Genomic DNA, 55,250 nt, shown 5'->3' with positions numbered 1-55,250 from the left:
CGCGGCGAGGTTCTCCTCCAGGGCGGTGCGGGTGGGGTTGGCGGACCGGCTGTACTCGTAGCCGCCGCGCAGACCGCCCACGCCGTCCTGCTTGAACGTGGAGACCTGGTGGATCGGCGGGACCACCGCGCCCGTCACCGGGTCGGGTTCCTGCCCGGCGTGGATGGCCGCGGTCTCGAAACGCTGACGACTGTGCTGCTCGCTCATGCGACCACGGTAGTGCGCCCGGGCGGGGACCAGCCGCCGGGCCGCGGGCGCGGCGCCGGGCGACATAAGGTGTTCACAGACATCGAAGGAGGGGGAGCCGCGCCGCGATGGAAGCCCTTTGGTTGCTGATCGCCCTGACCGCCGTCTTCGGGTTCGTGGTGCTGCCGGCGCTCCGGCGGCGCGGGGAACGGCGGGAGCTGGAGCGGGCCGCCGCGGCGGCCGAGGAACGGTCCTGGCCGCCGGGCCGCCCGGCGGACGGGGTGTCCCTGGGCAAGGACGGCGCCGGTGCCGGCGGCGGGCTGGTCCCCGTCGACCAGCTCGACGTGCGGCTGCCGGGCCCCGACCCGGAGCTGGTCGCCGCCCTGGAGGAGACACGGCGCACGCGGGACTGGCGTCCGGCCGGCCGGCTGCTGGCGCTCACCGACGACGCCGAGCTGCGCTGGCAGCGCGTGCAGTCGGTGGCCGGCGCGGCGGCGCGGGAGCTGTCCCGGTGGCGGGCCGAGGGCGAGCCGGCCGGCGGCCACGACGCGGGCTGGCTGCGGCGCTGGCGGGCCGACGAGCCGAACGACGCGGGCGGCGCGCAGGTGTACGCGCAGTTCCTGGTGTGGCAGGCGATGGCCGATCCCGGCGCGGCGGAGTACCGGATCATCCTGGAGGAGGCGCGGACGGTGTGCGGCGAGGCCGCCCGGCTGGCGCCGCAGGACCCGGTCCCGTACATCACGGAGCTGTTCATCGCCCGCGGGCTGAGCTACCGGCGGTCGGACTTCGACGCGCTGTGGGAGACGATCCTGCGGCGCGACCACCAGCACATGGGCGCGCACCTCGCGGCGCTGCCGTACCTGTCGGAGAAGTGGCACGGCTCGCGCGCCGACGCCGAGGAGTTCGCCCGGTCCGCGGCGGCGGACGCGCCCGAGGGCAGTCTGCTGGCCGCGCTGCCGCTGTTCGCGGTCTACGAGCACCTGCCCGAGGTGCAGCTCTCCCCCGGCATGTACCGGGGCACGGTCATCCGGGACGCCGTCGAGGCCGCGCAGTACGCCGTGAACACCGCCCGCCCGGACCACCCGGTGGAGCCGCACGTGCGCCACCTGCTGCTGTGTTTCCTGGTGCGCGCGGAGCGGTACCCGGAGGCGGCGGAACAGGTACGGGCGATCGACGGTTATGTGGGAGCGATCCCCTGGGTGGAGGGCGACGACCCGGCAGCGGCGTACGCCGCCTACCGCGCCATGGCGATCGCCGGACAGTGAAGGACCGAGGAAGGACGACGAGACCCATGGTGTACGCCTTCAAGACTCGCCTCCCCACCCCGGAGGAAGCCCTGCCGGGCCGCGCGGAGCCGGCGTTCCGCGTTCCCGACCGGCACACCGTCCTGGGCACGCCCCTGCTGGGCCCCTACCCGGAGGGCTTCGAGGTGGCGGACTTCGCGCTGGGCTGCTTCTGGGGCGCCGAGCGGCGCTTCTGGCGCACCCCGGGCGTCTGGACGACCCTGGCCGGCTACCAGGGCGGCAGCACGACCCACCCGACGTACGAAGAGGTCTGCTCGGGCATGACCGGCCACACCGAGGCCGTCCGCGTGGTCTTCGACCCGGCGAAGGTCTCCTACGACGATCTGCTGAAGATCTTCTGGGAGTCCCACGACCCGACCCAGGGCTTCCGCCAGGGCAACGACATCGGCACCCAGTACCGGTCGGCGATCCACACCCACTCCCCCGCCCAGCACGCCACGGCGGAGGCGTCCCGCGCGGCCTACCAGGACGTCCTGTCGGCCTCGGGCTACGGCGGCATCACCACCGAGATCCTCCCGGCCGGCCCGCGCCCGTTCTATCCGGCCGAGGACTACCACCAGCAGTACCTCGACAAGAACCCGTCCGGCTACTGCGGCCTCGGCGGCACCGGCCTGTCCTGCCCGGTGGGCGTGGCGCGGGCCGGGGACTGACGCGCCGCGCCGGCCCGCGCCTCACGCCCGCCGCGCCGCCTCGCGGGCGGTGGCCAGAAGGTCGCGGGCCAAGGCGGTGTGGGGGTGGGCGGGGCCCAGGAGGCGCGTCCGGGCGGTCAGGACGTCCTCGTGGAGGGGAATCGCCCGGGACACGTCGCCCGCCGTCTGGTAGGTGCAGGCCAGGTTGGAGCGGGCCGTGATCGTCTCGGGGTGGCCGGGGCCGAGGACGCGCTCGTACTCCGTGAGGTTCCGCTCGTGGAGCGGGACCGCCGCGGCCGGGTCGCCTGCCGCGCGGTAGGCGCTCGCCAGGTTGCCGCGCGCGGCCAGGGTGTGCGGGTGGTCCGGGCCGAGGGTCCGTTCGTACGCGGCGAGGTTCCGCTCGTGCAGCGCGGTGGCACGGGCCAAGTCGCCGGTCAGGCCGTGGAGGTAGGCGAGGTTGCCGCGCGCGGCCAGGGTGTCGGGGTGGTCGGGGCCCAGGAGGCGTTCGGCGTCGGCCAGGTTCCGCACGTGCAGCGGGGTCGCGGCCGTCAGGTCGCCGCCGGCGCGGTAGACGCTCGCCAGGACGCCGCGCGCGGCGAGCGTGCGCGGGTGGTCCGGGCCTCGGAGGCGTTCCGAGGCGGCCACCGAGCGTTCGGCGAACTCCGTGGCCCGTTCCAGGCGGCCCTCCTGGAGGAGGAACGTGGCGGCGGCGAGCAGGATGCCCTCGGTCCACTCGCCGTCCTCGGCCGGGTCGATCAGGCCGACGAGCGCCTCGACGTGCGGCAGCAGGGCCCGCCAGCGCGGCCAGCCCGCCACGTTGAACAGCGGGTCGCCAGGCAGCGCCGCGCCCAGCAGCACGATGGCCTGCCGGCGCGCGTGCGCGGTCGCCCCGGCCGGGCCCTCGCGGACGACCCCCTGCACGAGCCGGTGGATGGCGAACGTGTCGGGCGTGAGCGTGATCAGGCTGTACGCGGCCAGCGCCGCCAGCGCCTCGTCCACCGCGATCGGGTCGTCGGCCAGCGCGTAGGCCAGGTCGCGCGGCAGGGCGTCCGGGCCGAGCCAGGCGAACGTCCGCAGGATGTCGAGGGCGAGCGGCTGGCGGGCGGCGACGGCGCTCAGGGAGAGCTGCCAGACGCGGGCCACGGTCCGCTGCCGGCCGTCGGGCGCGGCGGCGAACATCCGGGCCGGGTGGCGGCGGAGCCGTTCCAGGTAGGCGGCGGGGGTGAGGGCGGTGTGCTGGATGTAGGCGGCGGCCTGTTCGAGGGCAAGCGGGAGGTGGCCGAGTTCGGCGGCCACGTCCGCCCAGGTCTCGTCGCCGCCGCTGCCGCTGGCGGCCATGAGCAGGTCGATCGCGGTGTCGGGGTCGAGGGTGTGCAGCCGCTGGGGCCGGGCCAGGTGGTGCCATCCGCCGGCGCGGCGGGTGGTGACGAGGTGGCGGCCGGTGCCGAGCGGGCCGATCACCGGGGCGAGGTCGGCCGGGGACTCGGCGTTGTCGAAGATCAGCAGCCAGCCGTGGTGGCTCTGGAGCCAGGCCGTCGCCCAGGCCGCGCCGTCGGTGCTGGCGGCGGCGGCAAGGTCGGCGTACGGGTCCAGGCGCGCCGCGAGGGCGGCGAGGGAGAGGACGATGCCGTCGGGGGTCTCGGCCGGGATCCACCAGATCGGGTTGTAGCGGTCGCGGTGCAGGTGGGCGTATTGAAGGGCGAGGGTGGTCTTGCCGACGCCGCCGAGGCCGTGCAGGACGGCGGAGGCGCCGGGGCCGTCGTCGAGCGTGGCGCCGAGCCGGGCCATGTCCTCCTCCCGGCCGACGAAGACGGCGCTGCCGGGCGCGGGCAGGTTGGTGAGGCCGGGCGGTGCCTGGATGTCGGCGGGCGGACGGACCGCCTCGCCGGGCAGGTGGACGGCGCGGTGATGGATGACGGCGCCGGCGCCCGTGCTGACAAGGCCGCGGTTGACGCCGACGGCGACCGCGCCGGTCCCGGACGCCTCGATCATCGCGCCGTGATGGTGCTCTGCTCGCCGGTGCTGATGATCCCGGAGTTCTCCTGGACGGCGACGGCTCCGGTGCCACCGGCGACGAACGTCGTTCCGCCCGCCGCCGGGGGCAACAGCCGGGCGAGGTCCGCGGTGAGGGCGGGGTCGTCGAGCAGGGCCCGCTTGATCCGGGCGCGCAGCACGGCCTGGAAGTCCTCGTCGTCCGGCGCCCCGGCGAGGTCGCGGACCGCGTCCTCGATGCCTTCCCTGCTCTCCTCGCGCCGCAGGACGCGCCACAGGACGCGCCGGCCCACCGAGAGCGTCGAATCGACCCCGGCGTCCGCCGCCCGGGTCAGCGCGGCGGTGCCGTAGGCCCCGACCGCGGCCATGACGTAGGGCGCGGCCTGCTGCGCCACCACGAGTGCGTCCACTGCCATCTCCCCTCCGCGGAGCCGGACTTACCAGCATGCCATCTTCCGGGCGCGCGGTCGGGACGGAAGCGGCGGGCCGGGGCGCGGTGTGGTGTGGTGCGGTGTGGTGCGGAGGTGTCAGCCCCAGAAGGCGCCGGGGTTGCCCGTCTCGACCGTGAACCCGGCGGCGGTCTGGACGCCGGCGCCGGGGGTGGTGACGTAGGGCAGCACGCGGTAGGAGGCCCGCAGTTCCTCGTGGGACAGGCGCACGACGGTGTAGCCGCGCTGCGAGTTGTGCCACTTCAGGTGCGGGTTGACGCCGGCGGCCATCCAGTCGTAGCCCTTGTCGTCCATGGGTTCGCCGTCGCCGCCCGAGCTGATGGACGTTCCGGCGAACTCGGTGGCCACGACCGGCGAGGACGCGTCGGCGAAGTCCAGCTTGAGGTCGGCGACGACGCTGCGGTGGATGTCGCCGGTCAGCACCACCGGGTTGTTGGCGCGGCTCTCGTACAGGCCGGTCAGCAGCCGGTCGCGGGCGGCGGTGTAGCCGTCCCACATGTCGAGACCGGAGGAGACGACGTCCGGGTCGGGGTCCTGGTCGACCTGGGCGATCAGGGTCTGGTTGGCCAGCACGTTCCAGCTCGCGTCCGTGGCGGCGGCGCCGTCGAGCAGCCACCGCTCCTGGGTGTCGCCGAGGATGGAGCGCGACGGGTCGGAGCGTTCGGCGTCGCAGCCGGACTCGGTGCCGTCGCCGCAGACCTGGTCGTCGCGGTACGAGCGGGTGTCCAGGACGTGCAGCTCCATCAGGGTGCCGAAGCGCAGCCGCCGGTACATGGCGACCTCGGCGCCCTCCGGCTTCTGCGGCAGCCGCAGCGGCAGGTGCTCGTAGTACGCCTGGAACGCGGCGGCCTTGCGGGCGCGGAAGCTGTCCACGTCGCTGTCGGGGAAGCCGTCGCTGTCCTTCTGGGCGATGTCCCCGGCCCAGTTGTTCTCCACCTCGTGGTCGTCCCAGGTCAGCACCCACGGGAACGCGAGGTGCGCGGCCTGGAGGTCGGCGTCGGTGCGGGTGAGGGCGTACCGGTTGCGGTACTCCGACAGCGTGTAGGTCTCGCGCTGGAACGAGGCGTCGAGGCTGACGCCGCGGACGCCTCCGGTCGGCCCGACGCCGTACTCGTACAGGTAGTCGCCGAGGTGGATCACGAAGTCCAGGTCCTCGGCGGCCATGTGGCGGTACGCGGTGTAGAAGCCCTCGTACCAGCACTGGCAGGACGCGAACGCGAACGACAGCGCCGCCGCCGTCTCCCGGGGGTCGGGGGCGGTACGGGTCCGGCCGGCCGGGCTGATGTCGGTGCCCGCGCGGAAGCGGTAGAAGTAGTCGTGGCGCGGCTCCAGGCCGGTCACCTCGACGTGGACGGAGTGCGCCAGCTCGGGCACGGCGGAGGTCTCGCCGCGCTGGACGACGTCGGAGAACGCCTCGTCGCGGGCGACTTCCCACTCGACGGTGACCGACTGCGGCGGCATGCCGCCGAGGCCGTCCACCGCCAGCGGGTCGGGGGCCAGGCGCGTCCACAGCACGACGCCGTCCGGCAGCGGGTCGCCCGAGGCGACACCCAGGCTGAACGGGTCGGCGGCGAAGCGGGGGGCGGCCCAGGCGGTACCGGAGGTGAACCCGGCGGCGTGGAGCCCGAGTGCCGCCGCCCCCGCGCCGGCGGTGCTGAGAAGTCGGCGTCTGGTGAGAGCCATCGAAGTACCTGCCCGTCTGTGCACGCGATCACGGAGAGCTGACGGGCCGCCACAATGGCCGCCTATCGGACCATATTGGTGGAGGCTCGCCTACGCTCACCCGCACGAGGGAGCGCCACCGGCGCGAACCGGTGCCGCTCCCCCGGGCCGGATCAGGGCGGATCAGGCGGGCTGGGCCCCCGGCCGGTCCCGTTCCACGACGAAACGGGCCGCCGTCGTGACGGGCGCGCCGGGCCTGGTGACGTAGGGCACGACCCGGTAGTCCGCGCGCAACTCACCGGCGGTCAGGCGCAGGACGGTGTAGCCGCGCTGCGCGTTGTGCCACTTCAGGTGCGGATTGACCCCGGGGGCCAGCCAGTCGCGGCCGACCTGGTCCATCGCCGCGCCGTCCCGGCCGGAGCTGATGGACGTTCCGGCGAACTCGGTGGCGACGACCGGCGAGGAGGCGTCGGCGAAGTCCAGCTTGAGGTCGGCGACGACGCTGCGGTGGATGTCGCCGGTCAGCACGACGGGGTTGCTCGCCCCCCGCTCGTACAGGCCGGTCAGCAGCCGGTCGCGGGCGGCGGTGTAGCCGTCCCACATGTCGAGACCGGAGGAGACGACGGCCGGGTCGGGGTTCTGGTCGACCTGGGCGATCAGGGTCTGGTTGGCCAGCACGTTCCACGTCGCGCCGGACCGGGCGGCGCCGTCGAGCAGCCACCGTTCCTGCGCGGCGCCGAGCATCGTGCGCGCGGGGTCGGAGCGTTCGGTGTCGCAGCCCGGCTTGGTGCCGTCGCCGCAGACCTGGTCGTCGCGGTACGAGCGGGTGTCCAGCACGTGCAGGTCCAGGGTCCGCCCGAACGGCAGCCGCCGGTACATCCGGACGTCCGCGCCGTCGGGCTTCTGCGGCAGCCGCAGCGGCAGGTGCTCGTAGTACGCCTGGAACGCCGCCGCCTTCCGCGCCCGGAAGGCCGCCGCGTCGCCGTCGGGGAAGCCGTCGCCGTCGATCTGGGCGACGTCGCCCGCCCGATTGTTCTCCACCTCGTGGTCGTCCCAGGTCAGCACCCAGGGGAACGCCTGGTGGACGGCCTGGAGGTCGGTGTCGAGGCGGGTCAGGGCGTGCCGGTTGCGGTACTCGGGGAGGGTGAGCGTCTCGCGCTGGAACGAGGCGTCCAGGGTCATCCCCCGCACCCCGGCGGTGGGGCCGACGCCGTACTCGTACAGGTAGTCGCCGAGGTGGACCACGAAGTCGAGGTCCTCCTCCGCCATGTGGCGGTACGCGGTGTAGAAGCCCTCGTACCAGCACTGGCAGGACGCGAACGCGAACGACAGGTCCGACCGGGTCCGCCCGTGCGGGGCGGTGCGGGTGCGGCCGACCGGGCTGAGGACGCCGCCGGCCCGGAAGCGGTAGAACCAGTCGCGGCCCGGCTCCAGGCCGGTCGGCTCGACGTGGACGGAGTGGGCCAGTTCGGGCACGGCGTACGCGGTGCCCTGCCGCTCGACGCGGCGGAAGCGGTCGTCGCGGGCGATCTGCCACTCGACGGTGACCCGCCGCTCCGGCATGCCGCCGCGCCCGTCCGGGGCGAGCGGGTCGGGCGCCAGGCGCGTCCACAGGACGACGCCGTCGGGGCGCGGGTCGCCGGAGGCGACGCCGAGGCGGAAGGGGTCCTCGGGGAAGCGGGGATCGGCCCAGGCCGGTCCCGCGGTGAGTCCGGCGGCGTGCAGCCCGAGCGCCGCGGCTCCGGCTCCCGTGCCGCCGAGGAGACGGCGTCTGGTGAGTTCCATCGTGCACCTGCCCGTCGTGCTGTGGTACGTGACGGGCTGCCACGCTCGCGGGCGGCGGTGACGCCGGGGTGGAACTCTCCCTGCCGCTCTCCCACGTTCCGGGGAACACCGGACGGGCGGCGCGCGGGGGCCGTCGGCGCACGCGACGGGGCCGCGTCGTGCGGACGACGCGGCCCCGGGAAGCGCGGGACGGCCCACCGGCGGGGGCCGGTGGGTCTACTGCTGGGCCAGCAGGTGCTCCCGCATCCGGGTCAGGACGCGGCTGAGCAGGCGCGAGACGTGCATCTGGGAGATGCCCAGCTCCGCGGCGATCTGGGCCTGCGTCAGCTCCTCGCCGAACCGCATCCGCAGGATCCGCCGGTCGCGCTCGCCGAGCTTGCTCAGGAACGGCTTGAGGGCGTGCAGGTTCTCGATCTTCTCCAGATCGGCGTCCACGCTGCCGAGCCGCTCCGCCCACGGCCGGGCCGTGTCGGAGGCGCCGTTGTCGTCGCCGCCGGGCGCGTCGAGGGAGCTGGCGGTGTAGCCGTTGCACGCCATCTGCGCCTCGACGATCTCCTCCTGGCTCAGGTCGAGGAGGTCGGCCAGCTCCTTCGTCGTGGGCAGCCTGCCGAGGCGGCTGGACAGCTCGTCGGTGGCCTTGGCCATGTCGACGCGCAGCTCCTGGAGCCGCCGGGGCACGTGCACGGCCCAGCTCGTGTCCCGGAAGAAGCGCTTGATCTCGCCGCTGATGTACGGCACGGCGAAGCTGGTGAACTCCACCTCGCGCGACAGGTCGAACCGGTCGATCGCCTTGATCAGGCCGATGGTGCCGACCTGGAGGATGTCCTCCATCTGCTCGGCGCGGTTCCGGAAGCGGCCCGCGACGAAGTTCACCAGCGACAGGTTGATCTCGATCAGGGTGTTCCGCGCGTACTGGTACTCGCGGGTGCCCTCCTCCAGGACCGCCAGGCGGCTCAGGAACAGCTTGGTCAGCTCCCTGGCGTCCCGGGGCGCGATCTTGCCCGTGTCCGGGACGTGGGGCAGGGGCCCCTCGGTGGTGCTCCGGTTACCGGGCTTGGCCGAGACCGTCACGGTCGTGCTGTTCACGGGCCCTCTCCCTCCACTGTGCCGCTGACTTCGCTAGACCCGCTTCTGCCCCCTTATCCGGAATGCATGCTGTGAATTTCGAGGCGATCTCGCGAAGGCGGTCTCACCCGGAGTGTCCGCAGTTGTTGCAACTCCAGTCACCGCTGGGGCCCTGGATGACCGTAGCCCCGCATCTCGTGCAGTTCATATGGCCTTTGCTCCTCTGCCGTCCCGAAGTGGGCTCTCGGGTCGTATGACCGCGTGCCGCCCGCCCAAACGAAGGCGTGACGGCCGTGGCCGGATGGGAACCGGGGCGCTGAAAGTGGCTTCCGGGGGTATGAAAAGGTGGGGACGGAAGGTGGTGGCCGGATGCCGGGAGCGCTCGCGATCGTGCCGCTGGCCGACCGTGTCGGGGCCCGGGCGGCCGGAGAGATCGGCCTGTGGGCGCGGGCGGAGTGGCGGGACGCGCTGGAGCGCCTGACCGGCCAGGACGACGATGTGTACCTGGAGTTGTCCGCGGTCACGTTCACCGATGTGGCCGCGGCCTCGGAGCTGGCCGCCGCCGCGGGGCGGCTCGGCGCCGGGCGGCGTATCGTCGTGGACCGGCCGCCGTCGTCGCTGCGGCGGGCGCTGCGGATCTTCTGGCCCGACCTGACGGCGATCGAGGTGAGGGGGTGATGACCATGCCGGCCGCTGCCGAGCCGTTCGTCCATCCGGCGTTGTTCTACGGCGACGAGCGGGAGTACCTGGCGGGTACGGTCCCCTTCGTCCTGGAGGGCCTGGCCTCGGGGGAGCCCGTGGCCGTCGCCGTGCCGGGCGGGAACCTGTCGCTGCTCCGCGCCGAGCTGGGCGACGACGCCCGCCGGGTGAAGCTGTTCGACATGACCGAGGCCGGGCGGAACCCGGGGCGCATCATCCCGCGCGTGCTGCGGGCCTTCGCCGACGCGCACCCCGGCGACGGGCGCGTCCGGATCATCGGGGAGCCGATCTGGGCGGGCCGCACCGGGACGGAGTACCCGGCGTGCGCCCAGCACGAGGCGCTGATCAACCACGCGTTCACCGGCAGGCCCGTCACGATCCTGTGTCCGTACGACGTGGCCGCGCTCGACCCGCTGGTCGTCGCCGACGCGCGGGCCACCCACCCCGTCGTCATCGAGGGCGGGATCACCGGCCCGAGCGACGCGTACGCGCCCGACCGGATCGTCGCCGCCTACAACGAGCCGCTGACGCCCCCGGACCGGGCCGCCGCGTTCCCCTTCGACGCCGACCTGCTGCCCGACGCGCGGCACTTCGCGACCGACCGGGCCGCCGGGCACGGGCTGGCGGGGGACCGGCTGGACGATCTGGCCCTGGCGGTCGCCGAGCTGACCACCAACAGCGTGGTGCACGGCGGCGGCGCGGGCACTCTGCGGATCTGGGCCGAGGGCCCCCAGGTGGTGTGCGAGGTCAGCGACCGGGGCGAGATCAAGGACCCGCTCGCCGGGCGCCGCCCGCCCGCCCGCGACCAGATCGGCGGCCGGGGCCTGCTGCTGGTGCACTGCGTCGCCGACCTGGTCAGGATCCACACCGGGCCGGGGGGCACCTCGGTCCGCTTCTACCTGGGCGGCTGAAGTCCCGCGTGGCGCCGGGCCAGTTCCCGGTAGTGCTCGGCGTTGAGGCGGATCAGGTCCACCTCCTCGTCGTTCAGCCCGCGCCTGACCTTGCCGGGGACCCCGGCGACCAGCGAGCCGGGCGGGACCTCCGTCCCGCCCAGCACGACGGCGCCCGCGGCGATCAGCGAACCCCGGCCGACGCGGGCGCCGTTGAGGATCACCGCGCCCATGCCGACCAGCACGTCGTCCTCGATCGCGCAGCCGTGCACGACGGCCCGGTGACCGACGGACACGCCCGCGCCGATGGACACGGGGTACCCGGGGTCGGTGTGCAGGACGCAGCCGTCCTGCACGTTGCTCCCGGGGCCGATCGCGATGGGCTCGAACTCGGCGCGCGCCACCGCTCCGTACCAGAGCGACGCCTCCCCGGCGAGGCGTACGGCTCCGATGACGGTCGCGGTCGGCGCCACCCAGGCGCTGTCGGCCAGCTCGGGGTGGTGGCCGTCGAAGGGGATGAGGGTCGTCGTCACAGGGGTGACAGTACGGCGGCGCGGTGGGCGGAGCGGCGCCGGGGGACGCGTGTCACGCCGCCGCGATGGTGGCGGCGTCGATGACGAAGCGGTAGCGCACGTCGCCGGCGAGCACCCGCTCGTACGCCTCGTTGACCCGCTCGGCGGGTATCACCTCGATCTCGGCCCCGATGCCGTGCGCGGCGCAGAAGTCGAGCATCTCCCGCGTCTCGGCGATGCCGCCGATCATCGACCCGGCCAGCGACTTGCGTCCGCCGATCAGCGAGAACATGCCGACCGGCACGGGGTTCTCCGGGGCGCCGACGTTGATCAGGGTGCCGCCCACCCCGAGCAGGCCGAGGTAGGCGTCCATGTCGAGGTTGGCGGAGACCGTGTTGACGATCAGGTCGAACGTGCCGCTCAGCTTCTCGAACGTCGCCGGGTCGCCGGTGGCGTGGAAGTGGTCGGCGCCGAGCCGGCGTCCGTCGGCCTCCTTGCGCCGCGACTGGCTGAGCACGGTGACCTCGGCGCCCATGGCGTGGGCGATCTTCACGCCCATGTGGCCGAGGCCGCCCAGGCCGACGACGGCGACCTTCTTGCCGGGCCCGGCCTGCCAGTGCGCGAGCGGCGAGTAGAGCGTGATCCCGGCGCACAGCAGCGGCGCGGCGACGTCCAGCGCCAGGCCGTCGGGGATGCCCACCACGAAGTTCTCGTCGACGACGATGTGGGTGCTGTAGCCGCCGTAGGTGCGCTCGCCGGCCTTGTCGAGGCCGTTGTACGTGAGCGTCGCGCCGTTGAGGCAGTACTGCTCCTGGCCCGCCCGGCACTGGGCGCAGGTGCGGCAGGAGTCGACGAGGCAGCCGACGCCCACCCGGTCGCCCACGGCGTGCCGGGTGACGGCGGAGCCGGTCCGGGTGACGACGCCGGCGATCTCGTGGCCGGGGACCATCGGGAACAGGGCGCCGCCCCACTCGTCGCGCGCCTGGTGGATGTCGCTGTGACAGATACCGGCGTACCTGATCTCGATGAGCACGTCGTGCTCGCCCACCGCCCGGCGCGGGATCGTGGTGCGTTCCAGGGGCGCCTTGGCGGCGGGGGCGGCGTAGGCGGGGACTGCGGTGAGTTCGTGTGCGGTCATACCGCCATGCTGGGCGGCCGGGCGGGGGTTGCCCAGGGCCCTGTGCCGCCTACGAACGGCGTGCGTACCACTGGTGGTGTCAGGTTCCGGGCCGCCCTTCGCATACTTGTCGCATGGGCATCGATCCGCGCACGGAGTTGAGCGAGTTCCTCCGCACCCGGCGGGCGCGCCTGCGCCCGGAGGACGTCGGGCTGGACGACTACGGCGGCCGGCGGCGGGTCCCGGGGCTGCGGCGGGAGGAGCTGGCCCGGCTGGCGGGCGTCAGCGTGGCGTACTACACGCGGCTGGAGCAGGGGCACGGGGGCAACGTCTCCACCGGCGTCCTGGACGCGGTCGCGTCGGCGCTGCGGCTGACCGGCGCCGAGCGCGAGCACCTGGCGCACCTGGTCCGTCCGGCGCGCGCGGCCCGCCGGGCGGCGCCGCGCGAGGTGCCGTCCGGGGCGCGGCCGGCCGTGCGGCCGTCGGTCCAGCGGCTCATCGACCAGCTCGACTCGGTCGCGGCGTGTGTCGTGGGCTTCCGGATGGACGTGCTGGCGTGGAACCGGCTGGCCTGTCTGCTGCTGGCCGACTTCCCCCGGCTGACGCCGGCCGAACGGAACATGGCGCGCCTGGTCTTCCTCGACCCGGCGGCCAGGGGGCTGTTCGTGGACTGGGAGAGCAAGGCGTCGGACGTCGTCTCCGCCCTCCGCATGGACGCCGGGGCGCGGCCGGACGACGTGGAGCTGTGCCTGCTGCTGCACGACCTGAAGGAGGGCAGCGCGGACTTCGCCGTGATGTGGGAGCGGCACGACGTGCGGGACGTGCGCCACGGGCGCAAGCGGCTGCGGCATCCGGTCGCCGGGGAGCTGACGCTGTACTTCGAGTCGCTGGCGCTGCCCGACGACGCGGGCCAGCGGCTGGTGACGTTCCACGCCGAGCCGGGGTCGCCGTCGGCCCGGGCGCTGCGGCGGCTCGCCGGCCGGGACGCGGAGTCCCCGGTGCCGGCCGAGGCGGGGGTCGCGGGCGGCCCGTAGACCGCCGGGAACGGCGAAGCGCCACCGCGCGGAGGGTGCGGTGGCGCTTCGCGTGGTTCCGGCGGACCGGTCAGAGCGCGCTGCCGGCCTGCCAGTCGGCCCAGCTCATGTTCCAGCCGTTGAGGCCGTTGTCGGGCTGGATCTCGCGGTCCGGGGAGTTCTCCACGATGATCACGTCGCCGATCAGCGACTCGTCGAAGAACCAGGCGGCGTCCTGCTCGGGGTCGCCCGCGCCCTGGACGTCGGCGAGGCCGATGCATCCGTGGCTGGTGTTGCTGCTGCCGAAGATGCTCCGGGACGCCCAGTAGTTGCCGTGGACGAACGTGCCGGAGGTGGACAGCCGCATCGCGTGCGGCACGTCCGGGATGTCGTACTCGCCCTCGCCGTCGTCGTCCGTGAAGCCGACGGTGGCGCCGTTCATCCGGGTCTCCTCCAGCTTCTCGGAGATGACCATCATCCCGTTGTAGGTGGGGGTCTCCTCGCTGCCCGCCGAGATCGGGACGGTGCGCAGGGTCTCGCCGTCGCGGACGACCTCCATCTGGTGGGTCTCCACGTCGACCGTGCTGATCTGGCTGCGGCCGATCTCGAAGCTGAAGTCGCGGTCCTGCACGCCGGTGACGCCGGGGGCGCCCTCGATGCCGTCGAAGTTCAGCTCGACGGAGACCTCGGAACCGGCCTCCCAGAACTCCTGCGGGCGGAAGTCCAGGCGCGTGTCGCTGAACCAGTGGCCCACGACCTCCTGGCCGCTGGTGGAGTTGATCTCCACGGCCGCCTCGACCTCGGCGCGGTTGGTGATCGGCTTGTCGAAGTTCAGGGAGACCGGCATGCCGACGCCGACGGTCACGCCCTCGTCGGGCGTGAAGTACCCGATGAAGCTGTTCTCCGGCGAGACGGTCGTGAACGTGGCGCTCTCGTGCGCCTCCCGGCCCTCGCTGTCGCTGGCCTGGACCGTCACCTCGTACTGGGTGGCGCGTTCGAGCTGGACGTCGGGCTTCCAGCTCGTCGCGTCCTCGGACATCGCGCCGGTGATCTCGGTGCCGCTCTCGACGGCCGTCATGGTCACCTCGTCGAGGGTGCCGTCCTCGACGGTGACCTCGACGTCGTCGTTTATGCCGACGTTGTCGGCCGCGTTGTCCGGGGTGATGGATATCACCGCGGTCGACGTGTCGGCGTCCTCCGCGGCGCGGTCGGCGTCCGTCTGCCCGCTGCCGCCGTCACCCCCGCCGCCGTTGTTGTCGGAAGAGTCGTCCCCGCCGCCGCTGCAGGCCGACAGTGTCAGCACTCCGCAGAGCAGCGCCGCCGCCGCACTCAGGCCCTTGCGCCGCATGCCGTCCCTCATCAGATAGAAAACTCCGTCCCCGCTGCCGCTTCCCCCCGTGGAAACACGTGGAAGAGAACGCGAATTCGGCGGCAGCCGGTTCCACTTTAGGATAATCCGTGCGATAGCTCACACGTTCGAATATGGGGTTCAGCCAACCACGTCGTCGTCCTCGTCGTCCCACCCCTCCTCCGGATCGTAGTCGGCCACCTCGCTGCTCCACGAAGCCTGCGCGAGCACAACTCCCGGCACCTCGCTGACCAGGTCGATCGGGTCGATGAGATACGCCACAGCCTCCGCCTCGTCCCGGGAGACGGCCTGCGCCGCCTGGTCGCGCTCCTCCGGCGGCATCAGCTCGTCGCCCTCGATACGGGCCCAGGCCGCCCGGATCAGCTCGTCGGGCTCCGCCACTTCCAGCACCATCTCGACGCGGACGCGAACGTGCCGGACCTCGCCGCTGAGTTCATCAGTCATGACCGGGAGAGTAGAGCGCCCGGGCGCCGCCCCTTCCCCGCGACCCGCACCGGCCCGTAACATCGCATCTCACGCCGCCGATACGCAGCACACACGGAGCGCTCACGTGGACGGTCATCCCCGCACGGCCAATCGCCGCACGCTGATCAGCCTGCTCGTGGCGACCGGCGCGCTCTGCGCCGTCTGGCTGCTGCCCTCCGCCTACGGCGAGACCGACCACGGCACCGGCAGCGGCGGGGGCATCCCCGGCGAGCAGCAGGGGGCCCGGGGCGAGCAGGACCAGGAGCCCGCCGCGCGTCCCTACGTCCCGGGCCGCCCGCCGCGGAACCGGCGGCGCTCGGCGCCCCGCCCGCCCGGGCCGCCCCCCCCCCCGCCCCCCCCCCCCCCCCCCCCCCCCCGGGGCCGGGGGAGCCCCCCCGCCCCCGGTCCAGCTCCCCCGCGCGGCGGCAGACCTCCTCCGCGACCCGCTCCACCTCCGCGGCCCCCGCGCCCACCGCCACCAGACAGAACTCGTCGCCGCCCAGCCGGGCCGCCAGCGCCCCCGGCACGGCCGCCCCGCACAGCGACAGCACCGTGCCGAACCGCGCCAGCAGCCGGTCGCCGGTGGCGTGGCCGTAGGTGTCGTTGACCTTCTTCAGGCCGTTGACGTCGCAGACGACGAGACTGACCACGGCGCCGGTGGCCCGGTGCTCGGCCAGGGCCTCGTCCAGGCGTATGTCCACCGCGCGGCGGTTGGCGAGCCCGGTCAGCGGGTCGGTGAACGCCAGCCTCCTCGCCTCCGCGAGCCGCTCGTACTGGGTGACGCCCGTGGCGATCACATCGGCCAGCACCTCGGCGAACTCCCGGTCCCCCGGTCCGAAGAGCGGGTCGCCCGGACCCCGGCGCACGGACAGCTCGCCCCAGATCCGGTCCTCCAGCGCCACGGGCGCGACCAGGCGGCGGCCGCCGCCGTGCCCGGGGAACCCCGCGGGCCCGCGCGCGGCGGGCTCCCCCGCGGTGGCGAGCAGCCGGGGGCCGTCGTGCCCGCTCTCCCGGAAGGCCAGGGTGGCGGACGTCCCGCCCAGCGCGGCCATGGCGCCCTCGGCGGCGGCCCGCGCGAGCCCGGGCAGCCCCTGCGCGGCGGCCAGCGCCTGCGCCAGCCCGACCACGGCCCGCAGCCGGCTCTCGTCACCCATGACGACCAGGCTAGGAGCGTTCCGCCCGCGATGGGTCGTTCGACTACTCCCCCGGGCAGCGGGACCGGGCCCGGCCGGACCTCAGCCGCGGCGGGTCAGGAGCCAGGGCTCGATGATGCCGAGGCCGCGGACCGGCCGCTGGTACAGCGGCTGGAGCGCGAAACGATACGCCGCGGCGCGGGGCCCGCCCGTGTCGGCGGCCTTCTCGGACTGCGGGGCGAGCCCGGCCGAGGTCAGCTCCTCGCGCATCGCGCCGTCCACCAGCACCATGTCCTTCGGCGCTATCGACGTCAGCCGGCTGGCCAGGTTCACCGTGTTGCCGAAGACGTCGCCCATCCGCGTCGTCACCGTGCCGAAGGCGATCCCGACCCGCAGCTCCGGCATCATCGGGTCGTCGCCCAGCGTCTCCACCAGCCGCAGCCCGATGTCGGCGGCCGTCCCCGCGTCGTCCGCGGCGAACAGCACCTCGTCGCCCAGCGTCTTGATCAGCCGCCCGCCCCGCGCGGCGACCAGATCGGCCGCCGTCGTCTCGAACGCCTCCACCAGCTCGCCGAGCTGCTCCTCCTCCAGGCGCCTGGTGAGCCGCGTGAACCCCACGAGGTCCGCGAAGCCGACGGCCAGCCGCCGGTCCACCATCTCGGCGTCGTCCTGCGCCTGCACCACCCGGCCGGTGGCCGCCGCCAACTGGCGCCGCCACACGTAGATGAGGAACTCCTCCAGCTCCGGCAGCAGCAGCTCGACCAGCGGATAGGCGACCTCGGTCCGCGTCATGCCCGGCTCGGGCGGCTCGGTCAGGCCCTCCAGGAAGGAGTCGATCTGCCAGTCCGCCAGCCGCGCCGTCGTCTGCCCGGTCGAGCGGGCCACCTGGATGGCCATCGACTCGCTGAGCAGCCCGGCCTCGACCAGGCCGGCCAGCCGCCGCAGCGCCAGCACGTCCGCCTCGGTCAGCACCCGCGCCTGGCCGATGTCGGGAAAGCCCATGGCCCGCCAGAAGCGGGAGGCCAGCTCCATCGGGACCCCGGCGGCGCGGGCCGCCTGGAACGGGGTGTACTGCCGGTCGGCGCCGAGAATCAGGCGCTCCATGCGCAGGGCGATGTTCTCGGCGTCCTCGGCGTCCTCGGCGTCCCCGGCGTTCTCGGCACTCTCGGTGGCGTCCCCGGGGGTGTCACCGCCCCGGGCGCCCCCGTCCTCCGGCTCAGCCCCGGCCACGGTCATCGCCCGCCTTCAGGGGTGGGATCCCTTCGCTGCGCACTGCCCTACCGTTTCCGCTCCGCCGCGCCATCCGCGCGCTTCAACGCCCCACCCTACGGCAGTGTGCCGTGAGTCACGCCGCCCGGAGGTGGATGATGTCAGCCGCTGCCATCGGCTGCCGCGTCCCGTCCGCCCCCGCGATGACCAGGCGTCCCTCACCGTCGACGGCCACCGCCTCGCCCCGGGTCTCCCCTCCGCCGGGCAGCTCGGCGCGCACGCGGCGGCCGAGGGTGGCCGAGACGTCCGCGTACGCCGCGCGCAATCCGGCCGCCTCCGCGTCGCCGCCCGCCGCCGTCCAGCGCGCGTACCACTCGGCCAGCGCCCGCAGCACCGCCCGCAGCAGCGGGTCGCGGTCCGTGGAGACGGCGTCGGCCAGCAGCAGCGACCCGGCCTGCGGCACGGGCAGCTCGTCGGCGCGCAGCGACACGTTCAGGCCGACGCCCAGGACGATCGCGCCGCCGTCGGCGTCCTCGACGCGCTCGGCCAGGATGCCGCCGGCCTTCCGTTCCTCGCCGCCGACCCGGACCAGCAGGTCGTTGGGCCACTTCAGCACCGCGTCCACACCGGCCGCGCGGGTCAGGGCCGTGGCGGTGGCGACGCCGGCCAGCAGCGGCAGCCAGGTCAGCCGCGCGGCGGGCACCGCCGGCTCGGGCCGCAGCAGCACCGAGAAGAACAGCCCCGACCGGGCGGGCGCGCTCCAGGTACGGCCGAGCCGACCGCGCCCGCTGGTCTGCTCCTCGGCGATCAGCACCGCGCCCTCGGCCGCCCGCCCGGCGCGGGCCGCCTCGGCGAGATCGGCGTTGGTGGACCCGGTCACCTCGACGACGCGCAGCGACGTCCACAGGCCGTCCGGCCGGACGAGAGCCCCTCGCAGCGCCCGCGCGTCGAGCGGCGGACGGTCGAGATCGGACCAGCGGCTGCGCGAAGTGGTCATGGCGTCAGCCTACGGGTGTGGCCAACGCCGCACCCCCGTTGACGTCGAACGCCGTTAACCTACGGATCGGTAGCCACCCGAGGATGAGTAGGAGCCGCAGACGTGGCCGAAGATATCCACACCACCGCGGGCAAAATCGCCGATCTGAAGCGCCGGATGGAGGAGGCCACCCACGCGGGCTCCGCGCGGGCCGTCGAGAAGCAGCACGCGAAGGGCAAGCTGACGGCCCGGGAGCGGATCGATCTGCTGCTGGACGAGGGCTCGTTCACCGAGCTGGACGAGTTCGCCCGGCACCGCGCGACCGCCTTCGGCATCGACAAGAACCGGCCGTACGGCGACGGCGTCGTCACCGGCTACGGCACGGTGGACGGCCGGCCCGTGGCGGTGTACTCGCAGGACTTCACCGTCTTCGGCGGCTCGCTGGGCGAGGTGTACGGCGAGAAGATCGTGAAGGTGATGGACTTCGCGCTGAAGACCGGCTGTCCGGTCATCGGCATCAACGACGGCGGCGGCGCCCGCATCCAGGAGGGTGTGACGGCGCTCGGGCTCTTCGCGGAGATCTTCCGGCGGAACGTGCACGCCTCCGGCGTGGTGCCGCAGATCTCGGTCATCGTCGGTCCCTGCGCGGGCGGCGCGGTCTACTCCCCGGCGATCACGGACTTCACCGTGATGGTCGACCAGACCTCGCACATGTTCATCACCGGTCCCGACGTCATCAAGACGGTCACGGGCGAGGACGTCGGCTTCGAGGAGCTCGGCGGCGCGCGCACCCACAACACGCTCTCCGGTGTCGCCCACCACATGGCGGGCGACGAGAAGGACGCCTTCGAGTACGTGAAGGCGCTGCTGTCCTACCTGCCGTCGAACAACCTCTCCGAGCCGCCCGCCTTCCCGCAGGAGTCGGACCTGGAGGTCTCGCCGGAGGACGCGGAGCTGGACGTCCTGGTCCCCGACTCGGCCAACCAGCCGTACGACATGCACGAGGCCATCGAACACGTCCTGGACGACCGGGAGTTCCTGGAGACCCAGGCGCTGTTCGCGCCGAACATCATCACCGGCTTCGGGCGCGTCGAGGGCTACCCGGTGGGTGTGGTGGCCAACCAGCCGATGCAGTTCGCCGGCTGTCTGGACATCAACGCCTCGGAGAAGGCGGCCCGCTTCGTGCGGACCTGCGACGCGTTCAACATCCCCGTGCTGACATTCGTGGACGTGCCGGGCTTCCTGCCGGGTACCGATCAGGAGTACAACGGCATCATCCGGCGGGGGGCCAAGCTCATCTACGCGTACGCGGAGGCGACGGTGCCGCTGATCACGGTGATCACCAGGAAGGCGTTCGGCGGCGCCTACGACGTGATGGGCTCCAAGCACCTGGGCGCCGACCTCAACTTCGCCTGGCCCACCGCCCAGATCGCCGTCATGGGCGCCCAGGGCGCGGTCAACATCCTTCACCGGCGGACCCTGGCGGGCCTGGCGTCCGACGAGGAGCGCGAGGCGGAGCGGGCGCGCCTGACCCAGGAGTACGAGGACACGCTGCTCAACCCCTACGCCGCCGCCGACCGCGGTTACGTGGACGCGGTCATCACGCCCGCGCAGACCCGCCGTTTCGTGGTGCGGGGCCTGCGGGCGCTGCGGGCCAAGCGGGAGCAGCTCCCGCCGAAGAAGCACGGCAACATCCCGCTGTAACCGGAGGAGACGAGACCCGGCCGTCAGGCCCGGCCGAAGGAGAAGCCGATGATTTTCAAGGTCGTCCGGGGCAACCCCACCCCGGAGGAGCTGGCCGCGGCCATCGCGGTCATGCAGGCGCGCGCCGCCGCGGCGTCGGCGGGGACGGCGCCCGGGACCGGGCCCGTCTCCCAGTGGTCCGACCCGGTGCGCGTCGTGCCGCGCGCCGCGCCGGCCCCCGGGCCGCGCTCCTGGGCCACCAGCTACTGGCCGAGCTGACACCCGGCGCGCCGGGCCGTCCCGGTACCCCGCGGGCCCCCCGCGTCCGCCGCTTCCGGCGGTGCGCGGGGGGCCCGCGCGCGTCCGGCGCCCGCGCGCCGTTTTCTCATCCCGCTCTCATGGATCCCTCACCGGGCCCTCACCGCGCGTCCTTAGCGTCCGCCGCATGATTTTCACCTACCTGCGACGGGAGCTGCGCCGCCGCCGCAAGGCACAGTTCGTGATCGCGGCCGGGCTCGCGCTCGGCATCGCGCTCGTCGTTGTCGTCAACGCGGTCTCCTCCGGCATGCAGCGGGCGCAGGACGAGGTCCTCGAATCGCTCTACGGGCTCGGCACCGACATGACCGTCAGCAAGGCGGCGCCCTCGCCCGAGGAGGTGGAGGACGGCGTGGTGACGGAGGCGCCGCGGTTCCGCTTCGACGCCGAGGACGGCGAGGAGCAGGGCGCCGACCAGCTCGTCCTGGACGGCTTCCAGACGCTGGACGCGTCCGAGGTGGCGGAGGTGGCCGCCCTCGACGGCGTGGCCGACGCCGCCGGCGGGCTCAAGCTGCGCGACGTCACCGTCTCCGGCTCGTTCGACCCGGGCGAGATCCGGGAGGTGGAGCCCGGCGAGGAGGGCGGCGCCCCCGGCCGCGCCGAGATCAGGGGCGGCGGGGCCGACTTCGGCGTGGACGAGTTCGCCGTCTTCGGCGCCGACGTCACCAGGACCGGCATCGGCCCGCTCAGCGGCACGGAGATCACCGACGGGCGCGCCCTCGCGTCCGGCGACGCGGACGCCGCCGTGGCCGTCCTGGACGCCGACTGGGCGGCGAGCGAGGAACTCGCCGTCGGCGACACCGTCACCCTGAAGGGCACCGACTTCGAGATCGTCGGCCTGGCCGCCGCCACCACCGGCGACGCCACCGCCGACGTCTACATCCCGCTGGGCCCGGCGCAGGAGCTGTCCGGGAACGAGGACAAGCTCACCGAGATCTACGTCCAGGCCACCGACAGCCAGCGGCTGGACGCCGTCGAGGCCGCCATCACCGACGTCGTGGACGACGTGGACGTCACCACCGCCGACGACCTGGCCGACCAGGTGTCCGGCTCGCTGTCGACCGCCGCCGACCTGGCCGACGGTGTCGGCAGGTGGCTGTCCTACCTGGTGCTGGCCGTCTCGTTCCTCGTCGCCGGCCTGATGGCCTCCTCGGCGGTCAGCCGCCGCGTGCGGGAGTTCGGCACGCTGAAGGCGCTGGGCTGGACCCGGGGCCGGATCACCGGGCAGGTGATGAGCGAGTCCCTGGCCACCGGCCTGATCGGCGGCGCCCTGGGCCTCGGCGCCGGGCTGCTGGCCGCCTGGACGATCACCGCGATCCGCCCCGGGCTGACCGCCGAGCTGGGCGCGGCGACGGCCGGTCCCGAGACCGCCGGCGGCGGCCGGGGCGGCGGCGGTGGCGGCGGGCTCGTCCGTGACACGGCCGAGACGGCGGCCGAGACCCTCGACGTCGGTCTCACCGCCCCGGTCAGCCTGAGCGTGCTGACCCTCGCCGTCGTCCTGGCCGTCCTGGGCGGCCTGATCGCCGGGGCGTTCGCCGCCTGGCGCGCCGCCCGCCTCCGTCCCGCCGACGCGCTGCGCCGCGTGGCCTGACCTCCCGGAGCCCATCGATGTACGAACTCACCGGCGTCACCAAGACCTACCGGCGCGGCAAGGCCACCGTCACCGCCCTCGACGACATAGCGCTGTCCGTGCCCACCGGCGGCAGGCTCGTCATCCAGGGCCCGACGGGCGGCGGCAAGTCCACGCTGCTCCAGCTCCTCGGCGGCCTGGACCGGGCCACGTCGGGCAGCGTCCTGCTCGACGGCACCGACCTCTCCCGGCTCTCCGAGGCCAAGCTGACCCGGCTGCGCGCGGAACGGATCGGCTTCGTCTTCCAGGGCTTCCACCTCATCCCGACGCTCACCGCCCAGGAGAACGTGGAGACCGCCCTCGTCCCGCTCGGCCTGAGGACCGCGGAACGCCGCCGGCGGGCCGCCGAGGCCCTCGAATCGGTGGCGCTGGCCGAACGGGCCGGGCATCTGCCGAGCGAGCTGTCCGGCGGTCAGCAGCAGCGCGTCGCGATCGCCCGCGCCCTGGCCAAGCGGCCCCAGGTGCTGCTGGCCGACGAACCCACGGGAAACCTCGACGAGTCGACCCGGGACGAGGTGATCGGGCTGCTGGAGGCCCAGTGGAAGGAGCTGGGCCTGACGTTCGTCATGGTCACCCACGACAGCGCTGTGGCCGCCCGGGCGGACCGGGTGGCGCGCATCGCTCGCGGCAGGATCACGGTCACCGACCGCGCGGCGGCGGCCGACTGACCCCTCCTGTTCTGCCGCCGTGACGCCCCCGCCACCGGCCCCGACCGGGCCGTGGCGGGGGCCGTTACGCTGGCGCGCATGAGCGCTGAGCCGACTTCCCCCGGTCCCGTCCGCCCGCCCGCCCGGAGGCTGGTCCTCGCCTCGCGGTCCCCCGCGCGACTGGGGCTGTTGCGGCAGGCCGGGCTCGGGCCCGAGGTCATCGTCAGCGGGGTGGACGAGGACGCGGTGAGCGCCCCGACCCCGGCCGACCTCGCGCGGGTGCTGGCCGAGGCCAAGGCGGAGGCCGTCGCGGCGCGGCCGGAGGCGGCCGGGGCGCTGGGCGTGGGCTGCGACTCGGTGCTGGAGCTGGACGGGCGGGCGCACGGCAAGCCGGCCGACGCCGGGGAGGCCGTCGTCCGCTGGAAGGCCATGCGCGGGCGGTCCGGCGTCCTGCACACCGGTCACTGCGTCATCGACACCGGGGCGTCCGCGGCGGGCGCCGGGGGGCGGGCCTCGGCCACGGCGTCAACGACGGTCAGGTTCGGCCACCCCACCGACGAGGAGATCGCCGCCTACGTGGCCTCCGGCGAACCCCTCCACGTCGCGGGGGCGTTCACCCTGGACGGGCGCTCCGCGCCGTTCGTCGAAGGCATCGACGGGAACGCCGGCAACGTCATCGGTCTGTCCCTGCCGCTCCTGCGGGAGCTGCTGGGCGCCGTCGGGGTCGCCATCACCGACCTGTGGGTCTGAGCGGAACCCGGGCCCGGGGTACGGCGGGTAGAGGCTGAGGGCCAGCATCACCATGACGAACACCGTCATCAGCCCGGCGAACGCCGGCCAGCCCGCCAGCCCCACGGCGAGGGCCGCCAGCACGGCGTGCAGGACCGCCGCGGCGACGAGCGCGACGCGGCCCAGCGGGCGCGGCGGGCGGGCGCGCGCCGCCATCCGCGCCCGGAGCGCCCCGCAGACCAGCAGGAAGGCGGGCTGAAGCCCGCCCACCCCCCACGAGGACATACTGATGGTCTCGGCCGAGACGCCACCGACCGACATGTCCTGCCTGTCGGCGGCGATTCCGAGGATCAGGTTCAGCAGCCCCAGGGCCACCGCCGTCCCCCACACCAGCACTGCCGCCACCGCGGCCACACTTCGTCTGCCCCGGTTCACGTCACGCACGCTACTGCCGAGTAAGTCTCCTCACAACCCCCACGTCGGGGTGGGTCCCGCGCCCCAGGTGAATACTGGGCCGTTGTCGCTTTCCTACAAGGCTCGTCGAGCCACCCTGTGCCAGGCCGCCGGAGACCCGGACCCCGTCGGACTGCCTAAAGTAAACGACAACGGGGCGCGTACCTTGGGACAGCAAGGCAAGTCAGCCGACCGAGGCGATCCCTCTCACGGTCCGTGTGGGCAAGGTCACCCCTGTGGGCGACTCGTTGCGAGGTGTCGCCAGTACCTAAACTCGCCTTGTTCCAAGGAAGGAGTCATCGTGCGCAAGGTGCTCATCGCCAACCGCGGCGAAATCGCCGTAAGGGTCGCCAGGGCTTGCCGGGACGCAGGCATCGCCAGTGTGGCCGTCTACGCCGAGCCGGACCGGGACGCCGTGCACGTCCGGGCGACGGACGAGGCGTTCGCGCTGGGCGGTGACACCCCCGCCGCGAGCTATCTCGACATCGAGAAAGTCCTGAAGGCCGCCGCCGACGCGGGGGCCGACGCCATTCACCCAGGGTATGGATTCCTCTCCGAGAACGCGGAGTTCGCGCAGGCCGTCATCGACGCGGGCCTGACCTGGATCGGTCCGCCGCCCCACGCGATCCGCTCACTGGGCGACAAGGTCGCCGCGCGGCACATCGCGCAGCGCGCCGGCGCGCCGCTGGTCGCCGGCACCCCGGACCCCGTCTCCGGTGCCGACGAGGTGGTGGCCTTCGCCGAGCAGCACGGGCTGCCCATCGCCATCAAGGCCGCCTTCGGCGGCGGCGGTCGCGGCCTGAAGGTCGCGCGCACCCTCGAAGAGGTGCCGGAGCTCTACGAGTCGGCCGTCCGCGAGGCCACGGTCGCCTTCGGCCGCGGCGAGTGCTTCGTCGAGCGGTACCTCGACCGCCCGCGGCACGTGGAGACCCAGTGCCTGGCCGACCAGCACGGGAACGTGGTCGTCGTCTCCACCCGCGACTGCTCGCTCCAGCGCCGCCACCAGAAGCTCGTCGAGGAGGCCCCGGCGCCCTACCTCACCCCGGAGCAGAACGCGCAGCTCTACTCGGCCTCCAAGGCCATCCTGAAGGAAGCCGGCTATGTCGGCGCCGGCACCTGCGAGTTCCTCGTCGGGCAGGACGGCACGATCTCCTTCCTGGAGGTCAACACCCGTCTCCAGGTCGAGCACCCGGTCACCGAGGAGATCTCGGGCATCGACCTGGTGCGCGAGCAGCTCCGCATCGCCGAGGGCGAGGAGCTGGGGTACGACGACCCGCCGCTGCGCGGCCACTCCTTCGAGTTCCGCATCAACGGCGAGGACCCCGGGCGGAACTTCCTGCCCGCTCCCGGCACCGTGAGCCTCTTCGCCCCGCCCAGCGGCCCCGGCGTGCGGCTGGACGCGGGCGTGGAGTCCGGCTCGGTCATCGGCCCGGCCTGGGACTCGCTGCTGGCCAAGCTGATCGTCACCGGCGCCACGCGCAAGCAGGCGCTGGAGCGGGCGGCGCGGGCGCTGGCCGAGTTCCGCGTCGAGGGCATGGCGACGGCGCTGACGTTCCACCGCGTGGTCGTCAAGGACCCGGCGTTCGCGCCCGAGGTCAACGGCCGGGAGGGCGAGCCGTTCAGCGTCCACACCCGGTGGATCGAGACGGAGTTCGCCGCCGACATCCCGCCGTTCGACCCCAGCGCGGGTGGCGAAGCCGAAGAGGGCGACGTCCGCGAGACGGTCGTCGTCGAGGTCGGTGGCAAGCGCCTGGAGGTCTCGCTGCCCGCCACGCTGGCGATGCCGCTGGCGCGGGCGGCCGTCGCGGGCGGGGCGCGTCCCGCCCGCCGCAAGCCGGCCAAGCGCGCGGGCGCGGCGGCGACCGGCGACTCGCTGGCCTCCCCGATGCAGGGCACCATCGTCAAGGTCGCCGTGGAGGACGGCCAGCAGGTCGAGGAGGGGGACCTGGTCATCGTCCTGGAGGCGATGAAGATGGAGCAGCCCATCAACGCGCACCGCTCCGGCACCGTCTCCGGCCTCAAGGCCGAGGTCGGCGCCTCGGTCTCCTCCGGCGCGGTCATCTGCGAGATCAAGGACTGATCCGGCACACCCGTCCGGAACGGCCAGGCCCGGCCGCCGCCTTCCAGGCGGCGGCCGTGGCGTCTCGCGGGACCGCCGGCCACCGCCGCTATCTGCGGCGCGACGGGGCCAGGTCCGGCATGCGCTGGCCGAGCGGCGGCGACGCGCCGAGCCCGGGATGCGCGCCGCCGCCGCGCGGCGGCGGCACCGGGGCGTCCCCGCGGCGCGGCGGGTCCCCGCGCTCGGGGCCCGGCTTGGCGCCACCGGTGACGCACGGGCCGGCCACGGAGATGCGCACCCCCTGATTCGCCAGGGCCTCCAGCTCCAGGCCCGCCCGTTCGCACTCGGGCGGCGGCTGATCGGTGACCAACTGCGTGATCGAGTCCGTGGGCACGGTCTGGAAGGCCGTCTCCGCGCCGAGCTTGGTGTGGTCGGCGAGCACCACCACTTCGCTCGCCGCGCGCACCAGCGCCCGGTCCACGCTGGCGGCCAGCATGTTGGACGTGGAGAGGCCCCGGTCGGCGGTCAGCCCGGAGCCGGAGAGGAACGCCCGGCTCACCCGCAGCCCGAGCAGCGACTGCTCGGCGCCGCTGCCCACCAGCGCGTAGTTGGAGCCGCGCAGCGTGCCCCCCGTCATCACCACCTCCACGCGGTTGGCGTGCGCCAGGGCCTGGGCGACCAGCAGGGAGTTGGTGACCACCGTGAGGCCCGGCACCCGGGCCAGCCGGCGGGCCAGCTCCTGCGTCGTGGTGCCGGCCCCGACCACGATGGCCTCGCCCTCCCGGACCAGACCGGCCGCGTACTCCGCGATGGCGGTCTTCTCCGCCGTCGCGGCCAGGGCACGCTGGGGGAAGCCCGACTCCCGGGCGAGCCCTCCCGGCAGGACCGCGCCACCGTGTCTGCGGTCCAGCAGTCCTTCTGCCTCCAGGGCGCGGACATCGCGCCGCACGGTCACCTCTGAGGTCTGGACGACGCGGGCGAGCTCACGGAGCGACACGGCTCCGTTGGCGCGCACCATCTCAAGAATCATCTGACGACGTTCTGCAGCGAACACGGAACCGACAGTAACCCCAACGACCATCTGCTTTCAGCCGGTTGCGCAGAATTACCGAAGTTGTCTGTGCGTACGCCCCCGGCGTGCTATATGCCAGGGGCGCTTTCCCGTGATCCCCGCGCTGACCTGTGCCTACTGGCCACCGGCGAGTTTCCGTGTATGGAGCTGCCGGGCCGCTTCGGCGATCGAGCCGGACAGAGACGGGTACACGGTGAACGCTTTTGCGATCTGTTCCACCGTCAGACTGTTGTCGACCGCGATCGATATCGGATGGATCAGCTCGCTCGCCCGCGGGGCGACGACCACCCCGCCGACCACGATCCCGGTGCCGGGCCGCGCGAACAGTTTGACGAAGCCGTCCCGCACCCCCTGCATCTTCGCCCGGGGGTTGCGCAGCAGCGGCAGCTTCACCCCGCGCGCGTCGATCCGGCCTTCGTCCACGTCGTTCTGGCTGTAACCGACGGTGGCGATCTCCGGGTCGGTGAAGATGTTCCCCGAGACGGTGTTCAGGTCGAGCGGGGCCACCGCGTCGCCGAGGAAGTGGTACATCGCGATCCGGCCCTGCATCGCGGCGACGGAGGCCAGCGCCAGCACGCCCGTGCAGTCGCCCGCCGCGTACACCCCGGGGGCGGTGGTGCGGGAGACCTTGTCGGTCCAGATGTGGCCGGATTCCTTGAGCTTGACGCCCGCCTCCTCCAGGCCCATGCCCGAGGTGTTCGGCACCGCGCCGACCGCCATCAGGCAGTGCGTGCCGGAGATGACCCGGCCGTCGGCCAGCGTGATCTCCACCCGGTTCCCCACCCGCTTGGCCGCGGCGGCCCGCGAGCGGGCCATCACGTTCATCCCCCGGCGGCGGAAGACGTCCTCCAGCACGGCGGCGGCGTCCGGGTCCTCGCCGGGCAGCACGCGGTCCCGCGAGGAGACCAGCGTGACCCGGGAGCCCAGCGCCTGGTACGCCCCGGCGAACTCGGCGCCGGTGACGCCGGAGCCCACCACGATCAGCTCCTCGGGCAGCTCCTTGAGGTCGTAGACCTGGGTCCAGGTGAGGATGCGCTCGCCGTCCGGCCTGGCGTCCGGGATCTCGCGCGGCGTCCCGCCCGTGGCGATCAGCACGCAGTCCGCCACCAGGCTCCGGGACTCGCCGTCCGTGCCGACCACGGTGACCCGGCGCGAACCGTCCGGGGACTGCGTCGGCTCCACCCGGCCGTGGCCGCGCAGCACACGGACGCCCGCGCGGGTGACGGACGCGGTGATGTCGTGCGACTGGGCCAGCGCGAGACGCTTCACCCGGCGGTTGACCTTCCCGAGGTCCACGCCGATGCCGCGCACCTCGTCCCCGATGCCGTCCCCGTCGTGGTCGATCTCTATGCCGAGCTCCTCGTGCGAGGAGTCGAAGCCCGTCATGACCTCGGCGGTCGCGATGAGGGTCTTGGAGGGCACGCAGTCCGTGAGCACCGAGGCGCCGCCGAGCCCGTCCCGGTCGACGACGGTCACCTCCGCCCCGAGCTGGGCCGCCACCAGCGCCGCCTCGTAGCCGCCAGGTCCGCCACCGATGATCACGATCCGAGTCACGTTTCCAGTGTCTCGCACCACTCGCCCGATCTCGCCCCGGGGCCCTGTGGCGCCGGACCGACCGCCACCGCCGCCCCTCCCGTACGCTCAGTCCCATGTCCCTCTACGCCGCATACGCCGGAAACCTCGACCCCCGGCTGATGTCCCGTCGCGCACCGCACTCGCCCCTGCGTGGCACCGGCTGGATCACCGGCTGGCGACTCACCTTCGGCGGCGAGGAGATGGGCTGGGAGGGTGCCCTGGCCACGATCGTCGAAACCGTGTCGCAGCCGGCGTCGGACGTCTTCGTCGCCCTCTACGACATCGCCCCCATGGACGAGGACGCCCTCGACCGGTGGGAGGGCGTCGGTCTCGGCATCTACCGCCGCACCCGGGTCCAGGTCCACACCCTGGACGGCACGGTCGCGGCCTGGGTCTACGTGCTGAACGCCTACGAGGGCGGCCTGCCCTCGGCCCGCTATCTCGGCGAGATCGCCGACGCGGCGGAGTCGGCCGGCGCCCCGCACGACTACGTGATGGAGCTGCGCAAGCGCCCCTGCTGAACCGGGTCCCGGCGGGCCCCGCGCCGGGGCCGGTGGGGCCGGTGAGGTGGTCTTGGTCCCGGCCGACATCTACGCGCGTAGGCAAATACCGGTTAGGCTTCGCGCGTGAACGCATCTGATATCGAGGGCGTGGCCGACGCCGCGGCGGCCCGCATCCGGGAGCTGACCGGGGTCGCCGGCCACGACGTCGCGCTGGTCATGGGCTCCGGCTGGGTCCCGGCGGCGGACGAGCTGGGGGAACCGCAGCACGAGTTCGACTTCACCGAACTGCCCGGTTTCCCGCCCCCCGCCGTCGAGGGGCACGCGGGGCGGATCCGCTCCCACCGGGTGGGGGAGAAGCGGGCGCTGGTCTTCCTCGGCCGCACCCACTACTACGAGGGACACGGTGTGGCGGCCGTGGCCCACGGCGTGCGCACGGCGGTCGCGGCCGGCTGCAAGGTCGTGGTCCTCACCAACGGCTGCGGCGGTCTGCGCGAGGGCATGCGCCCCGGCCAGCCGGTCCTCATCAGCGACCACATCAACCTCACCGCCACCTCGCCCATCATCGGGGCCAACTTCGTGGACCTGACCGACCTGTACTCGCCGCGGCTGCGCGCGCTGTGCAAAGAGGTCGACCCCAGCCTTGAGGAAGGCGTCTACGTCCAGTTCCCCGGACCGCACTACGAGACCCCGGCGGAGATCCGGATGGTCCGCGCCATCGGCGGCGATCTGGTCGGGATGTCCACCGTGCTGGAGGCCATCGCCGCCCGTGAGGCCGGTGCCGAGGTGCTGGGCATCTCGCTGGTCACCAACCTCGCCGCCGGGATCACCGGCGAGCCGCTCAACCACGAGGAGGTCCTCCAGGCCGGCCGCGACTCCGCCGCCCGGATGGGCGGTCTCCTCGCGCGGGTGCTAGGACGTATCTGACCGCGACGTGACCGCGACGCGAGGAGAGGAAACGATGCCGCAGGAGACCGAGGGCGGGGCGGCGCTGCTCGCCCGCGCCCGGGAGTGGCTCGCCGAGGACCCCGACCCGGACACCCGCGCGGAGCTGGCGGAGCTGATCGCCGGGGGCGCGACGCCGGCGCTCGCCGAACGGTTCGCCGGGACGCTCCAGTTCGGCACGGCCGGGCTGCGCGGCGAGATGGGCGCCGGCCCGACGCGCATGAACCGCGCGGTCGTCATCCGCGCCGCCGCCGGCCTGTCCGCGTACCTGGCGAAGCGCTCCCCCGGCCTGGTCGTCATCGGCTACGACGCCCGTCACCGCAGCGCCGACTTCGCCCGCGACACCGCGGCCGTGGTGACCGGCGCCGGGCTGCGCGCCGCGCTGCTGCCGCGCCCGCTGCCCACGCCCGTGCTGGCCTTCGCGATCCGCCACCTCGGCGCGGTCGCCGGGGTGGCCGTCACCGCCAGCCACACCCCGCCGCGCGACAACGGCTACAAGGTCTACCTCGGCGAGGGCAGCCAGATCGTGCCGCCGGCGGACGCCGACATCGCCGCCGAGATCGCCGCCGTGGGGCCGCTGCACGCCGTGCCCCGCGCCGAGGACGGCTGGCAGGTGCTCGGCGAGGAGATCGTCGACGCCTATCTGGCGCGCACGGACGCGGCGCTGACGGCGGGCTCGCCGCGTACCGCCCTGGCCGTCTACACGCCGATGCACGGCGTCGGCCGGTCGGTGCTGACCGCCGCGTTCGCCCGCGCGGGCTTCCCCGACCCGGTCGAGGTGGCCGAACAGGCCGCGCCCGACCCGGACTTCCCCACGGTGGCCTTCCCCAACCCGGAGGAGCCCGGCGCGATGGACCTGGCCCTCGCCGCGGCCCGCGCCGCCGACCCTCGGCCCGACCTGGTCATCGCGAACGACCCTGACGCGGACCGCTGCGCGGTGGGCGTTCCCGACCCGGCGGCGGACGGCGGCTGGCGCATGCTGCGCGGCGACGAACTCGGCGCGCTGCTCGCCACGCACCTGGTGCGCCAGGGCGTGCGCGGCACCTTCGCCGCGTCGATCGTCTCCTCCTCCCTGGTCGGGAAGATCGCCTCGGCGGCCGGGCAGCCGTACGAGGAGACGCTCACCGGCTTCAAGTGGCTCGCCCGCGTGCCCGGTCTGGCCTTCGGCTACGAGGAGGCCCTCGGGTACTGCGTCGATCCGTCCGGCGTCCGCGACAAGGACGGGATCACCGCCGCCCTCCGGATCGCCGAGCTGGCCTCGGAGCTGAAGGAGCGGGGGCGGACGCTGACCGGCCTGCTGGACGAGATCGCCGTGGCGCACGGCCTCCACGCCACCGACCAGCTCTCCGTCCGGGTGGCGGACCTGTCGCTGATCGCGGACGCGATGCGACGCCTGCGGGCCGCGCCGCCCGCCGCGCTGGCGGGCCTGCCGGTCGCCATGGCCGAGGACCTCAGCCGGGGCACCGAGGCCCTGCCGCCGACGGACGGGCTGCGCTACACCCTCGCCGGGGCCGGTGACATCGCCTCGGCCCGCGTGATCGTCCGGCCCAGCGGCACCGAGCCGAAGATCAAGTGCTACCTGGAGGTCATCACCCCGGCCCCCGCCCCCGGGGAGCTGCCGGCCGCCAGCAGCTCCGTCGAGTAGCTCGCCCGGATCGCCTCCACGGTGCCCCAGGGCGCCGTGACCGTGCGGAACGGGTTGCGCACCCGGACACGCTCGTCGGAGGCGAAGACCGCGGGCCGGAAGGTGAAGGCCACGACCAGCGGCACCGCGAAGAGCAGCACGCACGCGGCGGTCACGGGCGCCCGGCCGTCACCGCGCACGATCGCGTCCCCGCCCAGCCATCCCCCCAGGCCGAGCAGCAGGATTCCCGCCAGGATGGCGGCCGGAGAGCGGTAGACGCGATCCGCGTACTTCTGGGGCTCACTCATGCGTCCGATTCTGCCGGAGACCCCGGCCGGGGACCGCCGGGTCGCCGCAACACCACCCCCGCCGGCCGGTCCCCGCGTTCCTCCGTCGTCCGGTTCCGGACGTGACACGCCACTACGCGCGTAGATATGCTGGTCTGGTGACCATGCCAACCACCGCACCGGCACTGCCCCTGGCGGACGTGACCGCGACCGACGCCGCGTTGCGCCGCTTCCTGCACGGCCTGCCCGGAGTCGACGCCGTCGGGCTGGAGGCCCGGGCCGCCGCGCTGGGCACCCGTTCCATCAAGACGACGGCGAAGGCGTTCGCCCTCGACCTGGCGATCTCCATGATCGACCTGACCACGCTGGAGGGCGCCGACACCCCGGGCAAGGTGCGGGCGTTGTGCGCCAAGGGCGTCCGGCCGGACCCGGCCGACCGCTCCGCCCCGTCCGTGGCCGCGATCTGCGTCTATCCCGACATGGCCGCCGTGGCGGTCGAGGCGCTGCGCGGCACCGGCGTCTCGGTGGCCTCCGTCGCGACCGCCTTCCCGGCCGGGCGCGCGGCCCGTTCCGTGAAGCTGGCCGACACCGCCGAGGCGGTCGCCGCGGGCGCGGCGGAGATCGACATGGTGATCGACCGGGGCGCGTTCCTCGCCGGGCGGTACATGGAGGTCTTCGAGGAGATCCTGGCCGTGAAGGAGGCGTGCGGCCGGGCGCATCTGAAGGTGATCCTGGAGAACGGGGAGCTGGCCACCTACGACGCCATCCGCCGCGCGTCGTGGCTGGCGATGCTGGCGGGCGCCGACTTCGTCAAGACCTCGACGGGCAAGGTCGCGGTCAACGCCACCCCCGCCAACACCCTGCTGATGCTCCAGGCCGTGCGCGACTTCCACGCCGCCACCGGCCGCCGGATCGGCGTCAAGCCGGCCGGCGGCATCCGCACCGCCAAGGACGCGCTGAAGTACCTGGTGCTGGTGAACGAGACGGCGGGCGAGGACTGGCTCAGCCCGCGCTGGTTCCGCTTCGGCGCCTCCAGTCTGCTGAACGACCTGCTGATGCAGCGCCAGAAGCTGAGCACCGGCCGGTACTCCGGCCCCGACTACGTGACGGTGGACTGAGTCGCCATGAAGTTCGAGTACGCACCCGCGCCCGAGTCCCCGGCGCTCGCCGGGATCGCGCCGTCCCACGGGCTGTTCATCGGCGGCGAGTTCCGCGAGGCGGCCGACGGCAAGGTCTTCACGACGATCTCCCCGTCCTCCGAGGAGGTCCTCTCCGAGGTCGCGCGGGGCGGCCCGGAGGACGTGGACGCGGCGGTGGCCGCCGCCCGCGCCGCGTTCCCCGCCTGGTCGGCGCTGCCGGGGGCCGAACGTGCCAAGTACCTGTTCCGGGTCGCCCGGATCGTCCAGGAGCGGTCCCGCGAGCTGGCGGTGCTGGAGTCGCTGGACAACGGCAAGCCGATCCGCGAGTCCCGCGACGTGGACCTGCCGCTGGTCGCGGCGCACTTCTTCTACTACGCGGGCTGGGCCGACAAGCTCCCCCACGCCGGATACGGCCAGGACCCCAGGCCGCTGGGGGTCGCGGGCCAGGTCATCCCGTGGAACTTCCCGCTGCTGATGCTGGCCTGGAAGATCGCCCCCGCGCTGGCCTGCGGCAACACGGTGGTCCTCAAGCCCGCCGAGACGACCCCGCTCACCGCCCTGCGCTTCGCCGACATCTGCCGCCAGGCCGGCCTGCCGCCCGGCGTGGTCAACATCGTCACCGGCGACGGCGAGGCGGGCGCGGCCCTCGTCGCCCACCCGGGGGTCGACAAGGTGGCCTTCACCGGTTCGACCGAGGTGGGCCGGGGCATCGCCCGCGCGCTGGCCGGGACCCGCAAGAAGCTCACCCTGGAACTGGGCGGGAAGGCGGCGAACATCGTCTTCGACGACGCCCCGCTCGACCAGGCCGTCGAGGGCATCGTCAGCGGCATCTTCTTCAACCAGGGCCACGTCTGCTGCGCCGGCTCCCGTCTCCTGGTCCAGGAGTCGGTGGCCGACGAGGTGCTCGACGCCCTCAAGCGCCGGATGGCGGGCCTGCGCGTCGGCGATCCGCTGGACAAGAACACCGACATCGGCGCGATCAACTCCGCCGGGCAGTTGGCCCGTATCCGGGAGCTGGCCGAGGCGGGCGAGGCCGAGGGCGCCGAGCGCTGGTCGCCCGCCTGCGACCTGCCCGGGACGGGCTTCTGGTTCGCCCCCACCCTCTTCACGGGCGTCAGCCAGGCCCACCGCATCGCGCGCGAGGAGATCTTCGGCCCGGTCCTGTCCGTGCTGACCTTCCGCACCCCGGACGAGGCCGTGGCCAAGGCGAACAACACGCCCTACGGCCTGTCCGCCGGCATCTGGACGGAGAAGGGCTCCCGCATCCTGTGGATGGCCGACCGCCTGCGCGCCGGGGTCGTCTGGTCCAACACCTTCAACAAGTTCGACCCCACGTCGCCGTTCGGCGGCTTCGGGGAGTCGGGTTACGGCCGCGAGGGCGGCCGGCACGGGCTGGAGGCCTACCTCGATGTCTGAGACACGACTGAGCGTCCTCAAGACCTACAAGCTGTTCATCGGGGGCTCGTTCCCCCGCTCCGAGAGCGGACGCGTGTACGAGGTGACGGATTCCCGGGGCCAGTGGCTGGCCAACGCGCCGCGCGCCTCCCGCAAGGACGCGCGGGACGCCGTCACCGCCGCCCGCGCGGCGTTCCCCCGCTGGTCGGGGACCACCGCCTACCTCCGCGGCCAGGTCCTGTACCGCGTCGCGGAGATGCTCCAGGGCCGAGGCGAGCAGTTCCGCGCCGAGGTCGCCGCCGCCGAGGGCCTGTCGAAGTCCGCCGCGCGGGCGGCGGTGGACGCGGCGATCGACCGCTGGGTCTGGTACGCGGGCTGGACCGACAAGGTGGCCCAGATCGCCGGCGCGGCCAACCCGGTCGCCGGGCCCTACCTCAACCTCTCCACCCCCGCGCCGACCGGCGTCGTCGCCGTGCTGGCCCCCCGGGACTCCTCGCTGCTCGGCCTGGTCTCCGTCCTCGCCCCCGTCGTCGCCACCGGCAACACGGCCGTCGTCGTCACCGCCGGGACCGCCCCCCTGCCCGCGCTGACCCTGGGCGAGGTCCTGGCCACCTCCGACGTTCCCGGGGGCGTGGTGAACCTGCTGTCGGGCCGCGCCGCCGAGCTGGCCCCCACCCTCGCCGCCCACCAGGACGTGAACGCGATCGACCTGACCGGCGCGGACGAGGAGCTGGCCGCGGAGCTGGAGGGGGTCGCCGCGGAGAACCTCAAGCGGGTGCGCCGGCCGCGCCGTTCCGCCGAGGACTGGACGGCCGATCCGGGCACCGGACGGCTGCTGGCGTTCCTGGAGACGAAGACCGTCTGGCCCCCCATGGGCGTCTGACCGCGCCCGCCCCGCCGGACGCGGCGCACACGCGTGCGGGATAGCTCCTGCTGCTCACGCGTCATGTACGTCTGTTGTTTTTTGCTAGTATCCCGACCACCACCGACATCTCCCCTATCCTCTTCGTCGGCAGCGTCAGATGTGTTTAAGAGACCGCCGTTCCCCTTCCCCTCGGGCCGTGTCCGCGTCAGGCGACCAGCTCGCCGAAGGACTCCTCGACGTCCTGGCCGATGCTGAGCGTCCGGTCCTCGCGCAGCCGGCGCAGGGTGCGCCATATGCTGCTCTTCACGGTGCCGACGCTGATGTTGAGCGTGTCGGCGATCTCCGGATCGGTGCGCCCCTCGTAGTAGCGGAGCACCAGCATGGTGCGCTGCTGCTCGGGCAGCCGCGCCAGCGCCTGCCAGAGCACGGTCCGCAGCTCGGTGCCGCGCATCGTGTCCTGCTCCCCCGGCGCCTCGGGCAGCTCCTCGGTCGGGTACTCGTTGAGCTTCCGCCGCCGCCAGGCGCTGATGTGCAGGTTGGTCATGGTCCGGCGCAGGTACCCGCCGACCGCCGCCTTGTCGCTGATCCGGTCCCAGGCGCGGTAGGTGGACAGCAGCGCGCTCTGCAGCAGGTCCTCCGCCTCGTGCCGGTCGCCGGTCAGGTGATAGGCGGTGGCGTACAGGGAGGCGCGGCGCTCACGCACGTAGGCGGTGAACTCCGCCTCCGTGCCCCCCGGGCGCCGCACGCCCCCGGTACGTCCCCCCTGCGCGTCCACCGCGGTCAAATGCGGCGAACGCTGATGCCCGATGCCGCGCCGGCCCCCCAGCCGGTGCGCGGCCCCGGACTTCTCCCCGTACCGGACGGGAACCATCCCCGCGGTCCGGCGCGTCTCACTCGCCGCCGTATCGGTGACGCTGTGCGTCGCGCTCATCCCGCTCCCCCTCATGAGACCCGTCCGTGTCTTTCGCTGGGCAATACACTGCCGGGCCAGTTTCATGACGGAGTCCTCCGTCTGTCACAGCGGTGTCACAGCGGCCGCGTCGCCCGGACACCGAACGGCCGGGCTGACGGGGACCCTTCAATCGGCGGAGAGTCGAACTCCGCCCGGTCCATAGGACACAATGACCCGCGTGGCTTTCCTGTTGCTGATCGAGGACGACGAGGCGGTGCGGACTGCCCTGGAGCTGAGCCTGACGCGCCAGGGGCACCGCGTCGTGGCGGCGGCGACGGGCGAGGACGGTCTGAAGCACCTGCGCGAACAGCGGCCCGACCTGATCGTGCTCGACGTCAACCTGCCCGGTATCGACGGGTTCGAGGTGTGCCGCCGCATCCGCCGCACCGACCAGCTCCCGATCATCCTGCTCACCGCGCGCAGCGACGACATCGATGTCGTGGTGGGCCTGGAGTCCGGGGCCGACGACTACGTGGTCAAGCCGGTGCAGGGCCGCGTCCTCGACGCCCGCATCCGCGCGGTGATGCGGCGCGGGGAGCGGGAGTCCAACGACGCGGCGACGTTCGGCGCGATCGTCATCGACCGGGCCGCCATGACCGTGACGAAGAACGGCGAGGACCTCCAGCTCACCCCGACCGAGCTGCGCCTGCTGCTGGAGCTGAGCCGCCGGCCCGGCCAGGCGCTCTCCCGCCAGCAGTTGCTGCGCCTGGTCTGGGAACACGACTACCTGGGCGACTCCCGCCTGGTCGACGCCTGTGTCCAGCGGCTGCGCGCCAAGGTCGAGGACGTGCCCTCGTCGCCCAAGCTCATCCGCACCGTGCGCGGTGTGGGATACCGGCTGGACGCCCCTTCGTGAGCGATGCCGCGGAGGGCCGGGTACGCGGCTGGCTGCGTCGCCTGCTGCGGCTGACCAGCCTGCGGCTCCGTCTGGTGACCGTCTTCGCGGTGGTGGCACTGGTCGCCGCCGTCTCGGTGTCCGGCATCGCGTACTGGCTGAACCGGGACGCCGTGCTGACCCGGGCCCAGAACGCGGCCCTGCGCGACTTCCGCGACTCGCTGGGCGACCAGGCGGGCGCGCTGCCCGAGGCGCCGGACTGCGACGACCTGCGCGGCATGGCGCGCGACGTCGCGAACAGCACGCTGGACTATCAGGTGGTGCTGGTGTCCGACGGGGACGACGGCCTGATATGCACCGCCGAGTCCGACCCGTCGCTGTTCCGGCTGGAGACCGTCCCCGACTCGCTGACGGACGCCGTGCACGAGCCGCGCGAGGACGACGGCGCCGCGACGTACCACATGTACTGGCAGCGGATCACGCTGGACGGCGACCCGTATCTCATCGGCGGCGGACAGGTGATGGACGGCGGCCCCACGGGGTACATGCTCGCCTCCCTGGCCCCGGAGCGCGACGACCTCAACTCGCTGGCCTGGTCGCTGGGGATCGCCACCGCGCTGGCGGTGATCGGCTCGGTGCTGCTCGCCCAGGCCGCCGCCACGATGGTGCTGCGGCCGGTGCAACGCCTCAGCGACGCGGCCCAGCGGCTCGGCGACGGGGAGCTGGACACCCGCCTCCAGGTGCGCGGCGCCGACGAACTGGCCGAGCTGACCCGCTCGTTCAACCACGCCGCCGCGTCGCTCGAACGGCGCGTGCAGGACCTGAGCGCGCGCGAGGCGGCCAGCCGGCGCTTCGTCGCCGACATGTCGCACGAACTGCGCACCCCGATGACGGCGATCACCGCGATGACCGAGGTGCTGGAGGACGAGGTCGACAACCTCGACCCGATGATCGCGCCCGCCGTCCAGCTCGTCGTCAGCGAGACGCGCCGGCTGAACGACCTGGTGGAGAACCTGATGGAGGTCACCCGCTTCGACGCGGGAACGGCCCGCATGGTGCTGGACGAGGTGGACATGGCGGATCAGGTGACGGCCTGCATCGACGCCCGCGCCTGGCTCGACGCGGTCCACGTGGACGCGCCGCGCGGCGTGATGGCGCTGCTGGACCCGCGCCGCCTCGACGTGATCCTGGCCAACCTCATCGGCAACGCCCTCAAGCACGGCGGCAGCCCGGTGCGGGTCACGATCACCGAGGAGGGCTCCGAGGTGCTCGTCGAGGTCGCCGACCACGGACCGGGCATCCCGGAGGAGGTCCTGCCGCACGTCTTCGACCGGTTCTACAAGGCCAGCGCGTCCCGGCCGCGTTCGGACGGCAGCGGCCTCGGCCTGTCGATCGCGCTGGAGAACGCCCATCTGCACGGCGGCGACATCGAGGCGCGCAACGCGCCGGACGGCGGGGCGGTGTTCACCCTGCGCCTGCCGCGCGAGGCGCGCCCGCCGGAGGAGGAGCAGCGGCCCGGGGCCGAGGAGGGCCGCCGGGCGGCCGGCGCGACCGAGGGGGAGACCCGGTGAGGGCGGCCGTGTCCCGCGCGGGAGCCGCGCTGCTCGCCACGGCCGCCGCCGCGGCCGTCGCCGGCTGCGGGATCAGGGCGACGGACGTCCCGGTGGACGCCGGTCCGGCGCCGACCCGGGCGAGCTGTGACATGCCGTCCGGGGAGACCGGCGAGGGGAACACCGAGATCTATCTGGTGTGCGGCTCCCGCGTGCAGGCCGTGGGCCGCGAGATGAACCTGCCGGAGGACGACAGCGCGGCGGGCCGGGTCGCGGTGGCCCAAGCGCTGCTGGACGCGCTGCGGTCGGAACCGGCGCCGCAGGAGCAGGCGGCGGGCCTGAGCACCGAGATCCCGATCGGTCTGGAGGTGTCGGCGGCGGACGACCCGGTACCGGCGCTCCGGCTCAGCCTACGGCCGGGCGACCTGTCGCGCGAGGGGCTCGCCCAGATCGTCTGCACCTTCGCCAACAACGAGGTCCTCGGCAGCTCCGGCGACACCGTACTGCTGGGCGGCCCCGCCGGCTCCTCGCCGAGCCAGCCGCGGATGTACTCCTGCGCCGCGGCCATGCGGACCGTCACCGAGCCCGCGGAATCGACCGTGGGACCGCCGTAGGGCGGCCGAGGCTCAGCTCACTCCTTCGGTGGGAACCGGGCCGGGCGGGCCGGGCGTCCTGGTTTCCGTGCGGCATCTTCAAGCGGGCTCGCCAGGGCCCGGCGTCAGCCCCGGACTGCGGGTGACGGCTCTCGTTCTTCTCACCGCCTACCTGGTGTGCGTCACCTGGACGGCGCTCCGCCCGCTGGAAGTGCTGTGGGTGTCCCCGCCGAACCTGGAACCGCTGGCCACCATCCGCGCCGACATCGCCCGCGGACCGGAGGCGGCGGGGCGCACGATCGGCGCCGGGCTGGTGCGGCTGGCACCGCTCGGGGCGCTGCTGCCGCTGCTGGGCCGGCGGCTGGGCGGCCCGCGGATCACCTCGTTCCTGCGCACGGTGTTCGTGTGCGGGATGCTCTCCCTCGCGCTGGAGCTGTGGCAGTCGCTGCTGCCGAGCCGGGTCGCGGACGTGGACTCGATCATTCTCAACACCCTGGGTGTCGCCCTGACCCATCTGCTCTGCTACGGGCCGCTGCGGGCCGCCGTCGCCCGCCGCCCGCGCGCCGGGACGTCGCGCCGGGCGGCGCGGGTCTGCCCGCACCTGCGGCGGCGGCGGCCCGGCGGCCCGGTCCGCCAGGCCCGCCGGGTCCGCGCGGTGCTGTCGCAACTCTGACCCGGCGCCCGGCGTCGCGGCCCGGCACGCGACGAGGGCCGCGCCCCGCGAGATCGTCGCGGGACACGGCCCTCGTGCTGCCTGCGCTACCCGCTCAGTTGCCCAGGTGGAGGCCGTCGAGCAGGTTGTCGGTGGGAAGCCCCAGCTCGGAGGTCGGGTTGACCGGCATGCCGCCGAGCAGCTCGGTCGCCGGCTTGATCAGTCCTTCGGACGTGGCGGCGCCCGTGGTGTGGGAGAGCGTCTGGTCCGCGACCGGGAGGGCGTCGGCCTCTCCGGTGAGGACGTCCGTGCCGGTCCTGACGACCTCGCCGCTGTCGCCCGGCAGCTTGTCCGCCGTCTCCTGCAGCGGGAGGGTGTTCACCACGTCGCCGGTGGTCTGCTCGACGTTCTCGGTGACCGAGGCGGAGGCGGTGCCCGCGGCGGCGGCCACGAGGGCGGCACCGAGGGCGGCGACGCCGAGGGTCTTCTGAGTTGCCTGCTTCATCAGTAACTACGTCCTTTGTGGGTTTCGAGCGGCGAGCCGAAGGTAACCACTGTGCGGCCGACGCCGCAATGAATCGAAATGCGCGCCGTCGCCCGTAACCCACCCGGCCGGATTCGTCGTACCGGGCGCGGGAGTCAGGTTCCGCGCCCGGCATCACAGCAGGTCAGAGCGGTGTGGAACTGTTTCGCAGGAACAGCCATTCGGAGCGTAGCGCCGCATATCCGGGCTTGATCACGTCGTTGATCATCGCCAGACGTTCATCGAAAGGAATGAACGCGGATTTCATCGCATTGACCGTGAACCACTGAAGGTCGTCCAGCGTGTACTGGAATGTCTCCACCAAGTGGGTGAATTCGCGGCTCATGCTCGTGGCGCTCATCAGCCGGTTGTCCGTGTTGACCGTGGCCCGGAAACGCAGCCGCCGCAGCAGGCCGATCGGGTGCTCGGCGTACGAGGCGGCCGCGCCGGTCTGGAGGTTGGAGGTGGGGCACAGTTCGAGCGGGATCCGCTTGTCGCGCACGTAGGCGGCCAGCCGTCCGAGCGTGACGGTGCCGTCCTCCGCCACCTCGATGTCGTCGATGATCCGCACGCCGTGGCCGAGCCGGTCGGCTCCGCACCACTGCAACGCCTGCCAGATGGAGGGGAGTCCGAACGCCTCCCCGGCGTGGATGGTGAAGTGGTTGTTCTCCCTCTTGAGGAACTCGAACGCGTCCAGGTGCCGGGTGGGCGGGAACCCGGCCTCCGCGCCGGCGATGTCGAAGCCGACGACGCCCAGGTCGCGGTAGCGGTTGGCCAGTTCGGCGATCTCCAGCGCGCGGGCCGCGTGCCGCATCGCGGTGAGCAGGGCGCCCACGCGGATGCGCCGGCCCTGGGCGGCGGCGAGCCGTTCCCCTTCGCGGAAGCCCTCGTTGACGGCCTCGACGACCTCCTCCAGGGTCAGGCCGCGCTCCAGGTGCTGCTCGGGCGCGTACCTGACCTCGGCGTACACCACGCCGTCCTCGGCCAGGTCGAGCACGCACTCGGCGGCGACCCGCGCCAGGGCGGGCGCGGTCTGCATCACGGCGCAGGTGTGCGTGAAGGTCTCCAGGTACCGCACGAGCGAGCCGGAGTCGGCGGCCTCGCGGAACCACGCGCCGAGCCGCTCGGGGTCGGTCTCGGGAAGCCGTTCGTAGCCCTGTTCGCGGGCGAGTTCGGCGATGGTGGCGGGCCGCAGCCCGCCGTCGAGATGGTCGTGCAGCAGCACCTTGGGGGCGCGCCTGATCTGGTCCTCGCTGGGCGGTGTCTCACTCGGGGTCACGTCGGCACTGTAGCCCCTACGCGCGTAGATCACATGTCTTCTCGGCAACGGGCAGTTCACAGGACGCCGCCGAGTCCGATGACGAGGTGGAGCGCGCCGAAGGCCGCCGGGACGATCTGCTCCACGGTGCCGAGCCCGGCCGGGAGGCGACCGCGGCCGTTCCCCTCCGGCGGCCCGCCGCCCAGCTCGCGCCACTCGGCGGTGAAGAGGCGCACCGGCAGCCGGGTCTCCAGCTCGTGGATGACGGCGAGCTTGGCCCGGTTGAGCCGGCGGTAGGCCCTCAACTGGAGCCACCAGGACACCGACAGCAGAAGCCCGATGAACGATATGGCCAGGGCGACCCACCAGGTCGTGTCCCGCAGGGTGGCGAGGGAGAGTCCGAGCACCGAGGCGAACGCGGTCTGGACGGTCAGGTAGAAGGCGTTGGCCACGCCGCGCTGGGCCGAGACGCGCGTCACCGCCTCGACGGCGAGCTTGTACAGCTCCAGGACCTCGCCCCGTTCCCGGTCGGCCGCCGTCACCGCCCGCTCCCCTCGTCCCGCCGCTCGGGCTCCCTGCCGGGCGCGGCGACCAGGCGGCCCCTGCGGCCGAGCAGGAACCGTTTGAAGTCGGCGACCGGGCGGGTGTCGGGCCGGTCGGCCATCCACGCGACGCCGATCTCCCGCACCGCGCGGGGCGCGGTGACGGCCAGGTCGCGGACCCCGGGCCTGGGCATGGTCGGCGGCGGCAGCAGCGCGACGCCGAGCCCGGCGGCGACCAGGCCGCGCAGCGTCTCGGGCTCCTCGCCCTCGAACGCCACCCGCGGCCTGAACCCGGCCCGTTCGCACAGGATGTCGGTCAGCCGCCGCAGGCCGTAGCCGGGTTCCAGGGTGACGAACGGCTCCTCCGCGGCCTCCGCGAGACGGACCCGGCGGCGGGTGGCGAGGCGGTGGTCGGCCGGGACGACGAGGAAGAGGCGCTGTTCGTCGAGACGACGGGTGACCAGGTCCGGCGCCTCGGGGACGGGCGAGGTCAGGCACAGGTCCAGCTCGCCCGCACGCATGCGCTCGATCATGTCCTCGCCGTAGCTCTGCACCAGCGCGAAGCGGACGCGCGGATGGTCGGCGCGGAAGGCGCGCAGCAGCTCGGGGACGGTCTCCGGGCCCATGGTGTGCAGGAAGCCGAACGCGACCTTGCCCGCCGCCGGGTCGGCGTCGGTTCGGACGGCCTCGGCGGCCCGTTCCACCTCGCCGAGGGCGCGTTCCGTGAACCGCGCGAAGGAACGCCCGGCGGGGGTGAGGGAGATCGCGCGGCCGTGCCGGGCCAGCAGCGCGACACCGAGGTCGGCCTCCAGCCGGGCCATGGCGCGGCTGAGCGTGGACTGGGGAACGGCCAGGTCGCGGGCGGCCCGGGTGAGGTGCTCGCGGCGGGCGACGGCGGCGAACCAGGCAAGGCGCGGCGTGAGCAGCGCGGCCCAGGAGTCCGGGGACAGGCCCGCTGTGACGACCGTTACCCGAACTTCGTCCTGGCTGCCAGGAGGTGACATGTCCGCCCCTCAGCTCTGCTGATGCATGAGAGGAACAATTATGCACGGTTCGTGCATTGGACGCATGAAACCCGGCGATCTACGTTGGATGCATGCCCACAGCATCTACTGGGGCTCACGCCACCGCGAGGGCCTCCGCCGCGCAACTCCCGTCCGTCTCCCACTCCTCCGCGCCCGCCCTCTCCCCCGCGCCCGACCTCTGCTCCGCCGCCGGTCGCGGATCCGACCGTTCCGCGCGGCGGATCAACCTCGCGCTCTTCGCCATCGGCATGGCCACGTTCGCGATGCTCTTCTCGACCCAGGCGCTGCTGCCCGACATCGCCGCCGCCTACGGGGCCGACCCCGGCGCGGCGAGCTGGACCGTCTCCGCGACCACCGTGGGGCTGGCGCTGGCGGTGCTGCCGCTGAGCGCGCTCTCCGAGCGGTTCGGGCGCCGGGAGATGATGACGGCGTCGGTCGGCGTGGCGCTGGCGCTGGCGCTGGTGATTCCGTTCGCGCCCGATCTGCGGACGCTGATCGCGCTGCGGGCGCTCCAGGGCGCGGCGATCGCGGGCATCCCCGCCTCCGCCGTGGCGTATCTGGCCGAGGAGCTGCCGGGCCGGGCCACGGTCGGCGCGATCGGTCTGTTCATCGCCGGCAACAGTGTGGGCGGCATGTCCGGTCGGGTACTGACCGGCTGGGTCGCCGAGGGCGCCGGCTGGCGCGCCGCGCTGGGCGCGGTGGCCGTGCTCGCGCTGCTGTCGTCGCTGGTCTTCCGGGCGCTGCTGCCCCCGGCGCGGAACTTCACCCCCGCCTCCCTCCAGCCGCGCGTGGTGCTGCGCACGGTCGCCGGTCACCTGTCCCGGCCGCTGCTGCTGCGGCTGTACGGGATCGGCATGCTGCTGATGGCGACGTTCAGCGCGACCTACACGGTGATCGGCTTCCGGCTGGTGGAGGAGCCGTTCGGGCTCTCGGCGGGGCTGACCGGTTCCGTCTTCGTCATCTACCTGGTGGGCACCGTCTCGTCCTCCGCGACCGGGCCGCTGATGGAACGGCTGGGCCGGCGCGGGGCGCTGTACACGGCGATCTCCACCGTCTCGGCCGGGCTGCTGCTGAGCCTGGCGGAGTCCCTGGTGCCGGTGCTGGCCGGTCTGGTACTGATCACCGCCGGGTTCTTCTTCGGCCACGCCGTCGCCTCCGGCTCGGTCAGCCGGAGCGTCACGGAGGGCAAGGCGCAGGCGTCGGCGCTCTATCAGGTGACGTACTACCTGGGGGCGAGCCTGGGCAGCACGGTGGGCGCGATGATCTTCCACCGGGCGGCCTGGCCGGGGCTGGTGACCTTCGGGCTGACCGCCCTGGTGATCACGGCGGCGATCACGCTGTACGCCACGCGGCAGGCCCGGGTCGAGCAGCGGCGCGGGAGCGCGTCGCCCGCGACCGCCTGACCGCTTGCGGGACCGCGAGGGTGAGTGTTTACTTACCGGAGAGGGGTAAGTGAGCACTCACCCACCTCTCGTTCCCCCCATTGGTCCGGGTTCGAGGAGGAACCAGCCGTGACGTCGAACGAGCCCCGCCGGCCGCACGTCGAGTCCTACACCCGGAACGGCCTGGCCGGACCGGCGGCGACCGTCCACCGCGACCAGTACACCCCGCCCTACACCCGCGTGCGCGGCTCGTACGCCCCGTACCGGATCAACCTCAACCACCTCGCCGACGACGTGTGGCACGAGCGGCGCGGACTGCCCGTCCCGGTGCTCACCGGCGAGGGCGTCAGCGTGGAGAGCGACTGGCGCGTCGAGCCCATGCCGTTCGCGCTCCGGAACGTCACGGCGGACGAGCTGCACTACGTACTGCGCGGCAGCGCCCGGCTGGAGACCGACTTCGGCGTTCTCGACCTGCGCGCCGGGGACTTCGTGCTCATCCCCCGGGCCGTGACCTACCGGCTGACCGCCATCACCCAGGCGCTCCAGGAGATCGTCGTCGTCACCGACGAGGCGCCGGCGTTCCGCACCGAGGACCGGCCGCGGGTGCTGGACACCCGCCGCCACGTGGACATCCCCGCGCCGCAGGGCCCGCCGGCCGCGATCGACGGCGAGTTCGAGCTGGTCGTCCGGCACGGCCGCGAGCTGACCTCGTACTTCTACGACTACGACCCGATGGCCTGCCTGAAGACGGACGGCGAGCCCGTGGTGCGGCGGTTCAACCTCCGGGACGTCCACCGGGCCGGGACCGGGCAGGACGCCCGGCCGGTGTGCCTGCTGGCGGACGACCGGGACCTGACCCGCCTCCACTCGGTGGGCGGACGCGGCGGCGAGCGCCCGCCCATCCACCGCAACGCCGACTACGACGAGGTGGTCCTGTACGCCGGGGGCCCCGGCTCCTTCGGCGCGGTCGACCAGACCGGAACCATGATGTGGACCCCCAAGGGCCTCACCCAGCAGGGCCCGGCGGGCGAACCGGGCGCGAGCTTCCGGGCGTGGATGCTGGAGACCCGCTCCCCGCTCGCCCTCACCCCGGCCGGGCGCGAGGTGGCGCGGCTGATGGAGACCGGCGGGTTCGACCTGCACAAGCGGCCCCGGCGGGACCCGCTGTTGTAGCCGGGCCGCCGCACCGGACACGTTCCCCGTGCTCCGGGGACCCTCCTCGCCTCCGGGGCGGGGAGAGGGAGCACGGGGAACGTCACCTCCCCGTTCCCCGGCTCGCCGATCTCCGGCTCGCTGATCTCCGGCTCGCTGATCTCCGGTGAAGTGGGTAAGTATTCACTCGCCACCCGTACAGCCCGGAAGGAATCCGCGTGCCTCTCCCGTCCCCGGCTCCCGTCGCCACCCGAGTCCGCATCCTCGACGCCGCCGAGGAGCTGATGCGCACCATCGGCCTGGTGCACACGACCACCAAGGCGATCGCGCAGGCGGCGGGCTGTTCCGAGGCCGCGCTCTACAAGCACTACGGCAGCAAGGAGGAGATCTTCGTCCGGGTCCTCCAGGAGCGGCTGCCGCACATCGGCCCGCTGCTGGCGGAGCTGACCGCCGACCCGGGCGACCGTTCCCTCGCCGCGTGCCTGGCGGAGATCGCCGAGCACGCCGTCGAGTTCTACCTGTCGGTCGGCTCGATCTCCTTCTCCCTCTTCGCCGAGCCGGCGCTGCTGCGGCGGCACCGGGCGGCCCTGCGCGAGATGAACACCGGTCCGGAGGAGTTGCTCCGGGCGCTGACCGCCTACCTGCGCGGCGAGCGGCGCAGGGGCCGGATCAGCCGGGGCGCCGACCCCGCCGCGACGGCGTCGCTGCTGCTGGGCGCCTGCTTCCAGCGGGCCTTCCTGCACTGCTTCTGGGAGGAGGAGCCGCCGACGCCGCTGCGCGAGTTCTCCACCACGCTGGCCGACACGCTGCTCACCGGGATCAGCGCGTGAACGCGGGGTACATCGAAGTGCTGACGCGGGAAGCGACCTGAGAAGGACGCGCGCGGGCCGGGCCGGGGCCGATCCTGGGAGGGCACCACAGCCCCACCGGGAGAGTCCGATGACGCCCTTGCCCGTTCCCGCTTCCTTTCCTTCGCCGGGTTTTCCCTCCCCGGATCGCCCTTCCCCGGGCGGGCCCGCCGCGGCGTGGCTACCGCACCGAGGGCGCGCGGCCGAAGGCGGCGCGATAGGCACGCGGCGTGAGGCCGGTCCGGCGGGTGAGGTGGCGGCGCAGCGAGTCGGCGGTGCCGATGCCGCTGCGGTGAGCGATGTGCTCCATCGGCAGATCCGTCGTCTCCAGCAGTTCCAGCGCCCGGTCCAGGCGCCGGTGCAGTAGCCACTGGAGGGGGCTGAGCCCGGTCTCCGCCCGGAAGCGGCGGGTCAGCGTGCGGACGCTCGTCCCGGCGTGACGGGCCAGGTCCGTCAGCGACAGCGGCTCCGTGACCCGCCGCAGCGCCCACTCCCGGGTGGCGGCCAGCGACAGCCCGCTCTCCGGCGGCACCGGAGCCCGGACCACCTGATCCTGCGCCCCCGGCCGCATCGGGCCCGCCACCAGCTTGCGGGCGATCTCCCCGGCCGCGGTGGCGCCGAGGTCGGTCCGGAGCAGGTGGAGGCAGAGGTCGATCCCGGCCGAGCCACCGGCCGAGGTCAGCACCTGCCCGTCGTCCACGTAGAGCACGTCGCCCACCAGATCGACGTCCGGGAACCTCCGGCGGAACTCGTCGCTCAGCGCCCAGTAGGTGGTGGCCGCGCGGCCGTCCAGCAGCCCGGCCTCGGCGAGGACGAACGAGCCGGAGCAGATCGACGCGATCCGTTTGCCCGCCCCGGCGGCCTCGCGGAGCGCGCCGAGCACCCCGGCGTCGGTGTCCCCGCGCTCGCCGATGCCGCTGACGATGACCGTGTCCGCCTCGGCGATCACCCCCAGACCGTGCGGGACGACGACGTCGGGGCCGCCGAGCCCCGGGACGACACCGGGGCGCGCGGTGCAGACGCGCACCTCGTAGGCGGGCCCGCCGTCCACCTCCGGCTCGCCGAGCACGAGCCCGGGGATGGACAAGTCGAACGTCGTCACGGGCGGCACGGCGACCACGGCGACGCGATGCGGGGTCTCGGCCATGGCCCGAACCTCCGGTTGATCGGCCCGCGGATCCCTGTCGGACCCTCTTCGGCGCAAGCAGAGTTGGCCACCGGATATTCCCTCTCATCCCCTCCCTTCCACGGATCAGGAGCACCCGCATGCCCACGCATGTCGTCCTCGGCGCCGGACCCATCGGTTCGGGCGTCGCCCGCCTGCTCGCCGCCTCCGGCGACCGGGTCCGCGTCGTCACCCGGAGCGGAAGCGGCCCCGACCACCCGGCGGTCGAACGGGTGGCCGCCGACGCGTCGGACGCCGCCCGGCTGACCGCGCTGACCACCGGCGCCGCCACCCTGTTCAACTGCGCCATGCCGCCGTACGACCGCTGGCCCGAGATGTTCCCGCCGCTGTCCGACGCGGCGATCACCGCCGCCGAGCGCACCGGGGCGCGGTATGTCCTGATGGGCAACCTGTACGGGTACGGCCCGGTGGACGGCCCGCTGACCGACGATCTGCCGGCGGCGCCGACCTCCCGCAAGGGCCGGGTGCGGGCGCGGATGTGGCTGGACGCGCTGGCCGCCCACGAGGCCGGCCGGCTGCGGGCCACGGAGATCAGGGGCAGCGACTACCTGGGCCGGGGCGCGGGATCGCTCTACAACCTGATGGTGACCGACGACATACTGGCCGGGCGGCCTGCCGCCTACCCGGCGGATCTGGACGCGCCGCACGCCTGGACGTACACGGGCGACGCCGCCGCCACGATGGTGGCGGCGGCCAGGACCGACGAGGCGTTCGGCCGTGCCTGGCACGTGCCGTCCACCTCGCACGCCCCGGCCCGGGAGCTGACCGCGCGGCTGGCCGAGCTGACCGGCCCCCCCGCCCCGAAGCTGCGCGAGATGACGGACGAGGAGGTCGCGCTGGCGGGCCGGGCCGACTCGATCATCGCCGAGCTGCCCGAGATCCTCTATCTGGACCGGCGTCCGCTGGTGCTGAATGCGGAGGCGGCCGAGCGGGTACTCGGCGTCAGGCCCACGCCCCTGGACCAGGTCCTCCTGGAGATGGCCGAGGGACACCGGGCGTCCCCCTGACGGATCGGGAGAGGAGTCCGATGAAGGTCTTCGTCACCGGCGCGACCGGGTACATCGGCGGCTCGGTGGCCGTCCGGCTCCTCCGGGCCGGCCACACGGTCAGCGGCCTCACCCGCGGCGGCCCGAAGGCGGAGGCGCTGACCGCCCTCGGCGTGGAGCCGGTCACCGGCACCCTGGACGACGCGGACCTGCTGACCGAGCGGGCGCGCCGGGCCGACGCCGTGATCAACGCGGCGGACAGCGACCACCGCGGCGCGGTGGAGGCGCTGCTCGCCGGCCTGGCCGGCTCCGGCAAGCCGTTCCTCCACACCAGCGGCTCCAGCGTGGTCGGCGACGACGCCAGGGGCGAGGCGTCCGACGCGGTCTTCGACGAGTCCCTGCACGACCCCGGCTCGACCTGGCGCCCCACCGCGGACAAGGCCGCCCGGGTCGCGATCGACCGCCTGGTGCTGAGCGCGGCGGCCGACCTGGACGTCCGTTCCAGCGTCCTGTGCAACACGCTGATCTACGGCCACGGCCGGGGCCCGAGCCGCGACAGCGTCCAGATCCCGGCCCTGGTCCGCCAGGCCACGGCGAGCGGAGTCGTCCGCCACATCGGCCCGGGCCGCAACATCTGGTCGAACGTCCACATCGACGATGTCGCCGACCTCTACCTGCTCGCCCTGGAGCGCTCCCCCGCCGGATCGTTCTACTTCGTGGAGAACGGCGAGGAGTCCTTCGGCGCCATCACCGAAGCCCTCGCCAGAGCCCTGAACCTGCCCGGCCCCGAGCCGTGGGACGTGGAACAGGCCATCGCGGCATGGGGCTACGAGCCGGCGGTCTACGCCCTCGGCTCCAACAGCCGCACCCGCACCACCCGCACCCACACCCACCTCGCCTGGACCCCCACCCACACCTCGGTCACAGACTGGATCACCACCGAACCCGAGCCCTTGGCCTGACCGGAGACCCCGGGAGGTGGTCCCGGTGCGAGGTCCGCTGGGTCCGGAAGGCCGAAGGCGATCGGGAGTCGGCGTCATCGCGGCACCGTCCGACCCCGGCGGTTCCGGTCCGGCCGCGCCCGCGCGTCGTCTCCTCCGTCGAACGTGCTCACGAACGGCGCACTCGGCGCGACTCACGATCGAAAGCGTTCAATTTTGCCGGACGCATATGCGTCAACGACCTCTCCGCTATTGCATCTTGTCGCCATTGCATGGCAATCCGTGCGCGGCTAGAGTAAGCCGAAGTGACAGAACGTCACGTCTGGCGAGCGGAGAGCGACATGCGACGCGCATGGGAAGCAGATCCCTCAGCGGGATTCCTGCGCCGGCTGGGAAAGTCGGCGCGTGAGTTAGGGAGCACGGGCGGCCGTGACGGCTGCCCCGATATCTGGCAGCTCGAGAACGGCGATATCGCAGTAATCGGCCGCGACCTGACAACGACATACGCCCAGCGACTTCCTGAGGACGTGACGCTGGCCGCCGACGAGCGGCTGGTCATCATCCCCGGAGCCATGCTGAGCTCTGCGAAGAAAGACATCCCCGATGCTGACGCTTGACGACCTGGGCCTCGAAAGCGCGTCCGGTGAACGGCTGTCCCTCGCCGACTACCGGGCGGACTTCCGGAGGCGGGAGGACGGGCTGTCCGCCCAGGATTCCTGGAAGCTGGAGCGACAGCAGCATTTCGAGGAGCCCGGAGACCCCAGTTGGGAGGCGTTCGCGCGAGGCGATTGGAGCGAGGCTCTCCGACTCAACGAGGAACGGCGTGCCTCTCTCTCGGAATTCGGCGCGATGTGCGACAAGCGCGGTGTCGGGCTGTACCGGGTACGGGTGGTCGAGAAACCACTGGTCCCGTATTTGCAGTGGGAGATGCACACGCTCAAGCTTCGCGCGGAGTGCGGCGAGGCGATCAGAGTTGTCGGCCCCGAGGCGATCGGCGCGCTGGAAAGGGACAGGCCGCTCCCGGAGCTGATCAATCTCGGCGGCGACACGCTGTACGAAATCCTCTATGACGACGAGGGCGTCATCGAAGGGGGCGTGCGCTATACGGACCCTCACGTAGTAGCCTCTTTCGTAGAACTGTGCAAGAGCGTCTACGCGGCGGGCGAAGACCTCCTGACCTATTTCCAACGGGAGATCGCTCATCTGCCGCCACCACGGGTGGAGTAGGAAATCGGCGGAGAAGACGGAGTGCGGCCCCCCGGCGGTTCCCACGCGGAGATGTCGGGGACCGCGCGGCATGTGGTGCAGGCGGGCAACGTCACGGGGGACATCCACTTCCATGACGGGCGCCGTCCCGGCGGACGGCCGGACGAGCCAACGCCCCGGCAACTGCCGGGAGACGTCGTGGGGTTCGTGAACAGAGAGGGCGAGCTGCGGCAACTCGACGCCGTTCTGGCGGGCGAGGCCGGCGACCGGCTGGTGCTGTCCGTGCTGATCGCGGGCACGGCCGGGGTCGGCAAGACATCGCTGGCCGTCCGCTGGGCGCATCAGGCGCGGGAGCACTTCCCGGACGGACAGCTCTACGTCAACCTGCGCGGACACGACCCGGGCGAGCCCCTCACCGCCCAGGAAGCGCTGCACCACTTCCTCACCGCGCTCCATGTGCCGGCCCGTGCCATCCCGGCGGACCCGGAGGCCAGGGCCGCCCTGTACCGCTCGTGCCTGGCGGGGCGGAAGATGCTGATCGTTCTGGACAACGCGGCCACCGTGAGCCAGGTCCGGCCGCTGCTGCCCGGTTCGCCCGGTTGCCTGGCCATCGTCACGAGCCGCAGCCGGCTGTCAGGGCTCGTCGTCCGCGACGGCGCGCGGCGCATCACTCTGGGCGTGCTTCCCGAGCCGGAGGCGGTGGCCCTGCTGCGAGCGGTGACCGCCGACTACCGCCCGGCGGACGACGAGAGCAGGCTCGTGGAGCTGGCCCGGCTGTGCGCCCGGCTGCCGTTGGCGCTGCGCATCGCCGCCGAGCGGGCCGCCAGCCGGCCCCGGATGCGGTTGGACGACCTGATCGGGGCCCTGCGCGACGAGTCCCACCTGTGGGAGGCCCTCAGCGCCGAGGACGATGAGGAGGCGGACGCCGTGCGCACGGTTTTCGCGTGGTCCTATCGCGCCCTGCCGCAGGACGCCGCCGCGCTCTTCCGCGCCCTCGGCCTGCACCCGGGCTCCGCCTTCCACACGAGCGCGGCCGCCGCCCTCGCGGCCATGCCGGTGAGCAGGACCCGGCAGTTGCTCGATGTCCTGGTGGGTGCCCACCTGCTCGAGCAGACGGGCCCCGAACGGTACGAGTTCCACGACCTGCTACGGGCCTACGCCGCCGATCAGGCCCAGAGCGAGCTTTCGGACGACGAGCGGGCGTCGGCTCTCCACCGGGTGCTCGACTGGTATCTGCACACGTCGGACGCGGCGCAGACCCGCGTCAATCCGCAGGAACAGCACGTCGCGCTGGACCCGCCCGGGCAGGGCGTGACACCGCTGGAGTTCACCGACTACGCCGACGCGGCCCAGTGGTACGAGCAGGAGCGCCGGAACCTTCTGGCGGCGGTCCGGGCGGCCGAGGCAGCGGGGCTCGACCGGATCGCCTGGCAGTTGCCGGCCGTCCTGCGCGGCGTGCAGATGCGGCTCAACCCCTTCGAGGAGTGGCTGGCGATGGGCGAGATCGGTCTGCGCGCGGCCCGTCGGCTCGGAGACCGGGCGGGCGAGGCCGATCTGCTGGAGAGCCTGGGCATGGTCCGCACGCAGACCGGCCGGCTGGACGAGGCGGGGCAGTACCACGAGGCATGCCTGGCCATCCGTCGCGAGCTCGGCGATCGGGTGAACGAGGCCCTGTCCCTCAACGACATCGGGTTGCTCCGGCTCCGGCAACGGCGGCTGGACGAAGCCGCAAGCCTGTTCGGCGACGCCCTGGCGCTGCTCGATGAGCTGACGGCCGGGCAGGAATGGCTTGCCGTCGTGCGGTCGAACATGGCCGAAGTCGCCTACGAGCGGGGAGCGCTGTCCGAGGCGCGGACTCATGCGCACGAGGCGCTGAGCCAGTACGCGGCACGGGAGGACGAACGGGGACAGGGCAATGTCCTGCGCATTCTGGCCGCCGTCGAACGCGAGGACGGCCGGCCGGAGAAAGCACTCGACCATGCCCGGCGGGCGGTGGACATCGCGCGGAGCCACCGTAACCAGTCCTGGGAGGGGTACTGGCTGCTGGAGCTCGGCGCCGCCCAGGTGGCCAACGGACAGGTACACGAGGCGCTGGAGACCTTCCACCGGTCGGCCGTGATCCAGCGCCGGCTCGGGGACCGTCCCCGGGAGGCAGCCGCCTGGCATCGCGCGGGCGAGGCGTACCGGGAGACGGGACGCCATGAGGAGGCGGCGGACTTCCACCGCAACGCGGCCACCGCCTACGCGGCGCTCGGGGACGGCTGGCACCGGGCCAACGCGCTGCACGGGCTCGCCCTCGCGCAGCGGGCATCGGACGAGGGCGACAAGGCGCGCGAGACTTGGTCGGAAGCGCTGCGCGCCCTCACCGGGTACGACGACGCGCGGGCGACCCGTCTCCGTGAGCGGATCAGCGAGGCATTGAACGGGGGCTGATGGAACTCGTCCGCGCCGTGGGGGGTGGGGGTGTCTGTTAGACACATCGGACGATGCCGACGAGGAGGAGAGTGTAGAGCTAGGGGGGTGGGGTCGGCGGTGATGGCGGCCGTGGTGATCGCGCCCTCGATCAGCAGCACGACCTGCCCGGCCAGCGCGGGGGCGTCGTGGACGGGCAGGGCGCGGACGAGACCGGTGATGTAGTCCAGGAGCGCCCGCTTGTGGTCGCGGGCCGCGCGGACCACCGCGTCCGAGACGGCGCCCAGCTCGCCGAACGCGTTGATGAAGGCGCAGCCCCGGAAGCCGGGGTCGGCGAACCACGCGTGCAGCCAGTCGAACACCGCCGGTGGTCCGTCCTCCGGCCGCGCGGTCCGTTCGGCGACGAACGCGGCGAGGGACGCGCGCCAGCGCTCGTCGCGGCGGCGCAGATATGCCTCGACCAGGTCGGCCTTGGCGGGGAAGCACTGGTACAGCCGCTTGAGCGAGACCCCGGACGCGGCGCGGAGTTCGTCCATGCCCACGGCCTGGACACCGCGCTCGTAGAACAGCGCCTCGGCGGCGTCGAGCAGCCGGGTTCGCGCTTCCTCGTGATCCACGGCCCCTCCGCCCTACCCCTGAGAACGTGCGTTCTCTACACTAACCGACAGCCCGGAGAACGACCGTTCTCCACCTGCGGCGCCGATCGACAGGAGTCCGCCCATGGCACCCCGCCCCCCGTTCCCGCCCTTCGACGAGCACACCGCCGCCCAGAAGGTCCAGGCCGCCGAGGACGCGTGGAACACGCGCGATCCCGAGCGGGTCGCGCTCGCCTACACGGAGGACTCGGTCTGGCGGAACCGGGACCGGTTCATCACCGGCCGGCCCGCGATCGTGGCCTTCCTGCGCGAGAAGTGGGAGCGCGAGCTGGACTACGCGCTGCGCAAGGAGCTGTGGGGGTTCCGGGACAACCGGATCGCGGTGCGGTTCCAGTACGAGCACCACGACGCGGCCGGTCAGTGGTGGCGCAGCTACGGGAACGAGCTGTGGGAGTTCGCCGACGACGGCCTGATGCGGCGCCGCGAGGCGAGCATCAACGACGTCCGCATCGCCGAGGCGGACCGCCGCGTCCACGGCCCCCGGCCCGCCGGCGAGCCGGGGGCGCCGCTCCCGGTGCGGTGACGGTCGCGGCGCCCGGCCGGCTCGCAGGCGGAGACGGGTCGGAGGCGGGTCAGAGGCGGGTCAGGACGACGATCGGGATCTCCCGGCTCGTCTTCGTCTGGTACTCGTCGTAGTCGGGCCAGATCTCCGTCATCCGCGGCCAGAGGCGGGCCCGCTCCTCCGGGGTGGCCGTGCGGGCGCGGGCCCGGAACTTGTCGGCCCCCACCTGGAGCCGGACCTCCGGGTCGGCCACCAGGTTGTGGTACCAGGCGGGGTGCTCCGGCTTGCCGCCCTGGGAGGCGACGACCAGATAGTCGTCGCCGTCCCGGCCGTAGATCAGGGCGGTCCGGCGCAGCAGGCCGGATTTGCGGCCGCGCGTGGTCAGCAGCAGCGTCGGGACGCCGTCCCGCCAGAGGTGTCCCTCGCGGCCGTCCGTCTCGACATAGCGGCGGATATGGTCGTTCACCCAGCTCGCCGGGCTGTCGTGGATGTCTGTGTCAGCCATGCCACCCAGCGTAGGCGCTCGGCTCCCGGTCGGCACCGGCGCCGGGCCGGGCCCGATCCGCCGTCAGATACCCAGCACCGCCTTGGCGATCGAGAAGTAGATGACCAGGCCGGTGGCGTCCACCAGCGTGGTGACCATCGGGGCCGAGACCACGGCCGGGTCGATGCGCAG

54 protein-coding genes and 1 pseudogene (2 of these 55 running past the window's edge) are annotated in these 55,250 nt (G+C 73.4%); 30 read left to right on the top strand and 25 right to left on the bottom strand.

All coding sequences use genetic code 11. The annotated features are described in order from the left end of the window. Positions 1-207, bottom strand: partial view of a cystathionine gamma-synthase gene (locus BN2279_RS23960; RefSeq protein WP_059013630.1) — the 5' portion only. It extends 948 nt beyond the left edge of the window; only the first 207 of its 1,155 coding nucleotides appear in the window; its start codon is at positions 205-207; its stop codon lies beyond the left edge, outside the window. A gap of 107 nt (positions 208-314) precedes the next feature. On the opposite strand from BN2279_RS23960, the gene BN2279_RS23955 reads away from it, so the two are divergent. Together BN2279_RS23955 and msrA are read left to right on the top strand one after the other, a co-directional pair. Further along, positions 315-1,451 carry a hypothetical protein gene (locus tag BN2279_RS23955; protein WP_059013133.1) on the top strand — a complete coding sequence of 379 codons (1,137 nt, stop codon included), beginning with the start codon at positions 315-317 and terminating at the stop codon, positions 1,449-1,451. A gap of 26 nt (positions 1,452-1,477) precedes the next feature. Then, positions 1,478-2,140, top strand: a complete 663-nt coding sequence (gene msrA, locus BN2279_RS23950; protein WP_059013132.1) for a peptide-methionine (S)-S-oxide reductase MsrA — start codon at positions 1,478-1,480, stop codon at positions 2,138-2,140. A 21-nt stretch (positions 2,141-2,161) separates the two neighbouring features. Here the strand turns inward: msrA and BN2279_RS23945 are convergent, their stop codons facing one another. From BN2279_RS23945 to BN2279_RS23925, 5 genes are all read right to left on the bottom strand, one after another. Continuing rightward, positions 2,162-4,111 carry a tetratricopeptide repeat protein gene (locus BN2279_RS23945; RefSeq protein WP_059013131.1) on the bottom strand — a complete coding sequence of 650 codons (1,950 nt, stop codon included), beginning with the start codon at positions 4,109-4,111 and terminating at the stop codon, positions 2,162-2,164. After that, the gene (locus tag BN2279_RS23940; RefSeq protein WP_234348074.1) at positions 4,108-4,527 is read right to left on the bottom strand and encodes a hypothetical protein; all 420 of its coding nucleotides are present in this window, start codon (positions 4,525-4,527) and stop codon (positions 4,108-4,110) included. Before BN2279_RS23940 ends, BN2279_RS23945 begins: the two co-directional genes overlap by 4 nt. Positions 4,528-4,638: 111 nt before the next feature. Further along, a complete protein-coding gene (locus tag BN2279_RS23935; protein WP_059013129.1) occupies positions 4,639-6,243 on the bottom strand; it encodes an alkaline phosphatase D family protein in 1,605 nt (534 codons plus the stop codon). 162 nt (positions 6,244-6,405) lie between these two features. Next, positions 6,406-8,007, bottom strand: a complete 1,602-nt coding sequence (locus BN2279_RS23930) for an alkaline phosphatase D family protein (protein ID WP_059013128.1) — start codon at positions 8,005-8,007, stop codon at positions 6,406-6,408. A gap of 216 nt (positions 8,008-8,223) precedes the next feature. Continuing rightward, on the bottom strand, positions 8,224-9,093 hold the full coding sequence (locus BN2279_RS23925) for an RNA polymerase sigma factor SigF (RefSeq protein WP_059013127.1): 870 nt from the start codon (positions 9,091-9,093) through the stop codon (positions 8,224-8,226). A 348-nt stretch (positions 9,094-9,441) separates the two neighbouring features. On the opposite strand from BN2279_RS23925, the gene BN2279_RS23920 reads away from it, so the two are divergent. Further along, a complete protein-coding gene (locus BN2279_RS23920; RefSeq protein WP_059013126.1) occupies positions 9,442-9,750 on the top strand; it encodes an STAS domain-containing protein in 309 nt (102 codons plus the stop codon). Then, on the top strand, positions 9,750-10,682 hold the full coding sequence (locus BN2279_RS23915; protein WP_079032454.1) for a sensor histidine kinase: 933 nt from the start codon (positions 9,750-9,752) through the stop codon (positions 10,680-10,682). Before BN2279_RS23920 ends, BN2279_RS23915 begins: the two co-directional genes overlap by 1 nt. Here the strand turns inward: BN2279_RS23915 and BN2279_RS23910 are convergent. Further along, positions 10,667-11,194, bottom strand: coding sequence for a gamma carbonic anhydrase family protein (locus BN2279_RS23910; protein WP_059013125.1), 528 nt, complete (start codon positions 11,192-11,194; stop codon positions 10,667-10,669). The genes BN2279_RS23915 and BN2279_RS23910 overlap by 16 nt on opposite strands. A 52-nt stretch (positions 11,195-11,246) precedes the next feature. Then, positions 11,247-12,311 carry an NAD(P)-dependent alcohol dehydrogenase gene (locus tag BN2279_RS23905; protein ID WP_059013124.1) on the bottom strand — a complete coding sequence of 355 codons (1,065 nt, stop codon included), beginning with the start codon at positions 12,309-12,311 and terminating at the stop codon, positions 11,247-11,249. A gap of 113 nt (positions 12,312-12,424) precedes the next feature. Between BN2279_RS23905 and BN2279_RS23900 the strand changes: the two genes are divergently transcribed. After that, the gene (locus BN2279_RS23900; protein ID WP_059013123.1) at positions 12,425-13,324 is read left to right on the top strand and encodes a helix-turn-helix transcriptional regulator; all 900 of its coding nucleotides are present in this window, start codon (positions 12,425-12,427) and stop codon (positions 13,322-13,324) included. Positions 13,325-13,394: 70 nt separating this feature from the next. On the opposite strand, the gene BN2279_RS23895 is transcribed toward BN2279_RS23900, so the two are convergent. The 5 genes from BN2279_RS23895 to BN2279_RS23875 all read right to left on the bottom strand — a co-directional run bounded on the left by BN2279_RS23895 (position 13,395) and on the right by BN2279_RS23875 (position 18,476). Then, a complete protein-coding gene (locus BN2279_RS23895; protein ID WP_059013122.1) occupies positions 13,395-14,663 on the bottom strand; it encodes a L,D-transpeptidase in 1,269 nt (422 codons plus the stop codon). 129 nt (positions 14,664-14,792) lie between these two features. Next, positions 14,793-15,116, bottom strand: a complete 324-nt coding sequence (locus BN2279_RS23890) for a hypothetical protein (protein WP_059013121.1) — start codon at positions 15,114-15,116, stop codon at positions 14,793-14,795. Between the two features lie 146 nt (positions 15,117-15,262). After that, on the bottom strand, positions 15,263-16,291 hold the full coding sequence (locus tag BN2279_RS23885; RefSeq protein WP_059013120.1) for a GGDEF domain-containing protein: 1,029 nt from the start codon (positions 16,289-16,291) through the stop codon (positions 15,263-15,265). An 81-nt stretch (positions 16,292-16,372) separates the two neighbouring features. Then, complete coding sequence (locus BN2279_RS23880) at positions 16,373-17,506, bottom strand: adenylate/guanylate cyclase domain-containing protein (RefSeq protein WP_059013118.1); 1,134 nt, start codon at positions 17,504-17,506, stop codon at positions 16,373-16,375. A 109-nt stretch (positions 17,507-17,615) separates the two neighbouring features. Further along, positions 17,616-18,476 (bottom strand): biotin--[acetyl-CoA-carboxylase] ligase, encoded by an 861-nt coding sequence (locus BN2279_RS23875; protein WP_059013116.1) that lies wholly within the window; start codon positions 18,474-18,476, stop codon positions 17,616-17,618. Positions 18,477-18,632: 156 nt separating this feature from the next. Here BN2279_RS23875 and BN2279_RS23870 point away from each other — a divergent pair, with 156 nt between their 5' ends. The 6 genes from BN2279_RS23870 to BN2279_RS23840 all read left to right on the top strand — a co-directional run bounded on the left by BN2279_RS23870 (position 18,633) and on the right by BN2279_RS23840 (position 25,992). Then, positions 18,633-20,159, top strand: coding sequence for an acyl-CoA carboxylase subunit beta (locus tag BN2279_RS23870; protein WP_079032540.1), 1,527 nt, complete (start codon positions 18,633-18,635; stop codon positions 20,157-20,159). Between the two features lie 51 nt (positions 20,160-20,210). Further along, positions 20,211-20,417, top strand: a complete 207-nt coding sequence (locus tag BN2279_RS23865) for an acyl-CoA carboxylase subunit epsilon (protein ID WP_059013628.1) — start codon at positions 20,211-20,213, stop codon at positions 20,415-20,417. Between the two features lie 166 nt (positions 20,418-20,583). Next, complete coding sequence (locus tag BN2279_RS23860; protein WP_059013112.1) at positions 20,584-22,044, top strand: ABC transporter permease; 1,461 nt, start codon at positions 20,584-20,586, stop codon at positions 22,042-22,044. 17 nt (positions 22,045-22,061) lie between these two features. Further along, positions 22,062-22,751, top strand: a complete 690-nt coding sequence (locus BN2279_RS23855; protein WP_059013111.1) for an ABC transporter ATP-binding protein — start codon at positions 22,062-22,064, stop codon at positions 22,749-22,751. 78 nt (positions 22,752-22,829) lie between these two features. Further along, positions 22,830-23,480, top strand: a complete 651-nt coding sequence (locus tag BN2279_RS23850; protein WP_059013109.1) for a nucleoside triphosphate pyrophosphatase — start codon at positions 22,830-22,832, stop codon at positions 23,478-23,480. A gap of 733 nt (positions 23,481-24,213) precedes the next feature. Continuing rightward, positions 24,214-25,992, top strand: coding sequence for an acetyl/propionyl/methylcrotonyl-CoA carboxylase subunit alpha (locus BN2279_RS23840; protein ID WP_059013105.1), 1,779 nt, complete (start codon positions 24,214-24,216; stop codon positions 25,990-25,992). Between the two features lie 88 nt (positions 25,993-26,080). Here the strand turns inward: BN2279_RS23840 and BN2279_RS23835 are convergent, their stop codons facing one another. Together BN2279_RS23835 and BN2279_RS23830 are read right to left on the bottom strand one after the other, a co-directional pair. Continuing rightward, positions 26,081-27,001, bottom strand: a complete 921-nt coding sequence (locus tag BN2279_RS23835) for a DeoR/GlpR family DNA-binding transcription regulator (protein WP_199827787.1) — start codon at positions 26,999-27,001, stop codon at positions 26,081-26,083. A 156-nt stretch (positions 27,002-27,157) separates the two neighbouring features. Further along, a complete protein-coding gene (locus BN2279_RS23830; protein WP_059013101.1) occupies positions 27,158-28,597 on the bottom strand; it encodes an NAD(P)H-quinone dehydrogenase in 1,440 nt (479 codons plus the stop codon). A 95-nt stretch (positions 28,598-28,692) separates the two neighbouring features. Here BN2279_RS23830 and BN2279_RS23825 point away from each other — a divergent pair, with 95 nt between their 5' ends. From BN2279_RS23825 to BN2279_RS23815, 3 genes are all read left to right on the top strand, one after another. After that, positions 28,693-29,139 carry a gamma-glutamylcyclotransferase family protein gene (locus BN2279_RS23825; RefSeq protein ID WP_059013099.1) on the top strand — a complete coding sequence of 149 codons (447 nt, stop codon included), beginning with the start codon at positions 28,693-28,695 and terminating at the stop codon, positions 29,137-29,139. Between the two features lie 105 nt (positions 29,140-29,244). Further along, positions 29,245-30,045, top strand: coding sequence for a purine-nucleoside phosphorylase (locus BN2279_RS23820; protein ID WP_059013097.1), 801 nt, complete (start codon positions 29,245-29,247; stop codon positions 30,043-30,045). A gap of 34 nt (positions 30,046-30,079) precedes the next feature. Beyond that, on the top strand, positions 30,080-31,708 hold the full coding sequence (locus BN2279_RS23815; RefSeq protein ID WP_059013095.1) for a phospho-sugar mutase: 1,629 nt from the start codon (positions 30,080-30,082) through the stop codon (positions 31,706-31,708). On the opposite strand, the gene BN2279_RS23810 is transcribed toward BN2279_RS23815, so the two are convergent. Further along, on the bottom strand, positions 31,639-31,995 hold the full coding sequence (locus BN2279_RS23810; protein ID WP_059013093.1) for a PH domain-containing protein: 357 nt from the start codon (positions 31,993-31,995) through the stop codon (positions 31,639-31,641). The two genes, BN2279_RS23815 and BN2279_RS23810, sit on opposite strands and share 70 nt — an antisense overlap. Positions 31,996-32,138: 143 nt before the next feature. On the opposite strand from BN2279_RS23810, the gene deoC reads away from it, so the two are divergent. From deoC to BN2279_RS23795, 3 genes are read left to right on the top strand one after another with little or no spacing between them, the layout of a single operon-like run. Then, entirely contained in the window at positions 32,139-33,092 is a 954-nt protein-coding gene (gene deoC / locus BN2279_RS23805) for a deoxyribose-phosphate aldolase (protein WP_059013091.1), read from the top strand. Between the two features lie 6 nt (positions 33,093-33,098). Then, positions 33,099-34,529 (top strand): aldehyde dehydrogenase family protein, encoded by a 1,431-nt coding sequence (locus BN2279_RS23800; protein ID WP_059013089.1) that lies wholly within the window; start codon positions 33,099-33,101, stop codon positions 34,527-34,529. Continuing rightward, positions 34,522-35,391 carry an aldehyde dehydrogenase family protein gene (locus BN2279_RS23795; protein ID WP_059013087.1) on the top strand — a complete coding sequence of 290 codons (870 nt, stop codon included), beginning with the start codon at positions 34,522-34,524 and terminating at the stop codon, positions 35,389-35,391. Before BN2279_RS23800 ends, BN2279_RS23795 begins: the two co-directional genes overlap by 8 nt. 187 nt (positions 35,392-35,578) lie before the next feature. Here BN2279_RS23795 and BN2279_RS23790 read toward each other — a convergent pair whose 3' ends face one another. Beyond that, on the bottom strand, positions 35,579-36,304 hold the full coding sequence (locus BN2279_RS23790) for a SigE family RNA polymerase sigma factor (protein WP_059013085.1): 726 nt from the start codon (positions 36,302-36,304) through the stop codon (positions 35,579-35,581). A 199-nt stretch (positions 36,305-36,503) separates the two neighbouring features. Between BN2279_RS23790 and BN2279_RS23785 the strand changes: the two genes are divergently transcribed. The 4 genes from BN2279_RS23785 (at position 36,504) to BN2279_RS28790 (ending at position 39,976) form a co-directional block, all read left to right on the top strand. Beyond that, the gene (locus tag BN2279_RS23785; RefSeq protein WP_199827786.1) at positions 36,504-37,181 is read left to right on the top strand and encodes a response regulator transcription factor; all 678 of its coding nucleotides are present in this window, start codon (positions 36,504-36,506) and stop codon (positions 37,179-37,181) included. Beyond that, the gene (locus tag BN2279_RS23780; RefSeq protein ID WP_079032539.1) at positions 37,079-38,731 is read left to right on the top strand and encodes an ATP-binding protein; all 1,653 of its coding nucleotides are present in this window, start codon (positions 37,079-37,081) and stop codon (positions 38,729-38,731) included. Before BN2279_RS23785 ends, BN2279_RS23780 begins: the two co-directional genes overlap by 103 nt. Further along, complete coding sequence (locus tag BN2279_RS23775; protein ID WP_059013081.1) at positions 38,728-39,324, top strand: hypothetical protein; 597 nt, start codon at positions 38,728-38,730, stop codon at positions 39,322-39,324. The genes BN2279_RS23780 and BN2279_RS23775 overlap by 4 nt, the downstream gene beginning before the upstream one ends. A gap of 121 nt (positions 39,325-39,445) precedes the next feature. Further along, positions 39,446-39,976 carry a VanZ family protein gene (locus BN2279_RS28790; RefSeq protein ID WP_234348072.1) on the top strand — a complete coding sequence of 177 codons (531 nt, stop codon included), beginning with the start codon at positions 39,446-39,448 and terminating at the stop codon, positions 39,974-39,976. Between the two features lie 94 nt (positions 39,977-40,070). Here BN2279_RS28790 and BN2279_RS28785 read toward each other — a convergent pair whose 3' ends face one another. From BN2279_RS28785 to BN2279_RS23755, 4 genes are all read right to left on the bottom strand, one after another. Beyond that, entirely contained in the window at positions 40,071-40,460 is a 390-nt protein-coding gene (locus BN2279_RS28785; RefSeq protein WP_104531108.1) for an ATP-binding protein, read from the bottom strand. Between the two features lie 163 nt (positions 40,461-40,623). Continuing rightward, positions 40,624-41,757, bottom strand: a complete 1,134-nt coding sequence (locus BN2279_RS23765) for an adenosine deaminase (RefSeq protein ID WP_059013079.1) — start codon at positions 41,755-41,757, stop codon at positions 40,624-40,626. A gap of 56 nt (positions 41,758-41,813) precedes the next feature. Next, complete coding sequence (locus BN2279_RS23760; protein WP_104531107.1) at positions 41,814-42,278, bottom strand: RipA family octameric membrane protein; 465 nt, start codon at positions 42,276-42,278, stop codon at positions 41,814-41,816. After that, positions 42,275-43,282: a LysR family transcriptional regulator gene (locus BN2279_RS23755; protein WP_059013077.1), complete on the bottom strand. Its 1,008-nt coding sequence runs from the start codon at positions 43,280-43,282 to the stop codon at positions 42,275-42,277. Before BN2279_RS23755 ends, BN2279_RS23760 begins: the two co-directional genes overlap by 4 nt. Before the next feature lie 92 nt (positions 43,283-43,374). Between BN2279_RS23755 and BN2279_RS23750 the strand changes: the two genes are divergently transcribed. The 3 genes from BN2279_RS23750 (at position 43,375) to BN2279_RS23740 (ending at position 46,667) form a co-directional block, all read left to right on the top strand. Beyond that, the gene (locus BN2279_RS23750) at positions 43,375-44,706 is read left to right on the top strand and encodes an MFS transporter (RefSeq protein WP_059013074.1); all 1,332 of its coding nucleotides are present in this window, start codon (positions 43,375-43,377) and stop codon (positions 44,704-44,706) included. Between the two features lie 108 nt (positions 44,707-44,814). Continuing rightward, complete coding sequence (locus BN2279_RS31105; RefSeq protein ID WP_059013072.1) at positions 44,815-45,858, top strand: hypothetical protein; 1,044 nt, start codon at positions 44,815-44,817, stop codon at positions 45,856-45,858. Positions 45,859-46,055: 197 nt separating this feature from the next. Continuing rightward, positions 46,056-46,667: a TetR/AcrR family transcriptional regulator gene (locus tag BN2279_RS23740; RefSeq protein WP_234348070.1), complete on the top strand. Its 612-nt coding sequence runs from the start codon at positions 46,056-46,058 to the stop codon at positions 46,665-46,667. A gap of 199 nt (positions 46,668-46,866) precedes the next feature. Here the strand turns inward: BN2279_RS23740 and BN2279_RS23735 are convergent, their stop codons facing one another. Next, on the bottom strand, positions 46,867-47,832 hold the full coding sequence (locus tag BN2279_RS23735) for a GlxA family transcriptional regulator (RefSeq protein WP_059013070.1): 966 nt from the start codon (positions 47,830-47,832) through the stop codon (positions 46,867-46,869). Between the two features lie 119 nt (positions 47,833-47,951). Here BN2279_RS23735 and BN2279_RS23730 point away from each other — a divergent pair, with 119 nt between their 5' ends. The 5 genes from BN2279_RS23730 (at position 47,952) to BN2279_RS23715 (ending at position 53,437) form a co-directional block, all read left to right on the top strand. Continuing rightward, positions 47,952-48,878 (top strand): NAD-dependent epimerase/dehydratase family protein, encoded by a 927-nt coding sequence (locus BN2279_RS23730; protein ID WP_059013068.1) that lies wholly within the window; start codon positions 47,952-47,954, stop codon positions 48,876-48,878. Between the two features lie 20 nt (positions 48,879-48,898). After that, positions 48,899-49,819 carry an NAD-dependent epimerase/dehydratase family protein gene (locus BN2279_RS23725; protein ID WP_059013066.1) on the top strand — a complete coding sequence of 307 codons (921 nt, stop codon included), beginning with the start codon at positions 48,899-48,901 and terminating at the stop codon, positions 49,817-49,819. Between the two features lie 320 nt (positions 49,820-50,139). Continuing rightward, a complete protein-coding gene (locus tag BN2279_RS28130) occupies positions 50,140-50,415 on the top strand; it encodes a hypothetical protein (RefSeq protein WP_079032451.1) in 276 nt (91 codons plus the stop codon). Beyond that, on the top strand, positions 50,402-51,025 hold the full coding sequence (locus BN2279_RS23720) for a DUF6879 family protein (protein WP_059013064.1): 624 nt from the start codon (positions 50,402-50,404) through the stop codon (positions 51,023-51,025). The genes BN2279_RS28130 and BN2279_RS23720 overlap by 14 nt, the downstream gene beginning before the upstream one ends. 51 nt (positions 51,026-51,076) lie before the next feature. Further along, positions 51,077-53,437 carry an ATP-binding protein gene (locus tag BN2279_RS23715; RefSeq protein ID WP_059013625.1) on the top strand — a complete coding sequence of 787 codons (2,361 nt, stop codon included), beginning with the start codon at positions 51,077-51,079 and terminating at the stop codon, positions 53,435-53,437. 443 nt (positions 53,438-53,880) lie between these two features. On the opposite strand, the pseudogene BN2279_RS31625 reads toward BN2279_RS23715, so the two are convergent. Further along, a pseudogene (locus BN2279_RS31625) lies at positions 53,881-54,033 on the bottom strand (helix-turn-helix domain-containing protein); the annotation flags it as partial. 103 nt (positions 54,034-54,136) lie between these two features. Between BN2279_RS31625 and BN2279_RS23710 the strand changes: the two are divergent. Continuing rightward, a complete protein-coding gene (locus tag BN2279_RS23710; RefSeq protein WP_059013062.1) occupies positions 54,137-54,595 on the top strand; it encodes a nuclear transport factor 2 family protein in 459 nt (152 codons plus the stop codon). A 49-nt stretch (positions 54,596-54,644) separates the two neighbouring features. On the opposite strand, the gene BN2279_RS23705 is transcribed toward BN2279_RS23710, so the two are convergent. Next, positions 54,645-55,079, bottom strand: a complete 435-nt coding sequence (locus BN2279_RS23705; RefSeq protein ID WP_059013060.1) for a nitroreductase family deazaflavin-dependent oxidoreductase — start codon at positions 55,077-55,079, stop codon at positions 54,645-54,647. Between the two features lie 63 nt (positions 55,080-55,142). Beyond that, positions 55,143-55,250 carry the end of a magnesium transporter gene (mgtE, locus tag BN2279_RS23700; RefSeq protein ID WP_059013058.1) on the bottom strand. It continues 1,218 nt past the right edge of the window, so the window shows 108 of its 1,326 coding nt (coding positions 1,219-1,326); the start codon falls outside the window, past its right edge; the stop codon is at positions 55,143-55,145.

It is taken from the genome of Streptomyces specialis, assembly GCF_001493375.1.
GTDB lineage: Bacteria > Actinomycetota > Actinomycetes > Streptomycetales > Streptomycetaceae > Streptomyces > Streptomyces specialis.
The sequence above is the reverse complement of the archived record's forward strand: the minus strand, read 5'-3'. Positions and strand labels throughout refer to the sequence as shown.

Coding starts and splice junctions, on each gene's coding strand:
- BN2279_RS23725 (WP_059013066.1), top strand. CDS start 48,899: ATGAAGGTCTTCGTCACCGGCGCGACCGGGTACATCGGCGGCTCGGTG.
- BN2279_RS23720 (WP_059013064.1), top strand. CDS start 50,402: ATGCTGACGCTTGACGACCTGGGCCTCGAAAGCGCGTCCGGTGAACGG.
- BN2279_RS23850 (WP_059013109.1), top strand. CDS start 22,830: ATGAGCGCTGAGCCGACTTCCCCCGGTCCCGTCCGCCCGCCCGCCCGG.
- BN2279_RS23940 (WP_234348074.1), bottom strand. CDS start 4,527: ATGGCAGTGGACGCACTCGTGGTGGCGCAGCAGGCCGCGCCCTACGTC.
- msrA (WP_059013132.1), top strand. CDS start 1,478: ATGGTGTACGCCTTCAAGACTCGCCTCCCCACCCCGGAGGAAGCCCTG.
- BN2279_RS23955 (WP_059013133.1), top strand. CDS start 315: ATGGAAGCCCTTTGGTTGCTGATCGCCCTGACCGCCGTCTTCGGGTTC.
- BN2279_RS23860 (WP_059013112.1), top strand. CDS start 20,584: ATGATTTTCACCTACCTGCGACGGGAGCTGCGCCGCCGCCGCAAGGCA.
- BN2279_RS23710 (WP_059013062.1), top strand. CDS start 54,137: ATGGCACCCCGCCCCCCGTTCCCGCCCTTCGACGAGCACACCGCCGCC.
- BN2279_RS23810 (WP_059013093.1), bottom strand. CDS start 31,995: ATGAGTGAGCCCCAGAAGTACGCGGATCGCGTCTACCGCTCTCCGGCC.
- BN2279_RS23730 (WP_059013068.1), top strand. CDS start 47,952: ATGCCCACGCATGTCGTCCTCGGCGCCGGACCCATCGGTTCGGGCGTC.
- BN2279_RS23885 (WP_059013120.1), bottom strand. CDS start 16,291: ATGGGTGACGAGAGCCGGCTGCGGGCCGTGGTCGGGCTGGCGCAGGCG.
- BN2279_RS23855 (WP_059013111.1), top strand. CDS start 22,062: ATGTACGAACTCACCGGCGTCACCAAGACCTACCGGCGCGGCAAGGCC.
- BN2279_RS23755 (WP_059013077.1), bottom strand. CDS start 43,282: ATGTCACCTCCTGGCAGCCAGGACGAAGTTCGGGTAACGGTCGTCACA.
- deoC (WP_059013091.1), top strand. CDS start 32,139: ATGCCAACCACCGCACCGGCACTGCCCCTGGCGGACGTGACCGCGACC.
- BN2279_RS28130 (WP_079032451.1), top strand. CDS start 50,140: ATGCGACGCGCATGGGAAGCAGATCCCTCAGCGGGATTCCTGCGCCGG.
- BN2279_RS23790 (WP_059013085.1), bottom strand. CDS start 36,304: ATGAGCGCGACGCACAGCGTCACCGATACGGCGGCGAGTGAGACGCGC.
- BN2279_RS23735 (WP_059013070.1), bottom strand. CDS start 47,832: ATGGCCGAGACCCCGCATCGCGTCGCCGTGGTCGCCGTGCCGCCCGTG.
- BN2279_RS23920 (WP_059013126.1), top strand. CDS start 9,442: ATGCCGGGAGCGCTCGCGATCGTGCCGCTGGCCGACCGTGTCGGGGCC.
- BN2279_RS23930 (WP_059013128.1), bottom strand. CDS start 8,007: ATGGAACTCACCAGACGCCGTCTCCTCGGCGGCACGGGAGCCGGAGCC.
- BN2279_RS23900 (WP_059013123.1), top strand. CDS start 12,425: ATGGGCATCGATCCGCGCACGGAGTTGAGCGAGTTCCTCCGCACCCGG.
- BN2279_RS28785 (WP_104531108.1), bottom strand. CDS start 40,460: ATGAAGCAGGCAACTCAGAAGACCCTCGGCGTCGCCGCCCTCGGTGCC.
- BN2279_RS23895 (WP_059013122.1), bottom strand. CDS start 14,663: ATGAGGGACGGCATGCGGCGCAAGGGCCTGAGTGCGGCGGCGGCGCTG.
- BN2279_RS23875 (WP_059013116.1), bottom strand. CDS start 18,476: ATGACCACTTCGCGCAGCCGCTGGTCCGATCTCGACCGTCCGCCGCTC.
- BN2279_RS23795 (WP_059013087.1), top strand. CDS start 34,522: ATGTCTGAGACACGACTGAGCGTCCTCAAGACCTACAAGCTGTTCATC.
- BN2279_RS23870 (WP_079032540.1), top strand. CDS start 18,633: ATGGAGGAGGCCACCCACGCGGGCTCCGCGCGGGCCGTCGAGAAGCAG.
- BN2279_RS23935 (WP_059013129.1), bottom strand. CDS start 6,243: ATGGCTCTCACCAGACGCCGACTTCTCAGCACCGCCGGCGCGGGGGCG.
- BN2279_RS23915 (WP_079032454.1), top strand. CDS start 9,750: ATGACCATGCCGGCCGCTGCCGAGCCGTTCGTCCATCCGGCGTTGTTC.
- BN2279_RS23715 (WP_059013625.1), top strand. CDS start 51,077: ATGTCGGGGACCGCGCGGCATGTGGTGCAGGCGGGCAACGTCACGGGG.
- BN2279_RS23825 (WP_059013099.1), top strand. CDS start 28,693: ATGTCCCTCTACGCCGCATACGCCGGAAACCTCGACCCCCGGCTGATG.
- BN2279_RS23815 (WP_059013095.1), top strand. CDS start 30,080: ATGCCGCAGGAGACCGAGGGCGGGGCGGCGCTGCTCGCCCGCGCCCGG.
- BN2279_RS23750 (WP_059013074.1), top strand. CDS start 43,375: ATGCCCACAGCATCTACTGGGGCTCACGCCACCGCGAGGGCCTCCGCC.
- BN2279_RS23945 (WP_059013131.1), bottom strand. CDS start 4,111: ATGATCGAGGCGTCCGGGACCGGCGCGGTCGCCGTCGGCGTCAACCGC.
- BN2279_RS23705 (WP_059013060.1), bottom strand. CDS start 55,079: ATGGCTGACACAGACATCCACGACAGCCCGGCGAGCTGGGTGAACGAC.
- BN2279_RS23800 (WP_059013089.1), top strand. CDS start 33,099: ATGAAGTTCGAGTACGCACCCGCGCCCGAGTCCCCGGCGCTCGCCGGG.
- BN2279_RS23880 (WP_059013118.1), bottom strand. CDS start 17,506: ATGACCGTGGCCGGGGCTGAGCCGGAGGACGGGGGCGCCCGGGGCGGT.
- BN2279_RS23905 (WP_059013124.1), bottom strand. CDS start 12,311: ATGACCGCACACGAACTCACCGCAGTCCCCGCCTACGCCGCCCCCGCC.
- BN2279_RS23890 (WP_059013121.1), bottom strand. CDS start 15,116: ATGACTGATGAACTCAGCGGCGAGGTCCGGCACGTTCGCGTCCGCGTC.
- BN2279_RS23835 (WP_199827787.1), bottom strand. CDS start 27,001: ATGATTCTTGAGATGGTGCGCGCCAACGGAGCCGTGTCGCTCCGTGAG.